The organism is Rhizobacter sp. P2_G4, from assembly GCF_056403575.1.
Genome location: NZ_JBFUFG010000004.1, coordinates 566018 through 622376 on the forward strand (window position 1 = coordinate 566018; position 56359 = coordinate 622376).

The 56359-nt window shown below is 66.7% G+C and carries 50 protein-coding genes and 1 pseudogene (2 of these 51 cut by a window edge); 32 read left to right on the forward strand and 19 right to left on the reverse strand.

Annotation, left to right across the window (positions count from 1 at the left end; all coding sequences use genetic code 11):
* Together AC1DYS_RS18575 and AC1DYS_RS18580 are read right to left on the reverse strand one after the other, a co-directional pair.
* Window positions 1-2519, reverse strand: the 5' portion of a protein-coding gene (locus AC1DYS_RS18575; protein ID WP_477901780.1) for an ATP-binding protein. 853 nt of this gene lie to the left of the window's left edge; only the first 2519 of its 3372 coding nucleotides appear in the window; the start codon lies at window positions 2517-2519; its stop codon lies beyond the left edge, outside the window.
* Between the two features lie 191 nt (window positions 2520-2710).
* Window positions 2711-3469, reverse strand: coding sequence for an expansin EXLX1 family cellulose-binding protein (locus tag AC1DYS_RS18580; protein ID WP_477901782.1), 759 nt, complete (start codon window positions 3467-3469; stop codon window positions 2711-2713).
* 416 nt (window positions 3470-3885) lie between these two features.
* Between AC1DYS_RS18580 and AC1DYS_RS18585 the strand changes: the two genes are divergently transcribed.
* From AC1DYS_RS18585 to mmuM, 3 genes are all read left to right on the forward strand, one after another.
* Window positions 3886-5829: a glycoside hydrolase family 5 protein gene (locus AC1DYS_RS18585; protein WP_477901785.1), complete on the forward strand. Its 1944-nt coding sequence runs from the start codon at window positions 3886-3888 to the stop codon at window positions 5827-5829.
* 64 nt (window positions 5830-5893) lie between these two features.
* A complete protein-coding gene (locus AC1DYS_RS18590; RefSeq protein WP_477901787.1) occupies window positions 5894-6949 on the forward strand; it encodes an expansin EXLX1 family cellulose-binding protein in 1056 nt (351 codons plus the stop codon).
* Window positions 6950-7026: 77 nt separating this feature from the next.
* Window positions 7027-7989, forward strand: coding sequence for a homocysteine S-methyltransferase (gene mmuM, locus AC1DYS_RS18595; protein ID WP_477901789.1), 963 nt, complete (start codon window positions 7027-7029; stop codon window positions 7987-7989).
* A gap of 45 nt (window positions 7990-8034) precedes the next feature.
* Here mmuM and AC1DYS_RS18600 read toward each other — a convergent pair whose 3' ends face one another.
* Window positions 8035-8739, reverse strand: coding sequence for a lytic transglycosylase domain-containing protein (locus AC1DYS_RS18600; protein ID WP_477901791.1), 705 nt, complete (start codon window positions 8737-8739; stop codon window positions 8035-8037).
* Window positions 8740-8752: 13 nt separating this feature from the next.
* Window positions 8753-9151: a hypothetical protein gene (locus AC1DYS_RS18605; protein ID WP_477901793.1), complete on the reverse strand. Its 399-nt coding sequence runs from the start codon at window positions 9149-9151 to the stop codon at window positions 8753-8755.
* Between the two features lie 294 nt (window positions 9152-9445).
* On the opposite strand from AC1DYS_RS18605, the gene AC1DYS_RS18610 reads away from it, so the two are divergent.
* The 14 genes from AC1DYS_RS18610 (at window position 9446) to sctN (ending at window position 20417) form a co-directional block, all read left to right on the forward strand.
* On the forward strand, window positions 9446-9679 hold the full coding sequence (locus tag AC1DYS_RS18610; protein ID WP_477901795.1) for a hypothetical protein: 234 nt from the start codon (window positions 9446-9448) through the stop codon (window positions 9677-9679).
* Entirely contained in the window at window positions 9679-11532 is a 1854-nt protein-coding gene (sctC, locus tag AC1DYS_RS18615) for a type III secretion system outer membrane ring subunit SctC (RefSeq protein ID WP_477901797.1), read from the forward strand. The genes AC1DYS_RS18610 and sctC overlap by 1 nt, the downstream gene beginning before the upstream one ends.
* A 14-nt stretch (window positions 11533-11546) precedes the next feature.
* Entirely contained in the window at window positions 11547-12560 is a 1014-nt protein-coding gene (gene hrpD5 / locus AC1DYS_RS18620) for an HrpD5 family protein (RefSeq protein ID WP_477901799.1), read from the forward strand.
* Window positions 12561-12589: 29 nt separating this feature from the next.
* Entirely contained in the window at window positions 12590-12850 is a 261-nt protein-coding gene (locus AC1DYS_RS18625) for a hypothetical protein (protein WP_047494566.1), read from the forward strand.
* A 22-nt stretch (window positions 12851-12872) separates the two neighbouring features.
* Entirely contained in the window at window positions 12873-13289 is a 417-nt protein-coding gene (locus tag AC1DYS_RS18630; protein ID WP_477901801.1) for a hypothetical protein, read from the forward strand.
* A gap of 97 nt (window positions 13290-13386) precedes the next feature.
* Window positions 13387-13665 (forward strand): hypothetical protein, encoded by a 279-nt coding sequence (locus AC1DYS_RS18635; protein ID WP_156154459.1) that lies wholly within the window; start codon window positions 13387-13389, stop codon window positions 13663-13665.
* Between the two features lie 71 nt (window positions 13666-13736).
* Window positions 13737-15116 (forward strand): HrpF/NolX family T3SS translocon protein, encoded by a 1380-nt coding sequence (locus AC1DYS_RS18640; RefSeq protein ID WP_477901804.1) that lies wholly within the window; start codon window positions 13737-13739, stop codon window positions 15114-15116.
* Between the two features lie 41 nt (window positions 15117-15157).
* Window positions 15158-15820, forward strand: coding sequence for a hypothetical protein (locus AC1DYS_RS18645; RefSeq protein ID WP_477901806.1), 663 nt, complete (start codon window positions 15158-15160; stop codon window positions 15818-15820).
* Window positions 15821-15916: 96 nt separating this feature from the next.
* Complete coding sequence (locus AC1DYS_RS18650; RefSeq protein ID WP_477901808.1) at window positions 15917-16381, forward strand: HrpB1 family type III secretion system apparatus protein; 465 nt, start codon at window positions 15917-15919, stop codon at window positions 16379-16381.
* 31 nt (window positions 16382-16412) lie between these two features.
* Complete coding sequence (locus AC1DYS_RS18655) at window positions 16413-16802, forward strand: hypothetical protein (RefSeq protein ID WP_477901810.1); 390 nt, start codon at window positions 16413-16415, stop codon at window positions 16800-16802.
* Window positions 16803-16830: 28 nt separating this feature from the next.
* Window positions 16831-17610: a type III secretion system inner membrane ring lipoprotein SctJ gene (gene sctJ, locus AC1DYS_RS18660; protein WP_477901812.1), complete on the forward strand. Its 780-nt coding sequence runs from the start codon at window positions 16831-16833 to the stop codon at window positions 17608-17610.
* Window positions 17607-18239: a type III secretion protein HrpB4 gene (locus tag AC1DYS_RS18665; RefSeq protein WP_477901814.1), complete on the forward strand. Its 633-nt coding sequence runs from the start codon at window positions 17607-17609 to the stop codon at window positions 18237-18239. The genes sctJ and AC1DYS_RS18665 overlap by 4 nt, the downstream gene beginning before the upstream one ends.
* A complete protein-coding gene (gene sctL / locus AC1DYS_RS18670) occupies window positions 18233-19102 on the forward strand; it encodes a type III secretion system stator protein SctL (protein ID WP_477901816.1) in 870 nt (289 codons plus the stop codon). The genes AC1DYS_RS18665 and sctL overlap by 7 nt, the downstream gene beginning before the upstream one ends.
* Window positions 19095-20417 (forward strand): type III secretion system ATPase SctN, encoded by a 1323-nt coding sequence (gene sctN, locus AC1DYS_RS18675; RefSeq protein ID WP_477901818.1) that lies wholly within the window; start codon window positions 19095-19097, stop codon window positions 20415-20417. The genes sctL and sctN overlap by 8 nt, the downstream gene beginning before the upstream one ends.
* Before the next feature lie 108 nt (window positions 20418-20525).
* Here the strand turns inward: sctN and AC1DYS_RS18680 are convergent, their stop codons facing one another.
* Both AC1DYS_RS18680 and AC1DYS_RS18685 read right to left on the reverse strand, forming a co-directional pair.
* Entirely contained in the window at window positions 20526-20687 is a 162-nt protein-coding gene (locus tag AC1DYS_RS18680; RefSeq protein ID WP_477901820.1) for a hypothetical protein, read from the reverse strand.
* 226 nt (window positions 20688-20913) lie between these two features.
* Window positions 20914-21291, reverse strand: a complete 378-nt coding sequence (locus AC1DYS_RS18685; RefSeq protein ID WP_477901822.1) for a hypothetical protein — start codon at window positions 21289-21291, stop codon at window positions 20914-20916.
* A gap of 239 nt (window positions 21292-21530) precedes the next feature.
* On the opposite strand from AC1DYS_RS18685, the gene AC1DYS_RS18690 reads away from it, so the two are divergent.
* The 12 genes from AC1DYS_RS18690 (at window position 21531) to AC1DYS_RS18745 (ending at window position 32110) form a co-directional block, all read left to right on the forward strand.
* Window positions 21531-21896 (forward strand): hypothetical protein, encoded by a 366-nt coding sequence (locus AC1DYS_RS18690; RefSeq protein ID WP_477901824.1) that lies wholly within the window; start codon window positions 21531-21533, stop codon window positions 21894-21896.
* Between the two features lie 96 nt (window positions 21897-21992).
* Window positions 21993-22496, forward strand: coding sequence for a TlpA family protein disulfide reductase (locus AC1DYS_RS18695; protein ID WP_477901826.1), 504 nt, complete (start codon window positions 21993-21995; stop codon window positions 22494-22496).
* Between the two features lie 17 nt (window positions 22497-22513).
* Window positions 22514-22735: a DUF4266 domain-containing protein gene (locus tag AC1DYS_RS18700; protein WP_477901828.1), complete on the forward strand. Its 222-nt coding sequence runs from the start codon at window positions 22514-22516 to the stop codon at window positions 22733-22735.
* Window positions 22736-22758: 23 nt separating this feature from the next.
* Window positions 22759-23931 (forward strand): DUF3570 domain-containing protein, encoded by a 1173-nt coding sequence (locus tag AC1DYS_RS18705; RefSeq protein WP_477901830.1) that lies wholly within the window; start codon window positions 22759-22761, stop codon window positions 23929-23931.
* A gap of 9 nt (window positions 23932-23940) precedes the next feature.
* Window positions 23941-24894, forward strand: coding sequence for an FAD:protein FMN transferase (locus tag AC1DYS_RS18710; RefSeq protein ID WP_477901832.1), 954 nt, complete (start codon window positions 23941-23943; stop codon window positions 24892-24894).
* 39 nt (window positions 24895-24933) lie between these two features.
* The gene (gene dsbD, locus AC1DYS_RS18715) at window positions 24934-26850 is read left to right on the forward strand and encodes a protein-disulfide reductase DsbD (RefSeq protein WP_477901834.1); all 1917 of its coding nucleotides are present in this window, start codon (window positions 24934-24936) and stop codon (window positions 26848-26850) included.
* A gap of 5 nt (window positions 26851-26855) precedes the next feature.
* Entirely contained in the window at window positions 26856-27803 is a 948-nt protein-coding gene (trxB, locus tag AC1DYS_RS18720; protein WP_477901836.1) for a thioredoxin-disulfide reductase, read from the forward strand.
* A gap of 135 nt (window positions 27804-27938) precedes the next feature.
* Entirely contained in the window at window positions 27939-28538 is a 600-nt protein-coding gene (locus AC1DYS_RS18725) for a hypothetical protein (RefSeq protein ID WP_477901838.1), read from the forward strand.
* Window positions 28539-28575: 37 nt separating this feature from the next.
* A complete protein-coding gene (locus AC1DYS_RS18730) occupies window positions 28576-29202 on the forward strand; it encodes a hypothetical protein (protein WP_477901840.1) in 627 nt (208 codons plus the stop codon).
* 144 nt (window positions 29203-29346) lie between these two features.
* Complete coding sequence (locus AC1DYS_RS18735) at window positions 29347-30093, forward strand: YkgJ family cysteine cluster protein (RefSeq protein ID WP_477901842.1); 747 nt, start codon at window positions 29347-29349, stop codon at window positions 30091-30093.
* 151 nt (window positions 30094-30244) lie between these two features.
* Window positions 30245-31660 (forward strand): pectate lyase family protein, encoded by a 1416-nt coding sequence (locus AC1DYS_RS18740; RefSeq protein WP_477901844.1) that lies wholly within the window; start codon window positions 30245-30247, stop codon window positions 31658-31660.
* Between the two features lie 54 nt (window positions 31661-31714).
* Window positions 31715-32110: a hypothetical protein gene (locus AC1DYS_RS18745; RefSeq protein ID WP_477901846.1), complete on the forward strand. Its 396-nt coding sequence runs from the start codon at window positions 31715-31717 to the stop codon at window positions 32108-32110.
* A 27-nt stretch (window positions 32111-32137) separates the two neighbouring features.
* Here the strand turns inward: AC1DYS_RS18745 and AC1DYS_RS18750 are convergent, their stop codons facing one another.
* The 3 genes and pseudogenes from AC1DYS_RS18750 to AC1DYS_RS18760 all read right to left on the reverse strand — a co-directional run bounded on the left by AC1DYS_RS18750 (window position 32138) and on the right by AC1DYS_RS18760 (window position 39897).
* On the reverse strand, window positions 32138-32626 hold the full coding sequence (locus AC1DYS_RS18750) for an SET domain-containing protein (RefSeq protein ID WP_477901848.1): 489 nt from the start codon (window positions 32624-32626) through the stop codon (window positions 32138-32140).
* 80 nt (window positions 32627-32706) lie between these two features.
* Window positions 32707-34826 (reverse strand): annotated as a pseudogene (locus AC1DYS_RS18755) (glycosyl hydrolase family 28 protein).
* Window positions 34827-34956: 130 nt separating this feature from the next.
* Window positions 34957-39897, reverse strand: a complete 4941-nt coding sequence (locus AC1DYS_RS18760) for a hypothetical protein (protein WP_477901850.1) — start codon at window positions 39895-39897, stop codon at window positions 34957-34959.
* A 154-nt stretch (window positions 39898-40051) separates the two neighbouring features.
* Between AC1DYS_RS18760 and AC1DYS_RS18765 the strand changes: the two genes are divergently transcribed.
* The gene (locus tag AC1DYS_RS18765; protein ID WP_477901852.1) at window positions 40052-40807 is read left to right on the forward strand and encodes a CPBP family intramembrane glutamic endopeptidase; all 756 of its coding nucleotides are present in this window, start codon (window positions 40052-40054) and stop codon (window positions 40805-40807) included.
* Between the two features lie 37 nt (window positions 40808-40844).
* Here AC1DYS_RS18765 and AC1DYS_RS18770 read toward each other — a convergent pair whose 3' ends face one another.
* The 10 genes from AC1DYS_RS18770 to AC1DYS_RS18815 are packed head-to-tail and all read right to left on the reverse strand — an operon-like array spanning window position 40845 to window position 52636.
* Entirely contained in the window at window positions 40845-43139 is a 2295-nt protein-coding gene (locus AC1DYS_RS18770) for a winged helix-turn-helix domain-containing protein (RefSeq protein WP_477901856.1), read from the reverse strand.
* Window positions 43140-43182: 43 nt separating this feature from the next.
* On the reverse strand, window positions 43183-44091 hold the full coding sequence (locus AC1DYS_RS18775) for a nucleoside hydrolase (RefSeq protein ID WP_477901858.1): 909 nt from the start codon (window positions 44089-44091) through the stop codon (window positions 43183-43185).
* Window positions 44088-45038 (reverse strand): ribokinase, encoded by a 951-nt coding sequence (locus AC1DYS_RS18780; RefSeq protein ID WP_477901860.1) that lies wholly within the window; start codon window positions 45036-45038, stop codon window positions 44088-44090. Before AC1DYS_RS18780 ends, AC1DYS_RS18775 begins: the two co-directional genes overlap by 4 nt.
* Complete coding sequence (locus AC1DYS_RS18785) at window positions 45032-45958, reverse strand: carbohydrate kinase family protein (protein ID WP_477901862.1); 927 nt, start codon at window positions 45956-45958, stop codon at window positions 45032-45034. Before AC1DYS_RS18785 ends, AC1DYS_RS18780 begins: the two co-directional genes overlap by 7 nt.
* Window positions 45959-45966: 8 nt before the next feature.
* Window positions 45967-47037: an ADP-ribosylglycohydrolase family protein gene (locus AC1DYS_RS18790; RefSeq protein ID WP_477901864.1), complete on the reverse strand. Its 1071-nt coding sequence runs from the start codon at window positions 47035-47037 to the stop codon at window positions 45967-45969.
* Window positions 47034-48056 (reverse strand): ABC transporter permease, encoded by a 1023-nt coding sequence (locus AC1DYS_RS18795; RefSeq protein WP_477901866.1) that lies wholly within the window; start codon window positions 48054-48056, stop codon window positions 47034-47036. The genes AC1DYS_RS18790 and AC1DYS_RS18795 overlap by 4 nt, the downstream gene beginning before the upstream one ends.
* Window positions 48053-49186 (reverse strand): ABC transporter permease, encoded by a 1134-nt coding sequence (locus AC1DYS_RS18800; protein ID WP_477901868.1) that lies wholly within the window; start codon window positions 49184-49186, stop codon window positions 48053-48055. The genes AC1DYS_RS18795 and AC1DYS_RS18800 overlap by 4 nt, the downstream gene beginning before the upstream one ends.
* The gene (locus tag AC1DYS_RS18805; protein WP_477901870.1) at window positions 49183-50778 is read right to left on the reverse strand and encodes an ABC transporter ATP-binding protein; all 1596 of its coding nucleotides are present in this window, start codon (window positions 50776-50778) and stop codon (window positions 49183-49185) included. Before AC1DYS_RS18805 ends, AC1DYS_RS18800 begins: the two co-directional genes overlap by 4 nt.
* Window positions 50775-51878, reverse strand: coding sequence for a BMP family lipoprotein (locus AC1DYS_RS18810; RefSeq protein WP_477901872.1), 1104 nt, complete (start codon window positions 51876-51878; stop codon window positions 50775-50777). The genes AC1DYS_RS18805 and AC1DYS_RS18810 overlap by 4 nt, the downstream gene beginning before the upstream one ends.
* Before the next feature lie 8 nt (window positions 51879-51886).
* The gene (locus AC1DYS_RS18815; protein WP_477901874.1) at window positions 51887-52636 is read right to left on the reverse strand and encodes a GntR family transcriptional regulator; all 750 of its coding nucleotides are present in this window, start codon (window positions 52634-52636) and stop codon (window positions 51887-51889) included.
* Between the two features lie 292 nt (window positions 52637-52928).
* Here AC1DYS_RS18815 and AC1DYS_RS18820 point away from each other — a divergent pair, with 292 nt between their 5' ends.
* Together AC1DYS_RS18820 and AC1DYS_RS18825 are read left to right on the forward strand one after the other, a co-directional pair.
* Window positions 52929-55310 (forward strand): TonB-dependent receptor, encoded by a 2382-nt coding sequence (locus AC1DYS_RS18820; RefSeq protein ID WP_477901876.1) that lies wholly within the window; start codon window positions 52929-52931, stop codon window positions 55308-55310.
* An 11-nt stretch (window positions 55311-55321) separates the two neighbouring features.
* Window positions 55322-56359 carry the 5' portion of an esterase-like activity of phytase family protein gene (locus AC1DYS_RS18825; protein ID WP_477901878.1) on the forward strand. 114 nt of this gene lie beyond the right edge of the window, so 1038 of the gene's 1152 nt are visible here — the first part of the coding sequence; its start codon is at window positions 55322-55324; its stop codon lies beyond the right edge, outside the window.

Sequence of the window (56359 nt, forward strand, 5' to 3'; positions counted from 1 at the left end):
AGGTCGCCCGCAGCGATGCCGGAGCCGGAGTCTTCGATCTCGAACACGGCGATCTCGTTGGCGTAGCGGATGCGAAAGATCACCTGCCCGCGCGCGGTGTACTTCACCGCATTGCCGAGCAAGTTGATGAGCAGCTGCGCGACGCGCTTCTTGTCGCCGCGCACCGCAGGCGGCAGCGGCAGAGTGGGTTGGTAGGCGAACGCGATGCCTTTGTTCCTGGCCTCGAGCTGGAAGATGTCGACCAGCTGCGTGAGGAAGTCGGCGAAGCGGATCTCTGAGCTCACCAGCGTCAGGCGGCCGGTCTCGATGCGCGCGATGTCGAGCAGGCCGTCGATCAGCGAGACCACGTGGTCGCCACTGCGCCGGATGACCTCCAGCGCGGCACGCCGGTTCGGCGGCAGGCCGAGGTCGCGCTCGAGGATCTGCGCGTAGCCCAGGATGCTGTTGAGCGGCGTGCGCAACTCGTGGCTGATGGTGGTGATGAAGCGGCTCTTGGCCAGGTTGGCCTGCTCGGCCACCTGGCGCGCCGCCTGCAACTCGCCATCGGTCACTTCGTGCGCCTGGATCTCCTCGCGCAGCAGCAGCGCCTGGCGGTTGGACTCGTCTTGCGCCACGCGCCGGCTGTCAGACGTCAGCAGCAGCCAGCACGAGCCGATGGCCAGCACCAGCAGCACCACGGCGCAGCTGATCTTGATCCACATCAGGTGCCAGATGGCCGGCGAGCCGGGCGCCAGCTCGCGCAGCACATGCGTCTCCTGCGCGACGATGAACGACAGGATCGCCCCGAGCACCAGCGCCAGCGCCAGCATGCACAGCAGGTAGTGCATGCGGCGTGTGCGCGCGAAGCGCAGCAGGCCCGGCGCCCACTGGCTGAAGACCTCGCTGAAGCGGTGGCCCAGGCCCGAGCGCGGCTTGCAGACGTCTTCGCAGCGGGCGTCGAGCGAGCAGCACAGAGAGCAGATGTTGCAGCCGTAGGCGGGGCAGTGCGCCATGTCCTCCGACTCGTACGATTTTTCGCACACGCCGCAGGTCAGCGACACACCGCGGCCCAGTGCATCGGGCGGCCGCGCGATGTAGTACCGACCGCGTGTCAGCCACGCCATCAGCGGCGCGCAGCAGAACGCCACGGCGAAGCCGATGCCGGTGCTGAAGGCCTGCGCCAGCGGCCCGAACACGCCGACGAAGGCGCTCAGCGCGAGCACGGTGCCCAGGCCCATCGAGACGAAGCCGACGGGGTTGACGTCGTGCAGGTAGGCGCGCCTGAACTCGATGCCGGCCGGGCTCAGCCCCAGCGGCTTGTTGACGACGAGGTCGGCCACCAGCGCGCCGATCCAGGCGACCGCGAAGTTGGCGTAGAAGCCCAGCATGCTTTCGAGCACGTCGAAGATGCCGACCTTGATGAGCGCCACGCCGATTAGCACGTTGAACACCAGCCACACCAGCCGGCCCGGGTGCGCATGCGTCAGCCGTGCGAAGAAGTTGGACCACGCGAGCGAGCCGGCGTAGGCATTCGTCACGTTGATCTTGATCTGCGAGACCGTGACGAACAGGCAGGTCAGCGCGAGCACCCACGCCGGGTCGTGCAGCACCTGCGCGAAGCCGACCAGGTACATCTGCGTCGGCTTGATGGCTTCGGACGGCGGCACGTTCTGGCGCACGGCCAGGTACGCGAGCACCGCGCCGCCGAGCATCTTGGCGCCGCCGATGACGATCCAGCCTGGGCCTGCAGCCAGCACCGCGGCCCACCAGCGCCAGGGCTGGCCCGTGCGCGGCCGCGGCATGAAGCGCAGCGAGTCGACCTGCTGGCCGATCTGGGCCACCATCGACGCGACGACGGTGGCCGCGGCCCCCAGCTGCAGCCAGTCGAAGTGCCCGTCGTTGATGCCGTACGACGCGTGCATCAGCCCGTGCAGCTGCTCGGGCCAGCGGAAGATCAGGAAGGCATAGGGCAGCACCAGCAGCACCAGCCACAGCGGCTGTGTCCACGCCTGCAGGCGGCTGATCATCGTGATGCCGTACATCACGAGCGGGATCACGACCACCGAACAGATCAGGTAGCCCAGCCACAGCGGCACGCCCAGCCCGAGCTCCAGCGCCGAGGCCATGATCGACGCCTCGAGCGAGAAGAAGATGAAGGTGAACGAGGCGTAGACCAGCGAGCTGAAGGTCGACCCCAGGTAGCCGAAGCCCGAGCCGCGGGTGAGGAGGTCGATGTCGACCGCATGGCGTGCGGCGTAGATGCTGATCGGGATGCCGGTCAGGAAGATGAACAGGCTGACCAGCGTGATCGCCCAGAACGCATTGAAGAAGCCGTAGTCGAGCGCGATGGTCGCGCCGATGGCTTCAAGTGCCAGGAACGAGATCGCGCCGAGCGCGGTGTTGGCGACGCGGAACTCGCTCCACTTGCGGAAGCTGTGCGGCGTGTAGCGCAACGCATAGTCTTCGATGGTTTCATCCGCGACCCACGCGTTGTATTCGCGCCGGATCGGCACGATGCGCTGGGTCGGCTGCTGGCTCACCGCAGGCGCCGCGCCGGTGCGCCCACCAGCCTTCGTGGCGGCTGCCGCGTTGCAGGCGAATGGAAGCGAACCATGCCACCAGTATGGGGTGACCGCGCAGGTTCGGCAGATACGGCAAACAGCGTATTCCCGTGCGCTGATCGCCGTGAAAACCTGTGCTGAGCCGCGCTGCGGCGGCTACCCCTGGAACGTCAGGGGAACTGTGCGGCGCCTTCGACGAGCAGGCCGCCCTGCGGCTCGGGCAAGGTGTCTTTGAGCGTCGCGCCGGTGCTCGCCGTGATGCGAACCTGCAGCGAACCAGACTCGATCGCTGTCGGGTAGACGAAGTAGTTGTAGTCGGTGCGCTGCACCTCGATCCAGTTGCTGCTGCCGCTCGGCAGGATCTCGAGCTTGGCGATCGGCAGGCGGTGGTTGCGCACCTGAATGGCCGTCCAGTAGCGCGTGGAGCCTTCCTTGTAGCGGTACTGCACCGGGCTGCTCAGCTCAGCCGCCACGACCTGCCAGCTGATGGGCACGCGGCCAGCCACCGGGTCGGCGATCAGCGCAAAGGCCTCGGCGCTGAGGTCGATGTCGCCAGCGGCGCATTCAGGGCACTCGTCGGTGATGCGCACGGTGACCGTGCCCTTCGGGCCGGTGACGGTGACGTACTCGCCGCAGGCGGCGCTGCCGGCGTAGTCGGTGTGGTTCATTGCCGCGACCATGCGGTTGCTGCTCGCGTCGAAGCTGCAGGCGCCTTCGCCGGTGGCGCCGTAGTAGGTACCTTCGCCGTTGTGCGTCGTGCCGAGTGCCACGGTGGTGGTCGTTGTGCCTGTGCTGCCGGAGCCGGCCGAGCCGTTGTTGCCTGAGGTCGTGGTGGACGTGTCGCTGCCACCACCACCGCCGCACGCGGCCAAGGTGATGAAGCTTGCGATGCAGGCAAGGCGCCGCAGCACCGGTCCGAAGTGGGTCATGGTCGAAGAGAGCCGGTGAACGAAGTGGCCATTCTGTGCAGATGCACACCGTTCACACGTGACGGTTGGTAAGGCTGGGGATTTTCGTCGACCAGGCAGTGCTGCGCAGCCTTGATGCAAGCCATGCCATGACATCCGCTAACAAACTGACTGGCCGCCGTCACAGCTTGGTCAGAAGTCAATCATGTCCTCATGGTGTGATGTCCCTACATTTCTTCGCACAAGGAATGGTTCCCGGTCGCTGACTGCATCGCCCTGCACGACACGGCTCTCGATACGAGCTGCAGTGACTGACGCGACGAACCTCCAGATGCCATGACAACAACTGCAGCCCCATGAACAACAACACGAATTCATCGACAGCGATCCGCACACCCGGGACCCTTGGCAAGCGCCGGCAAGACAGGGCTCGTGCCATGACGGCGACCGCCATGCTCTTCTCCCTGGTGTTGAGCGCATGCGGCGGCGGCGGTGGTGGTGATTCCGGCACCTCGCCGGTGAGTGGTGTCCCGGCCCCAGCACCCGCGCCTGCACCGGCTCCCGCGCCTGGCCCTGCACCGGCTCCCGCACCAGCACCGGCTCCCGCACCAGCACCAGCACCAGCACCAGCACCAGCACCAGCGCCTGCTCCTGCTCCTGCTCCTGCTCCTGCTCCTGCTCCGGCACCGGCACCGGCACCGGCACCGGCACCGGCACCCACGGCAGCAACATGCTCGACGGGGTCGTACCTGTTCTGTGAAGACTTCGAATCTTCAGCGTCCGGCACGGCATCGAGTTCGAAGTGGAGCATCGAGAGCCGCGCGGCCACGGCGACGATCGATGCGACGCATGCACGCGGCAGCAAGGCACTGCACCTGAACACCGTCGACAACGGCATGGCCTTCCTGGTGCCGACCAGCTTCGCGCCGACCGGCAACAGCTTCTACGGCCGCATGTGGATGTGGGTCGATGCCTTCCCGACCAAGCCCGACTACGCGCACTTCACGATGGTCGAGGCCACCGGCACGGGCGACGGCACGGCGGTGCGCCCGGTCGGCGGCCAGTACATCCCCGGCAAGGCGAACGGTGTTCCGCTGTGGGGCGTGGGCAGCGACGGTGGCCCCACCGGTGACTGGACCAACTGGCAAGAGACCACGCCGACCGCCGGCGGGCAATGGAGCTGCGTCGAGTGGCAGATGAAGTCGGCCGACAACAGCGTGAGCGTCTGGATCGACGGCGTCGCCAAGCCCGAGTTGAGTGTCTCGACCAAGAGCCACGGCGGCAACAACGTCGACTTCGTCTTCCCCACCTTCAACAAGATCAAGCTCGGCTGGCAGCTCTACCAGGGCGGCGCCACGCCAGGCCACTTCGACGTGTGGCTCGACGACATCGCGCTGACCACCAGCCGCGCAGGCTGCGGCTCGGGCACGACACCCACCACCGGCCTGCAATGGCGCGGCGTCAGCCTTGCCGGTGCAGAGTTCGCGCCGAACCAGTTGCCGGGCAACTACAACAGCGACTTCGCCTACCCCACCGCCGGGAGCGTTGCGTACTTCAAGGGCAAGGGCATGGACACGGTTCGCCTGCCGTTCCTGTGGGAGCGCCTGCAGCCTGCGCTGAACCAGGGCTTCGATGCGACCGAGCTGTCGCGGCTGACGAGCTTCGTGCAGCAGGTCACCGCCACGGGCGTCACCGTGATCATCGACCCGCACAACTACGCGCGCTACCGCGGCAACCTGATCGGTTCGAGCGCCGTGCCGAACAGTGCGTTCGCCGACTTCTGGTCGCGGCTGGCCACGCAGTTCAAGGGCAACGCCAAGGTGGTGTTCGGCCTCATGAACGAACCGCGTGAGATGCCGACGGAGCAGTGGCTGGCCGGCGCCAACGCGGCGCTCGCGGCCATCCGCACCACAGGCGCCACCAACATCGTCACCGTGCCCGGCAACGCATGGACCGGCGCGCACAGCTGGCTGCAGAGCTGGTACGGCACGGCCAACGGCACCGTGATGAAGGGCATCGTCGACCCGGGCAAGAACATGGTGTTCGAGGTTCACCAGTACCTCGATGGCGACTCGTCGGGTACCAACGCCGCCTGCGCCAGCACCACCATCGGCTCCGAAAGGCTGAAGGACTTCACGGCCTGGGCGCGCAGCAACGGCTACCGCGCGCTGCTTGGCGAACTGGGCGGCGGTGCCAACGACACCTGCAACCGTGCCATCGCCAACATGCTCGACTACCTGCAGGCCAACACCGATGTGTGGGCCGGCTGGACGTGGTGGGCCGCCGGCCCGCTGTGGCAGGACTACATGTACTCGATCGAACCCTCGGGCACGACCGACAAGCCGCAGATGTCGGTGCTGGCGCCTTACCTCCTCAAGTAACGACGACAAATCGACGGCGACACATCGGTCAAAAAGAGATCCGAGACAACGAACGGGAGACAACATGAACAACAAGACGAAATCACACATGCCGCAGGCGAAGCGGGCAAGCTCGCGCCGCAAGACCCTTCTCGCCGGCGCGGCTGCCAGTCTGCTGGGCGCGGTTGCGACCCCGACGCTCGCCGCCGATTGGCCGAGCGGCTTCACGAAGTGCGCCAACGAGCGGGCCACTTGCGCTGCAGGCTCCAGCCTGCGCCAGGTGTCGTATGGCGCTCGTGACAAGTGGGTCGTCAAGAACCTCTCGGGCAACGTGGCGTGCAACAACACGACATTCGGTGACCCGATCCCCGGCACCAGGAAGTTCTGTGCCGTCGGCCCGCTGGTGGCGGCGCCGGCTCCGGCTCCTGCCCCCGCACCAGCACCAGCACCAGCACCAGCACCAGCACCAGCACCGGCACCGGCACCGGCACCGGCACCGGCACCGGCACCGGCACCGGCACCGGCACCGGCACCGGCCGGGGCGCTGTCGCCCATCTCCACCGGTGAGGGCACTTTCTACGGCGCCACAGGGCAGGGCAACTGCAGCTACGACGCGAGTCCGAGCAACCTGATGATTGCCGCGATGAACCTGGCCGACTACGCCGGCAGCGCGGCGTGCGGCGAGTTCGTCGCAGTGACCGGCCCCAAGGGCAGTGTCACCGTCCGCATCACCGACAAGTGCCCGGAGTGCAAGCCGGGCGACATCGACCTGAGCGAGCAGGCCTTCGCCAAGGTCGCCGACATGTCGGCCGGGCGCGTGCCCATCAGCTGGTACGTGGTCGCCGGCGACGTGACCGGGTCGGTTTCGTATCGCTACAAGGAAGGCAGCTCACGCTGGTGGACGGCGATCCAGGTGCGCAACCATCGCCTGCCGATCACTAAGCTGGAGATCCGGCCTAACGGCGCGACGGCGTGGATCAATGTCGACCGCACCGACTACAACTACTTTGTCTACCCCAGCGCCATCGCGGCCGGGCCGCTGACGGTGCGTGTGACGGCACTGGGTGGTGCGACGTTGCTGCAGACCTTGCCCGAGCCCGTGGGTGAACTGGTTGTGCAAGGCTCAGGCCAGTTCCCCTGAAGCCTTCGAGGCCGCGCCCGCAACGGCAGCGGCCTCGAAGCAGGCATCATCGGGCGTCTTGCCTCACGGAACGCAGCATGTCCGATCTTGCCAACCCCCTTGCCGCGCTGCTCGCGCAGCGGTCGCTCGTCATCCTCGACGGCGCTCTCGCCACCGAACTGGAGCGCCGCGGCGCCGACCTGAATGACGCGCTCTGGTCCGCCAAGCTGCTGATCGAGCAGCCGGAGCTGATCCGCCAGGTTCACCTCGACTACTTCGAGGCCGGTGCCGATGTCGCCACCACCGCCAGCTACCAGGCCACCTTCGAGGCCTTTGCGCGGCGCGGCCTCGATGCGCAGGCCGCTGCCGATCTGATGCGCCGCTCCGTCGCGCTGGCTGCTGACGCGCGAGAGGCCTTCTGGTCGCAACCCGAGAACCGAGCTGGCCGCATGCGGCCACTCGTCGCGGCCTCGGTCGGGCCCTATGGCGCGATGCTGGCCGACGGCTCCGAGTACCGCGGCCACTACGGCTTGTCGCTGCTTGAGTTGATGGACTTCCATCGGCCGCGCATGAAGGTGCTGGTCGATGCAGGCGCCGACCTGTTGGCCTGCGAAACCATCCCGTGCCTCGTCGAAGCGATGGCACTTGCCAGCCTGCTGCCCGAGTTCCCCGGCATCACCGCGTGGATCAGCTTTTCGTGCCGCGATGGCGAGTTCAACAGCGAGGGCGAGCGCCTCGCCGATTGCGTGGCGGCGCTCGACGGCTTCGAGCAGGTGGCTGCTGTCGGCATCAACTGCACGGCACCCAAGCACATCTCATCGCTCGTGGCTGCGGCACGCGCGCACACCCGCAAGCCCCTCCTCGTGTACCCGAACTCCGGCGAGCACTACGACGCGACGGACAAGCAGTGGCACGGCTGCGCGCAGTCGGAGCATTTCGCCGAGCAGGCCAGTGACTGGTACAGACAAGGCGCTCGCCTGATCGGCGGCTGCTGCCGCACCGGGCCCGACGACATACGGGCCGTGAAGGCCTGGGCGCGGGAAGGGCTGGCAGCCGGCTGACAAAGGCGGCTGAAGCCTCTGTGAATCGCGACATCATCGCGCTATTCAACGTTCGCGGTACAGCCCCATGATCTTCTGCACGTAGTCCTGCGTTTCGGGGTACGGCGGAATGCGGTTGCCGTAGCGTCGCACGGCGCCTTCGCCGGCGTTGTACGCGGCCAGCATGAGGTCGATGCGGCCGTCGAACATCTCGTGCAGGTCGCGCAGGTAGCGTGTGCCGATGTCGATGTTGACCGCGGGGTCGAGCAGGTCGCGGCCTGAATCGACACCGTAGCGGGCGCCGGTGGCCGGCATGATCTGCATCAGGCCCAACGCCCCCTTGGGCGAGCGCGCCTGCACCTGGTAGCGCGACTCCACATGCACCAGCGCGCTCACGAGCCTCGGGTCCAGCCCGCGGCGCTGGCTCGCGGCGTTGACCAGTCGTTGCAGCTCTGCCGGCATTGGCGCCACCGGCCCCACGCGTGGCGCGAGCAGCATCGGCGTGCCGAAGCGTGCGATCGAGTCGCTCAGGCCGGGCAGGCGGCCGCCGTCGTCGAGCAACGCAGGCTCGGCACGTGCGGCCTCCGGCGTGTCGACGATGCGGCAGCTCTGCACGGCCGCGTTGAAGCGCGCCGACAAGTCCTGCACCGACATGCGCGTGCTGCCGTCCAGCATCAGGCACTGGTAGCGCGTGGCGGCCTCGGCGCCGCCGCCCAGCATCGCGGCGATGCAGGTGGCCAGCGCTGGGGCGTGTCGATAGCGTCGCGTCATCGTGCGGCCCGGCTCAGGCTTCGACGGCCTGCAGCTGTGCCAGCTGTCCTTCGGTCTGCGCCAGCAAAGCGTCGACTTCTTCGGCCGCGCCCTGGGTGGCGCTGAGCAGTGACGAGAACTCGGCAAACGCTGCCTGCACGCTTTCGTCTGCACCGGCGGAAGCGCCCGCGCTTGCTTCTGCCGGTGTCGGGATGGCACCGCCGAACAACAGCGTGTGGACGCGATGCAGGCGCAGGGACACGTTGCCGAGCACCTCGATGCGGGCACCGTCCTGCGTCCGTGCGGCCAGGCTCTTGACGAGTCCGAGTTGTTGATGAAACCGCGCGGTCTGTGCCTGCACCGTCGCTTGAACGGTTTGCAGTGAGGCGAGCAGGTCGGTGTGATCACCGAACGGGGAGGGTTGGGTTTGCATCAAGGAACTCCTGGCTGAAGGGTGGCTGTTAAGGGCGGGTGTCGTGATGACGCTTGTCCACGCCGCAATGCAGCGCTTGCGGGCAGTCTGCGTGTTGAGCATCGGCAGGCCAGGTCCCGTGCGAAGCGGTGTGGAGCGGTGCGAAGCGGCGCGCGCGCTGCCGTTGCGGCGGGCGCTCATTCGGTGTGTACAGGCCCCACTTCGCGGTGACGGTCTCCGCTTCGCTTCTGCCGTGCTCCGGCGACTTGTGTGTCCCTAGGCTCAATGGGTCATCAACATTTCGAGGAGACGGCCATGTCCATGAAGGTCGGAGGTACGCCACCCGTGGCACCGGTCGACGACGTGCCGGAGACCAAGCCGGCCGGCGGCCCGATGGGTCCGGGCAACCCCGAGTTCGACAAGGTGTTCAACAAGGTCGCGATGAACGTTCTTCAAGGCGGCGACGGCATGTTGCGCGAAGCCATGCAGAAGTTCTTCGAAGACGACGAAGAGCCCGACGAAGACGATCCTGATGCGGAGTCGCTGTGATGAGTCGTCGTGTGCTCGTTCGGAGCGCCATTGCCGCCGCCTGTGCTGCCGCCATCGTGTGGGCCGACATGCCGTTTGCGTATGCGCAGAGCACGGGCGGTGCGTCGGCACGGGCATCGCAGCCACGCCACGCTACGCTTGCGATCCGCGACAAGGCGGGCAAGCGCGGCGCTGAACCGCATTTCGTCTATCGCGCAGAAGGCAAGCGCTTGTCGGAAGTGCTGCAGGACTTCGCAGCGAGCCAATCGCTGCCGGTCATCGTGGCCGATGGGGTCGAAGGCGTGGTCAACGCCAACTTCGACACCCCGCCGGAGAACTTCCTCAAGGCCATCTCCAAGGCCTACGGCATCCTCTGGTACCACGACGGCACGGCCCTCTATTTCTATCCAGCCAAGGCGATCCAGAGCCGCCTGTTCCGGCTCAAGGGCTACAGCCGCAAAGAGGTCGTCGAACTGCTGGACTCGCTCGGCCTTGCGAGCGAACGCTACCCGTTGAAGTTCAACGACGCGCAGCGCACGCTGCTGGTCTACGGGCCGCCGCGCCAGGTGGAGTTGGTCGCATCGGCGCTGGATTCGCTGGACATGGGCGCCTCCGAAGGCAACGAGCGCGTGGTGCGCGTGTTCCCGTTGCGCTTCGCCGCCGCGGGCGACCGCGTGCTGGGCGAGGTGACGGTGCCTGGCATCGCCACCACGCTGCGCAGCTTGTATTCGAAGACCAGCACCGACGGCGCGGGCACCGGCGAATCGTCGCAAGCCTCGCGCACGATGGCGCAGAAGATGAAAGCGATGCAGTCGCTGGCCGGTGGCAACAAGCTGATGCCCGACCTGCCCGCCGCGTCGCACGGCACCAATGCGGCAGCTGACGACAAAACCAGCCAGCGCGGCATGCGCAGCCCGGTGAACTTCGACGAAGACCAGCCCAGCTTCGAGCCGGACGACGGCATCAATGCCGTGATCGTGCAGGGCCGCGCGTACCGCATGCGCGAGTACGAGGCCTTGGTGCGCCGACTCGACCAGAAGCCGGTGCTGGTGGAGCTCGAGGCCATGATCATCGACGTCAGCGCCGACAACGCGAAGTCACTCGGCGTCGATTGGTCGGTGCAAGGAGCTCGCGCCTCGGTGTCGGTGACCTCGCCGGGCAACGGCGTGCCGCAGGTCGGCAGTGCGCAGGGCTTGATCGGCGCAGGCACCTACACCATCGGCACGCTGGTCTCCGATGCCGGGCGCCAGCTGATGATGCGTGTCAACGCGCTGCAAGGCGAGGGCAAGGCGCGCATCGTTGCCAAGCCGTCGGTGCTGGGCGTCGTGAACCGGCCCGCGGTGATGAAGGAAAAGCGCGTCGCCACCGTGCGTGTCGCCGGCAACCTCGAGGCCAACCTGTTCCAGATCGAGGCCGGCACCTTGCTGCAGGTCACACCGCAGGTCGCGACCGTCGATGGTGCGAACCAGATCAAGCTCTCGCTCTACATCGAAGACGGCAGCTTCGAGTCGACCTCGGTCGACCAGGTGCCGGTGGTCAAGAAGACCGAGATCCGCACCGAGGCCTACGTCAAGGAAGGCGAGAGCCTGTTGATCGGCGGCTTGATCGTCGAGGCCAACGTGGACCAGGAAGCCGGTGTGCCGGGCCTGCGCAGCATTCCCTTGCTGGGCGGTCTGTTCCGCTGGAAAGGCTCGCGCTCCACACGCACCGAACGGCTGTTCCTCATCACGCCGAAGCTGGTGGGCCAGCCCTCGACCTTGCGCGCGGTCAGCGGCTCGGACGCAGCGCCTGCGGATGCCGCAGAAGCACCCGTCGACACCACGCAAGGCACGGCTCGCAGCCCCCGTCGCGCCCCTGGTTCGAATCAGCCTTGAACGGTTCGCAAATCATGAAGCAGCTTCGTGTTCTCACCGGTCGCCATGCAGGCACGCAATTAATGTTGAGCGCATCGATGTATCGCATCGATTCAAGCGAGCAGGCAGATATCCAGCTCACCGATTGGCAGTCAGAACCCCTGGTTCTGGAACTACGGGAAACAGACAGCGTGGTCACCGTCACCTTCACGTCGCAAGCTGCAGACGAGTCGCAACCGGCAGCTCGTGAGCTCCTGGCCGACTTCGTGCCGAAGCGCTTCGGTGACGTCGTGCTGTGCATCGGCCCGATGCACGCGCAGTGGCCCTCCGATGTGGAGCTGCTCGAACTGTTGATGCGCCCGGTGGTGAAGGCCGTGGAGGCCGTGAAGGCTTCGCCCGTGGCACGCCGTTCCGGCCGTGCGGTGGCCATGTGCGTGACAGCGTCGCTCGCGATGGCGGGTGCGTTTGCCGCCGTGGTGTGGCGCAACGCCGAAGCGGCCAAGGCCCGCGTGGTGCCCGAAGCGCTGGTGGGGCAGGTCTATCGCGCGGTGGCGGCCACCTCGCTTGCGAACCTCAGTGTGCGGCCGCTTGGCGATCGCGTCATCGTCGAAGGCTTGCTCGCCAGCAGTGCGGAGGCGGTCGCCTTGCGCCAGGTGCTGTCGCGCTTCCCGGCCGAGCGCATCGAACACCAGTACGCCGCAGCACCCGACGTCGCCCAAGGCATCTCGGACGCATTGGCCTTGCCCGGTGTGTCGGTGGGCTACCGCGGGCAAGGCAACTTCGCCGTCACCGGCCGTGCCATGCACCTCGACAAGGTGCGTGAAGCCGCAGCCCGCATCGCAGCCGACCTGGCGCCCCTGGTGCACGGCATCGACGTGGACGCCGTCGAGGCGCCCGCGCCCGACCGCGTGCCAGTGGGCGCCATGTTGACCAGCGACGGCCTGCAGTACGTGCAGACGCGCGACGGTGTGAAGCACCTGTCCCTTCTTCCCGATTCACCTCAGGCCGTCGTCGAGTTGATCGACACGCCGGCCAGCCCATCCCGTTGACAACCCCACCCCATGGAGCACCACTGATCATGAACGAACAACTTGAGCAAACGGTATTTGGCGACCTGACCAATCTGGAGAAGTCGCTCGCAGAAGACGCATCGGGCGAGCGTGCCCGTGCGCTGCTGACCTACTTCGGCGATGTGGCCCGCGCCAGCGAGTCGATGCTGCAGACGGCCGCCGCCACCGAGCGCCAGCTGGTCTCGCAGCTGATCGAAGGTTTCCACGCGTCGCAGCGCATCGTGCGCCACGTGTGGGAGACGCTGCACAACGCGTCACTCGTCGCCTAACCCAAGAGCCCCAGGAGCCAACATGTTCGAGACCAACACACTTGCCGGCGCCTCTGGCGACTACCCGGCCGTCTACCGAAGCCTGATGCTGATCGGGCTGCTCGGTGGCATCTATCGCGCCGGCGACGACGTGCAGATCGTCAACACGGCCGTGGAGGCCACGCTCGACGACCCCACTGTCTACACGATGTACCACGCCATCGCGATGGGCATGGGCGGCAATTCCGACTTCGCGAAGAAGAGCATCGGTGCGCACATCGATCGCCACTCCGACGACGACGGTGCAAAAGTCGTCATGGCGGTGTCAATGATGCTGTCGGGCGACCCGAACTGGAAGCAGTGGATCGACAACGTGCTGGCTTCCAGTACCGACCAGAACGCGCGCACCGCGGCCAACGGGGTGCTGTCGTACCTCGCCGGCGTCGCTCAAGCGCATTGAATGAACGGGGGCTGGCGCTGCGCCGCCCCACGCTCAGAACCGGGCCGCATGCGGTCCACAACAACCGCGGGAAACCGCAACACTCAGGAGAAGCAAGATGTCAATGAATTCTGTCGGTTCATCCGGCTCAGGCGGTCAGGTTGGCATGAGCGCGGGCACGCAGCAGCTGCAGGCTGGTGGCGCTCAGTTGAGCGCAGCCGGCACCCAGGCTGCCTCCAGCGATGGCAACGCCATGATGGCGCAGATCCAGCAGACGGCTGCCATGCAGATGAAGTTTCAGACCGAGATGGGTCTGATCCAGATGATCGTCAAGATGAACGAGGCCCTGGCCAAGATGTTCAAGGCGATCGGCGAAGCAATCAAGGGTCTCGCGTAAGCCTGCGGCTCACGCTCTCTACTTTCAATCAGTAGTCGCCTTCGGCGCACTGAACAAACAAGGAACACATCATGAGCATCAATTCGACCGGTATCAGTGAATCCCAAGTGCGCATGCAGAACATGGCCATGGGCCTGGGCAGCACGCAATCGTCGGCACTCGGAGCCCAATCTCCCAACTTCCACGTTGGCAACATCATGCTGGCGGCGGGCAATCTGCTGGAGTCACTGACTCCCTTGCTGATGCAGTTCGCACAGCGCGCCCCGATGGCCGCCACCCCCATGGCCAGCCCGCTGGGTGGTGCGCTGATGCAGCAGCTGCCGCAGTTGCTCGGCCTGCTTTCGCAGTTCGGCATGGGCGGCTCTCCGATGATGAATCCGCAGATGAACCCCATGATGAATCCGATGGGCGTGGGTCCGCAGATGAACCCGCTGATGAATCCCATGATGAACCCCATGGGTGTGGGTCCCCAGATGAATCCCATGATGAACCCGTTGATGAACCCGATGACGAGTCCGTTCATGGGTGCTCCGACGAACTTCGGGATGCCGCAGGGCGTGCCGCCCCAGTTCTCGCAGCCGGGCTTCCCTGGCACGCCGGGCGGTGTGCCTTCGGCACCCAACGCGCCGACGGTGGTGCCGAATACCGGCGAAGTGAAGTACGACGCTGCCGGCAACGTGAAGATGGACAAGGACCGCGCCGTTCGCGAGATCTCGCGCAACTTCGACCAGCTCACCCAAGGCAAGGACAACTACATCACCAAGGACGATCTGCGCGCCATCGCAGACGGCCGGCTGCAGAACCACCAGATGTCGGCGAACTACACGCCGGAGTTGCGCGCCGCTGCCAAGTACATGCTCGACAACCCCGAAGCGTTCAAGGAACTCGAGACCTCCGACTCGAAGGCACAAGGCTTCAAGGGCAAGGCTGACGGCAAGATCGGCAAGGGTGACACCACCGCCGCCATGCAGAAGACCAGCTTCAGCGTGGGCGAGAAGGACGCGCTGCAGACCGTGGCCAAGTACGGCGACGAGCTGTTCCACAAGCACCACCTGGTGAGCAAAGAGGACCTGCAGAAGATCGTCAAGGAAGGCAAGATGCCCAACGGCAAGGCGGCCCCCGCAGACCTGAAGGAAGCAGCCCAACTGCTGTTGAGCCAACCCGAGACGTTCACCAAGCTCGACAACGCCATGAGGATCCGCAAGGGCCATCACGGCGACCAGCACGGCGACGGCAAGTTCAGCCTCAACGACTTGCGCGAAACGCTGAAGGGCGCCAACACCAAGCCCGGACCGGACGGCGGTGGCATCTTCTCTGGCGTCAACCAGAACTCGCTGCTCGGCAAGGTGTTGACGCCTTTCAACGAGCTGGGCAACTCGCTGCAGCCCTCACAGAACACCAAGGACAACGTCAGCCTGGCGTTCCAGAGCGTTCCGACCTCGGTCTTCTGAGTCGTGCAACCCGGATCAACACATTCAAAAGGAATCACATCATGAGCTTGACCGTCAACAGCGTGGGGTATCCCTCGTCCTATGGCACCCCAGCGCTGGGGCAGGCCATCCAGTCTGGACTGGCCCTCACCTCCGGCATGGCATCGCTCGGCAACATGCTGATGCAAAGCCTGCAGTCCGGTGCCTCGGTGACCAACCCGCAAACTTCGATGCTGGGCCAGCCCAATGGCTTCGGCAACAGCCCCATCGCCGGGCTGCTGCAGAGCGTGGTGCAGCTGCTGCAAGCCGTCACGCCGCTTCTGCAGGCGCTGGGCAACCGCATGCAACCCAACCAGACTGCGATGCAGTTTTCCAACCAACTGGGTGGTTTCAACAACCCAATGCTCGGCAACCAATTCGGCGCCCAGCAGTTCGGGAATCCGCAATTCGGTGCTCCGCAATTCGGCGCCCCCCAGTTCGGCACGCCGCAGTTCGGTAACCCGCAATTCGGCAACCCGGTGCTCGGGACTCCGGCGTACGGCGCTCAGCCGTACAGCAACCTAACGTCCTTCAGCGTCAACTCGCCGGCGCAGTTCGGCAACATGACGCCGCAGGCTGCATTGGGTTGGGCGCAGGCCTACGGTGGCCCGAACATGCAGCAAAACGATATCCAGCAGGGCATGAACCTGTACAGCATCTTCAACAGCGGCAGCCGGATGTTCTAACCCGGTAGTCGATGGGCATGCCGCTGCGCGGCATGCCTGTCCCCAGCGGAACGGGTTCTGCTGGGGACAGGCACATCCAACTTGGAGCAACACGCGATGAATCCGCTTTTCAACCGCAAGCAGTTCATCTCCGCACTGATCGAGGTGATCAGCACGGCGATTTCACACAACCGGCTCGAGGATGCAGAGACCGTGCTGGCCGGTGTGCGGGTGCTGCGCCCGGGCTTGGGCGAGCTGGACACCTTCGAGGCCTGGATCGCCATCAAGCGCGGGCACTGGCAAGACGCCATCCGCATCCTGCACAAGCTGGATGCGAACACCAGCAACTGGAGCCTGGGCAAGGCACTGATGGCCTTCTGCCAGTTCGCCATCGGCGACCCAGCCTGGAGCATCAGCGCCAATGATGTCCTGGAAGGCAACGCCAGCCGCGAGGCCGCAGGTCTCGTGCGTCTGCTGATGGGCAAGGACGACGCCCCGGCCGACCAGGAGCCGGCCATGGAGATCACCTTCGCCGACTACGACCCGCGCTCGGCGAGCAGCGCCAGCTTTCTGCGCGCCTGAGGCTTGCTGTCTTTCTCACAATGGGGAGTTCATGATGGACGTTTCTTCGATCGGCTCGGTCTCCGTCAACCAGGTGATGGACCAGGCGGGCACCAGGCCAGATGCACTCGGCGGTCTGGCCGACAAATTCAATCGCCTGATGGAGATCCAGCCGCCCGCGGCGGCGCCCCACGGGGCGGCGGTCGGCGCCAGTTCGCCGATCTCGCATTTCATCGGTTCGCAGGAAGCGCTGATGCGCCAGACCTTCGACGACGTGCGCGCGTTCTCCGTGCAGGCACCTTCGATGAATCCCACCGAGCTGGCCGCCAAGCACATCGAACTGAGCTACCAGCTCTCGATGGTGCAGGTGCAGTTCAACGCCGGCGTCTACATCTCGCAAAGCAGCAAGAGCGGCTTGCAGACACTGATGAAGAACCAGTAGTGGCTCGCGCCACGCAACGGAGCCCCACATGCTGAACGAACGCGCTCTGCAGCGCACGCTGCGCAATGCGCTGACCGTGGTCGTCGTGGCCCTGTGCCTCGCGGCCTGCAAGAACGACCTGTTCACCAAGCAGACCGAGTCCGACGCCAACAGCATGGTGTCGGCGCTGCTCGAGAACGGCATCGACGCACAGAAGCAGACGCCCGACGGCGGCAAGACCTGGAGCATCGCCGTCGACCAGGACGACGTCGTGCGTTCGCTCGCCGTGCTGCGTGCCCAGGGCTTGCCGCAGGAGAAGTTCGTCAACCTCGGCGACATGTTCAAGAAAGAAGGCCTGATCTCCACGCCGACCGAGGAGCGCGTGCGCTTCATCCACGGCGTGTCGCAGGAGTTGTCGGCCACCTTGTCGCAGATCGACGGCGTGATTGCCGCGCGGGTGCACATCGTGCTGCCCAACAACGACCCGATGGCGGCGGCGGTCAAGCCGTCGAGCGCCTCGGTGTTCGTGAAGTACCGGCCGCAGGCCAACCTCACAGCGCTCACGCCGGCGATCAAGAACATGGTCGCGCGCAGCGTGGAAGGCCTGGCCTACGACAACGTCTCGATCACGCTGGTGCCCGGCGCCATGATCGCGCCGCCACCGCCGCCTTCATCGGCCGGCCGCGTGATCGGCGGCTTGATCGCCGTCGCTGTCGTGTTGCTGCTGGCCGGCATCGGTTGGGTGGTGGTGCGCCGGCCCGCCTGGCTGCCTGCAGCGGTGGCGCAGCGCCTGCCAAAGTTCGGTGGCGCAGCCGCAGGGGCAGCATGACCCATGACGCTGCGTCACTGGCCGGGCTCGCGCTGGCATTCGAGCGGCGACTCGAGGGCTTGCCCACCGCCATCGACCCCAGTTGGCAGGCGATCGCCGAGCTGCGTTCGATGGCCACGGGGCTGCCCGAAGGGCCGGCGCGCCGCCGTGTGACGCTGCGCCTCTTTCGCCGCTGGTGCGGCCCGCTGCCGGCGCTCACCGACCTGGCCGGGCCGGCCGGTCAGCTCACGCTGCACGAGCGCGAGCCGCTGCTGGGCCGGCTGTGTGCGCTGGCGCTGCTGAGCCGGCCGGGCGTGATCCGCTGCTGTGTCGAGCGCACGGCGCGGCAAGCTTTGGAGCAGGCGCTGGGCGCAAGCTTCGGCCTGCTGCGCGAGCATGCGCACGGCGGCCCGCCCGTGCCGGCCTACGCGGCTGCCTGGACGCCGTTGCAGTGGGCCTGCACCGGCTATGCCGACCTGCTGCGCGCACGTGCGTGGCCGCACCGCAGCTTGCGCCGGCTGGCCCGGCTGGCACTGCCAGCTGCCTGGCCCATTCCGACCTCGAGCTTGGCCACGCCAGCCGCCTACGTGCCGACCCGCAAGGCGCTCACACGCGTCGAAGCACTTTTGGCGGGTGAAGCGCCATGGTGATCTGGTTCAACGGAGCCGTCGGAAACGCGGGCGTGGAAGATGGCATCCTGCCTGCCGGCCAGGTGGCGAGCCTGGGTGATGTCGACGCGCTGCGCCGCTCCATGATCGAGCAGCGCGAGGCGATCGTTCAAACCGCGCACGACGAGGCGCAGGCGCTGCTCACCGAGGCGAGACAGCAGGCCGAGCAGCTGCTGGAGAGCGCGCGTGTCGAGGCGCAGCGCTCAAAGCGGCAAGGCTATGAAGACGGGCTCCGCAAAGCGGTGCTCGAGTGGCATGAGCAGCAGGCCGGCAAATCCATCGACATGGCGGAAGCCCTGCGCCGCATGCACGAAAAGCTCGCGGCGATCGTGACCTCTGCCGTCGAGCGCATCGTGCACACCGAGGAGCGCGGCGCCTTGTACCAGCGCGCGCTGCGCAGCGTGCAGGGCTTGACGCGCGGTGCCAGCACGCTGGCCTTGCGCGTCAACGCGGCCGACTTCGAATACGCGCGCGCCGCGCTCGGCTCGCTGCAATCGCTCGGCTCGAACGGGCTCAGCGTGGACGTGAGCGTCGACCCTGCACTCAAGCCGGGCAGCTGCATCTTCGAGTCCGAGGTCGGCATCCTCGACGCGAGCCTGCAGACCCAGCTCGATGGCTTGCGTGCCGCGATGGACCGCGCCGTGCGCAAGGCCGTGACCGACAGCGACACGCCCGCAGACGGCTACGAGGCAAGCCCCTCCGACACGTACCACGCGCTCGCCGCGTCGGCCATCGACATCGCCGATCGCGAACCCGGCACGACCGCATCCGGCGAACAAGGGTTCGACGATGGCGAGCATGACGAGCTGAACGACACCCGATACACGGAGGCTGCCCATGAGTGACCTGCACGACCTGACGCGATTGATGGAGAGCGAGCTGGCCTCGGCCGCGATGCTCACCCGCACCGGCAAGGTCACCGAGGTGGTCGGCACGCTAATGCGCGTGAGCGGGCTCGATGCCCGGCTCGGCGAGCTGTGCGAAGTGCTCGACGACGACGGCAGCGTGCTGCAGATGGCCGAGGTGGTGGGCTTCGCGGGTGGGCGCTCGATTCTTTCGCCCTTCGGCTCCATCCTCGGTGTCAGAGGTGGCACGCGCGTGGTCGGCATGGGCAAGGTGCTCTCGGTGCCGGTGGGTGATGCCTTGCTCGGCCGCGTGATCGACAGCCTGGGCCGGCCGATCGACGGCAAGGGGCCGGTGCATGCCACCGAGTTCCGTCCGGTCTTTGCGCTGCCGCCCACACCGATGGAGCGCGAGATGATCGAGCGCCCGCTGCCCACCGGCGTGAAGATCATCGATGGACTCATCACCTTGGGCGAAGGCCAGCGCATGGGCATCTTTGCGCCGGCCGGCGTCGGCAAGAGCACGTTGATGGGCATGCTGGCGCGAGGCACCCAGTGCGACATCAGCGTCATCGCGCTGATCGGCGAACGCGGCCGCGAGGTGCGCGAGTTCATCGAGATCATCATGGGCGAAGAGGGCATGGCGCGCTCGGTGGTCGTGTGCGCCACTTCCGACCGCTCGTCGAGCGAACGCGCCAAGGCCGCGCACGTCGCCACCGCCGTGGCCGAGTACTACCGCGACCAGGGCCTCAAGGTGCTGCTGATGATGGATTCGCTGACGCGCTTTGCGCGCGCCCAGCGCGAGATCGGCCTCGCGGCCGGCGAGCCGCCGGCGCGGCGAGGTTTTCCGCCTTCAGTGTTCGCCGAGATCCCGCGCCTGCTCGAGCGTGCCGGCATGGGCGCCAAGGGGTCGATCACCGCGCTCTACACCGTGCTCTACGAAGACGAGAGCGGCAACGACCCCATCTCCGAAGAAGTGCGAGGCATTCTCGACGGCCACATGATCCTGTCGCGCAAGATCGCCGCACGCAACCAGTACCCCGCCATCGACGTGCTGGGCAGCCTGAGCCGCGTGATGTCGCAGATCGTGCCCAAGCAGCACCAGACCGCCGCCGGCAAGCTGCGCAAGCTGATGGCCAAGTACGACGAGATCGAACCGCTCATCCAGATGGGCGAGTACAAGCCCGGCAACGACCCGGTGGCCGACGAAGCGGTGCAGAAGCAAGACGCCATTCGCGCCTTTCTGTGCCAGGAAACCGATGACCTGTGGGACTTCAATCGCTCGCTGAACACGCTGGTGCAGGTGGCGGGCGCGTGAAGCCGTCGGCCGCTGCGTGAGCAGCGTGCCATGCGCATGAATCGGTGCAGTCTGTGGTGAAGGGCGGCGAGGCGCAGCGCCGCCTTGCCGACGCCATTTCAGTCGAAGCTACAGATCGTTCCTGAGCGCCATCACACCTTTGGCTGCAGCGCTTGCAGCGGCTGTGAGGGAAGTGGCCGAATGGCTTGCCAACAGCGTGAGCTTGCCACTGGCGACGTCGCCCAACACCTTCGTGGCGATCGCCTGCGTTGTGTCTGCCAAAGCGTCCACTGCGGGCTCCGTCTGAACGGTACCGAGCTTTGACAGGACAATGCGTGGAGATGCCACTGCCTCACCCGAGTGTTGCGGTGGACGGTCAGGCAAGGCGGTGCGATGTGCATCGAGCATTCCGGGGGCGGGCTTGTTCGCGTCGACCTCGGAGCTGCCGTGGGCGACAGGGTGCGGTAGCGCACTGCTCGCCGGGTTTCTCAGGCCATTGATGGACATGGCAATCTCCTCAGGCTCTCAAGAACGCGGGAGCGGAGCCGGAGTCTCCGGCATGTCCCAGGGCCGCTGCTGTCTTTTGCTGCTCTTCGAGCAGCAGGTACATGAGCGGGCTTTCGCCACTGTCGAACACTGCATCGGCCTGCTCGCTGGCGGCGATCAGCAGCGCGATGGCGTCGGCGCGGCAGGTGTGACGGTCCAGTCGCGCGTCCCGCATCAGCTCGCTGGTCACCTCGTCGATCAGCGCGTGGAAGCGGCGGATCACCTCGGAACTTAGCGTCGGTGTCGGCGCCAGCTCTGGCGGTGGCGCGGTGTCGTCGCGCGGGTCGTGCCCGTGGTCGGCGTTGCCGCTGAACACGTTGCTGACGGGCGGGATCCTGGCAAGCGTCATGGTGCGGCCAGTGTCCGGTCATCGCGAGTCAATCGAGACGCGCGAACGCGAAAGCGAGCGCGGACACGCGAAAGGCGGCTCGGGAATATTTCTTCACGACCGTTGCAACCGTTCGGCGCGCGGGCCGCACTCACCGACAGAAGCACCACATCACCGCGAGTACGCGATGGCTGGCTTGCTTCCCGGACCCGGACGCTCGTTCGGGCACTGAACAGCCCATCGAGGCAAGGAGCGATTGAATGACGATGACGATGACCCGCAAGGGATTTCTGGGCGCGGCCACCGGAGGTGCCATCCTCCTGCTGTTGCAGGCATGTGGTGGCGGTGGTGACGACGACAGCAGCACGCCCAGCAGCGGCGGAACTCAATGTGGCTCCACCGGCGCAGCGATCTCGAGCAACCACGGCCACACGCTCTCGATCCCCGTGGCCGACCTCGACTCGGCCGTCGACAAGACCTACAGCATCGCCGGCTCGGCAAGCCATGACCACACGGTGACGTTCACACCCGATCAGCTGAAGCAGCTGAAAGCGGGGCAGAGCATCACGGTGACTTCATCCACCGTGTCCCAGCACGCGCACAACGTGACGCCGAGTTGCACCTGAGACCGCTGGCGTTTGGCGTGGAGCGCTGGCTCTGCGCCAAACATTGACTTCGTCGGTTGCATGGCGCGGTCACCCAACTCCCAAGAAAGAACCTGCATGAAGCTCATCGAAGCTGCCATGGCTGCCGGCCTGTGCCTGGCACTCGCTGCCCCACCGGCGTTCGCTGTCGACGTCGGCCAGGCGCCGCCGGAGATCGACCTCGTCGGCGCCACGGTGGCGCACAAGCTGTCGGACCTGCAAGGCAAGGTGGTCTACCTCGATTTCTGGGCTTCGTGGTGCGGGCCGTGCCGTTCGTCCTTTCCATGGATGAACGACATGCAGCGCAAGTACGGCGCCAGCGGCCTGCAGATCGTGGGCGTCAACCTCGACGCCAAGCGTGCCGATGCTGATCAGTTCCTCGCGCAGGTGCCGGCGCAGTTTGCGCTGGCCTTCGATGCGAAGGGCGACTCCGCCAAGCGATTCGGCATCAAGGGCATGCCCACCTCCGTGCTGATCGGCAAGGACGGCAAGGTGCTGCTGGTCCACCAGGGCTTCCGTGAGGAAGACCGCAAGGACCTGGAACAGAAGCTGGCCGCCGCACTGGCCGCGAAGACGAACTGAACTCAAAGAGGTACGACATGAAGAAGCTGATGCCGCTGTGGGCGGCCTGTGTGGCTGCGCTCGCCGGTTGCTCGTCGATGACGGCGCCGGAGGCCTGGGAGAAGAGCAGTCTCGCCAAGCCGGAGATGACGATGGGCAGCGACGCACTGGGTGAGCGCTTCAGGCAGCACATCTACACGAGCAAGGAAAACGCGTCGGGCGGGTATGGCGTGGGCGGCGGCGGATGCGGCTGCAATTGATCAACCGAACCGGAAAGCTCCTCATGAAGCGCGCGCTCCAACGCAAGAAATCTGCGCCGGTCTCGGCCCACGGCAAAGGCGCCGTGGTCCTGGCGGCCTTGTCCCTGCCGGGTGTCTGGATCGCACCGGCACACGCCGAAACTGCGCCCGACAACGGCGTCATCGCGTTCAAGTACCTGCACTACGAAGACTCGCAGCCCGGGCTCAAACGCATCAAGGTGAATTCACCTTCCCTCTACCTGATGACGCCCATCGGTTCGCAGTGGGCGGTTGAAGGGTCGGCGGTGGTCGATTCCTTGTCGGGTGCCACGCCGCGCTGGCAATCGTCGGTCTCCAGCGCATCGGTGATGCATGAAGAGCGCAAGGCCGCCGACGTGAAGGTGAAGCGCTACTTCGAACGGTCTTCTTACGCGCTGGGCGTGAGCCGGTCGAAGGAGCACGACTACGCGTCCAACGCGTTGTCCCTGAGCGGCAGCTGGTCGAGTGCCGACAACAACACCACGTGGAACCTGGGTGTGGGCGGGTCGTCGGACGAGATCGACCCCACCGGCGGCGGATTCTCCGGCGACACGCACGACCAGAAGAAGCACACCATCGAGTGGATCGCCGGTGTGACGCGGGCACTGTCGAGCGTCGACATCGTGCAGCTCAATCTCACCTACAGCGCAGGGCACGGCTACTACGACGACCCTTACAAGGCATTCGACGTGCGGCCCGACAAGCGCAAACAGGGCGCGCTTCTCGCGCGCTGGAACCACCACCTGCTCGGCGACCAGTCCACGCTGCGAACGAGCTACCGCTTTTACCGCGACAACTTTGGCGTCGACGCCCACACGCTGCAAGGCGAATGGGTGAAGCCGGTGACCGCAGCGCTGGCCTTCACGCCGCTGGTGCGGCTGTACAGCCAGAGCGCGGCCGATTTCTATGCCGATGCACGCATCGATGCGGGTGGCTTCCCTGTCGTGCCGGCCTTGCAGCCGGGGCAGCTGAACTCCGGCGACCAGCGGCTCTCGTCGTTCGGTGCCATCACGCTGGGTCTCAAGACGGAATACAAGCTCGACGCCGCGTGGACCGTGGACCTCAACCTCGAGGCCTACGAGCAGCGCTCCAAGTGGCACCTCGGTGGGTCCGGGTCGAGCGGCGTGGACACCTTCCGCGCCCGCTTCATCCAACTCGGCGCGAGCCGCAAGTTCTGAGGCTCGGCGATGTTCCAGGTATCGCTGGCCCCGCGAGATGCGTCGAAACGCGCCGGCAATGATTTCGGCTTTGCGTTCTCGGCCATGGCCAGCGTCTGCGAGATCCGCATCGCGGGGATCTCGCGTCGCAAGGCCGAGCAGCTGGCGCACCTGGCCATCGACGAGGTGCGCCGCATCGAAGCCAAGTTCTCGCGCTATCGCGCCGCAAGCGTCGTCTCGCGCATCAATGCGGCGGCCGGCAGCGGCAGGGCGGTCGAGGTGGACGCCGAGACGGCCGGCCTGATCGACTTTGCCGCGAGCCTGCATGGCCTGAGCGATGGGCTGTTCGACATCACCTCGGGCGCCCTGCGCAAGGCCTGGGACTTTCGCGCCGGCCGGCTGCCGCAAGGCGATGCGATCGATGCCCTGATGCCGCTCGTCGGCTGGAGCAAGGTTGTGTGGCGCGGTGCTCGCATCGAGCTGCCGCTGCGCGGCATGGAACTCGACTTCGGCGGCTTCGGCAAGGAGTACGCAGCCGACCGTGCTGCCTCGGTGTTGCAGGAGCGTGGCGTGAACCACGGCCTGGTCAACCTGGGTGGTGACATCCGCGTCATCGGGCCGCGACCCGATGGCCAGGCCTGGCAACTGGGCATCCAGCATCCGCGAGAGTGCGACCGCCTGCTCGCCGAGGTGCCGCTGGCCACAGGCGCTTTGGCCACGAGCGGCGACTACGAGCGCTACTTCGAACTCGATGGTGCCCGCTACTGCCATGTGCTGGACCCGCGCACCGGCTGGCCGGTGACGGCATGGCGCTCCGTCAGCGTCGTCGCGCCTGCCTGCCTTGCCGCCGGTGCGCTCACGACCGTGGCCATGCTCAAGGGGCCAGACGCCTTGCCCTACCTCGCCGCCCAGAACGTCGGCTACCTCGCTGTGGACGGCGAAGGCCGACTCCACCAGCGTGAAGCCGCGCTGGCCTTCAACTGATCTGCGATTCGATCTCTCGATTTGACAGGAACGATTGTGATGAACACCCTTGGTACAGCTCGGCGCCCCGCGGCCTGGCGAAGATCGCTTGCCGCATTGAGCTTGCTGGCGCTGGGTTCCACCCACCAGCTCGCCGTGGCGGCAGAAGAATTTCTCGAACCGCAAGACGCATTCAAGCTGTCCGTGCAGCCGATGGACGCGCAGCACATTGCCATGCGCTTCGTGATCGCGCCTGGCTACTACCTTTACCGCGAAAGGCTCAACGTCGAGACGCAGCCTGCTGCCGTGCCGGGGGGCGATCTGCAGATTCCGCCAGGCAAGACCAAGTTCGACGAAACGTTCAAGAAGGAGGTGGAGTACTTCCGCGACGAAGTCACCATGGTGCTGCCGTTGTCGGCTACGCCAGCTGCGGCCTTCAAGCTCATCGTGGGCAACCAGGGCTGTGCCGACAAGGGCCTGTGCTATTCGCCGATGCAGCGGGCCTTCCAGGTGGAGCCGGTTGCGGGTGCGACAGGTGCGGCCGCGTTCAACATCAGCGCGCTGGCCGAGGCGGATGCGTCGTCGCCGATCGCCCTTGCCCCGCCGTCTGCGGCTGCTGCATCGACGGGTGCGAGTGCAGCCCCGGCGGCTTCGGGCGAGCTGGGCCGCTTCGCAAGTGCCTTGCAGTCGCGCAGCTTGCTGACGGTGGCGGGGGTGTTCCTGCTCGCGGGGCTGCTGCTGTCGTTCACGCCCTGCGTGTTGCCGATGATTCCCATCCTCTCGTCGATCATCGTCGGGCAGAGCGGGAAGGTGTCGAAGGCCCGCGGCTTCTCGCTGGCACTGGCCTATTCGCTTGGCATGGCGCTGGTCTACACGGCCTTCGGCATGGCGGCCGGGCTGATGGGCGAGGGCCTGGCCGCCGCCTTGCAGAACGCCTGGGTGCTGGGCGCCTTTGCACTGCTGCTGGCGGTCTTGTCCCTGTCGATGTTCGGTGTGTATGAACTGCAGATGCCCAGCGGCTTGCAGAACCGCCTGACGCAGATGTCGGGCCAATTGCAGGGCGGGCAGTACGCCGGTGTGTTCGTGATGGGCGGGCTGTCGGCATTGATCGTCGGGCCCTGCGTCGCGGCACCCTTGGCGGGTGCGCTGGTCTACATCAGCCAGACCAAGGATGTGGTGCTCGGCGGCACCGCCCTGTTTGCGCTGGCCAGCGGCATGAGCGTGCCCTTGCTGCTGGTGGGCTTGTCGGCCGGCTCCTTGTTGCCGCGCGCCGGTGGCTGGATGGAACGCGTGAAGCACTTCTTCGGCGTGATGCTGCTCGCAGTGGCCTTGTGGATGCTCTCGCCGGTGTTGCCTTCGTGGGCGCTGATGCTGGGCGCCGCCGGCCTGCTGCTGGCAAGCGCCGTCTACCTGGGCGCCTTCGAGCGCCTGCCCGACACCGTGACACCACGTCGCGCGTTGACCAAGGGCGTGGGCCTGATGCTCGCCGTGCTGGCGACGCTTCAACTGGCCGGCATTGCCTCCGGTGGGCGCGACATGCTGCAGCCCTTGAAGCATCTCTCGATGGCAGGCACAGGCGGCCAGGCCGTGGCGTCCGCGTCGAGCCGGGCCGAGCTGGAGTTCCGCACGATCACCGACCTGGCGGGGCTGGACGCCGCCGTGCACGCATCGAGCCGACTGGTGATGCTCGATTTCTATGCCGACTGGTGCGTGGCCTGCAAGGAGTTCGAGGCGTTGACCTTCAGCGACGAGGCCGTGCGCCAGCGCCTGGCCGGCGTAACGCTGCTCCGCGTCGACGTCACCGCGAACAACGCGCAAGACAAGGCGCTGATGCGCAGGTACGGCCTCTTCGGCCCGCCCGCGTTGCTGTTCTTCGCGCCGGCAGGCAATGAGCGGGGCGAGGCGCGTGTCGTCGGCTTTCAGGATGCCGAGGCGTTCCGCCAGCACCTGGACCAGTTCAAGCTTTCCGGCGGTTGAACTCCATGCATGCATCGCAACACGCCAAGGTCCTGATCCTGGGTTCCGGCCCCGCCGGCTACACCGCGGCCATCTACGCGGCCCGGGCCAACCTCGCGCCCTTGCTGGTCACGGGCATTGCACAGGGTGGCCAGCTGATGACCACCACCGAAGTCGACAACTGGCCCGCCGATGTGATGGGCGTGCAGGGCCCGGAACTGATGCAGCGCTTTCTGCAGCATGCAGAGCGCTTCAACACGAAGATCGTGTTCGACCACATCAACCGGGTCGACTTCTCCCAGCGCCCGTTCACGCTCACCGGTGATTCGGGGAGCTACACCTGCGACGCGCTCATCATCGCCACCGGCGCGTCGGCCAAGTACATCGGGCTGCCGTCAGAAGAAGCCTTCATGGGCCGCGGCGTCAGCGGCTGCGCCACGTGCGACGGGTTCTTCTACCGCGGCCAGGAGGTCTGCGTGGTGGGTGGCGGCAACACCGCCGTCGAAGAGGCGCTGTACCTATCCAACATCGCGAGCAAGGTGCACCTCATCCACCGGCGCGACAAGTTCCGGGCCGAAGCCATCCTGGTGGACAAGCTGATGGACAAGGTGCAGGCCGGGAAGATGGAGCTGCACCTCTGGCACACGCTGGACGAGGTGCTGGGTGGCAGCGGCGGCGTGACCGGTGTTCGCCTCGAGAGCACGGAAGGTGGCCGCACCAAGGAGCTCGCCCTCACAGGCTGCTTCATCGCCATCGGCCACCAGCCCAACACCGCCATCTTCGAAGGTCAGCTGGAGATGAAGGACGGCTACATCGTCACCCGTGGCGGGCTCGAAGGCCTGGCGACCATGACCAATGTGCCCGGCGTGTTCGCGGCGGGCGACGTGCAGGACCACGTGTACCGGCAGGCCATCACCAGCGCCGGCACGGGCTGCATGGCCGCGCTGGATGCGCAGCGGTTCCTGGAGCACTGACCATGTGCTGGCCGGGCTGCTGCGGCAGCCCGGTGCCCGGCGGCTTCGCGCAGAAAGCGATTGCTTCGGCCCGCACCCGGGTTGCCAGGCCCGCGGCTCTTAGTCTGCTCCTGACGCAATACGCAGGGGCGCGACATGAACCTACTGAACCTGATCGAACGCGAGCTGAGCCGCATCGCCAGCGACTTTGAAGCCTATGCCGAGATGCGCGACGAGAGCCTGCGCCAGCAACGGGGCCGCAGCATCGCCGGGCGGATCGAGGCCTACCTCTTCGCCGAAGACCGGATGATGTACCCGGCCTTGCTGGCCGTGGTGGCGAATGTGCCGCCCGCCATGCTCGTGCATCACCTGCGCCTGAAGCAGCGTGCCGCGGACGCGCTCGCGCGGCATGCGCAAACGCATGCCGCCGCCCATGCGGCCATGCTCAAGCTGCAGCAGGAGATGCTGCGCTACGCGCAAAGCCACAAGCGCGAATTGCGACCCCGTTTGCGTGCCGAGCTGGGCAGCCGTGAACTGCGTCTGCTCGGTGGCGAGATGCTGCTGCAGCTCGCGTCGAACCGCCGTCTCGGCGAGCCTGTTCCGCAGGAAGATGCGCCGGCTTTCGGCTCGCAGGAATCGCGGTGGCCGATCTCGGACTTCGGCGGCGGCAGCCCCTCGTCGTTCGCCCCGGATGGGCTGCCTTTGTTGTGCGATGTCATTCACGTCGGCACGGGCCCGCAGGCGTTCGCGGGCTGAGAGTCACCGAGCTGTTCGAGTAAGGAGCTGCGTCGTGATGACCCGTCTTGTTGTTCGCTCGCGGGGTTGGCACTCCGCCTGGGTGGCGCTCGCCGTGCTGGCCGCCGGTTGTGCCGGGCCTGGCTTGAAGCCCAGTCCGCAGTTGCAAGGCTCGGCACCAGGAACCAATGCACCGCCTCTGCGAGCACCGTCGGCCCCGGTGTCGGTGATCGACGGCAATGCCTGGACGCCGGCGATCGCTTCGGTGTCACAGGCGGTGCAGCAGGCAGCGCTTGCCAACGGCGATGTGGAAGTGGTGCGGACGGCAGACAACCGCTTGCTGATTCGCGTCGAGGCGAATGCCGCGATCCAGCGCTCTGACGCCGCCTTGCAAGCCCGGTTCAGCGAATTCATGGAGGCCACGGTGGTCGCACTGTCGTCGCACCCCTCCGTGCAGGTGAGGGTGGTGGGATACAGCGGCGCCACCGGGAAAGCGTTTGCCAGTGCGAAGCAGCCGTTGACCTGGGCACGTTCGGTGTTGCGCTTCATGGCGGTACGCGGCGTCGGCGCCGAGCGCCTCACGGCACGCGTCGGCAGCCAAGGCGAGCCGCCCCTGGCCAGTGGCGTACTCGATGCTGCGCAGAGCCGCCGCATCGAAGTGCTGTTGTCCGATCCGCTGGGCTGATCGGCGTCACGACCCATGCGCCGCGTTGAGCATTGTTGAGGTTTGCGCCGCGCAAGCGTGAGAGTCTTTTTGCCTGCTCGTCCTTAGCATTCATCTCAGAGCCACAGCCCTCAATCGGAGACCGCAGCGATGCAAGCAGCCACCATGAACGAGTCGACCTCGACCAAGCCCGTGACGAAGCTCTCGGCACAAGACATGGAGGCGCTCGGCATGCGCACCATGATCGAGGAGTACACGGCCGCGAGTGCCGATGCGGTGCTGCCCGAACAAGGCAACGGGCCCACGCAGCGCTACTTTCGCCGCTACGCCATCCGCCTGGAGCAGGCGCCCGACGTTGGCGACGAGCTGGCCTGCCGCCGGGGCTGCTCGTATTGCTGCCACACGCGGGTGGCAGCGCCGCCGCAGGAAGTGCTGGTGCTGGTGGAGGCGATCGAGCGCATGTCGCCGGAGCGCCGTACCGAGGTCGTGGCGCGCCTGGCCGGCAACGTCGAGCGCATGAACGGCCCGCATGCGGCCACCAACTCCAGCGCATCGCAGCCTTGCGCATTCCTAGATGAAGGCGGCGACTGCAGCGTGTACGAAGACCGGCCGTCGAACTGCCGCCGCTACCACTCGCTGTCGTTGAAAGACTGCGAAAGCTCGTTCGCTCAGCCAGAGAATCAGATGAGCACCATCCGCCTCTCTACACCGCAACTGGTGGTGAGCGTTTCGCAGTACCTCGGGTACCGCAAGCTGCTCGAGCAGCGCGGACTCGATACGGCTTTCTACGAACTCAACTCGGCGCTGCACGAAGCGCTCGAAGACCCGCAGGCCTGCCGTGACCGGTACGCCCAGGGCCAGCCCGCGTTCACGCGGGCGACGGTGACCGTGAGCCATGGCTCCTTGATCTGAGGCGTGGTGCCCGTCAGGGTTCCATCAGCTTCTGCATGTGTTCGCCCCCACAACTCGGTGGGCGACGGCATGGATTGGTCAGGGATTGGTCGATCCAAATGATTTCGAAAACCCTACATTCATTCACCGAACACCATGGGGAAGTAAGGTTATGACGAACAGAAAATTGTGGCTGGCCGCCATGTTGTGTGTGGCCACTTTGTCCGGGTGCGGTGGTGCGGATTCGTCGGCTGAGTCGGCTGATGGCGACGCGGTAGAGGTCGTGGCATCGGCTGACGCGACTGTGGTGAACGAGGGAACGCCGCCTGCCGTTGCGCCCGTTGCCGAAGCTGCGTCGGACGCGTCAGTAAGCGAGAGTGACGACGAGAGGGTGCATGCGCTCGCCGTCCCGGCGCCGAATGCCGCCGCAGCCATCGGCTATGGGCGCCAGGTCACCGGCGGCGCCGGGTCGGGGGCCGAGAGAGTGAAGGTGAGCAACACCACCGACCTCGTCAAGGCGTTGTGCAACAAGGTCGTGGGTGGCCGGTGCACCGATGACACCCGCCGCATCATCGAAGTGGCGACCACGATCAGCTTCATCGGGACCGAGAAGTCGTTGCCGGCCATGGCCTGCAACTACTCGTCGTGCAGCTCGCCGTGGAAGCCCGAGCGCCTGGTGTTGATGAACCCCAACGAGGCGCACTGCAAGGAACGCCATCTGCCGACCTTCCAGATTTCGTATGACAAGGCCGGAGCCGAGTCGATGCTGGTCGGTTCGAACAAGACCTTGATCGGCGTGGGAAGCACCGGCGTGATCAAGGGCAAGGGCTTGATGCTGGCTAGCGGCGTCAGCAACGTCATCATCCGCAACCTCACCTTCAGCGACATCAACCCCGGCATCATCTTTGCCGGCGACGCCATCCGGCTTGGCAACACCGAACGTGTGTGGATCGACCACAACCGCTTCGCGCGCATCGGCCGGCAAATGCTGGTCACCGGTTGGCAGGGCGGGGCCGCCTCCAACGTGACGGTCTCGTGGAACGAATTCGACGGCCGCAGCGAGTACCCCAACATGTGCGACGGCAAGCACTACTGGAATGTGCTGCTTGCGGGCAAGGGCGATTCGATGACTTTCGCGAGCAACTGGATCCACGACTTCTCCGGCCGCGGGCCCGACATCCACGGCAGCAACCAGGTCGTTCACTTCGTCAACAACTACTTCCAGGACGGCTCCAACTACGCGGTCAATCCCGGCGCCACGTCGACGGTGCTGATGGAAGGCAACCACTTCCAGACCGTCAAGCAGCCGATTCTCTTGAACAGCGGCCACGGCTATGTCTTCGCGCCCTTGGCACCGATGAGCGGCGCAACGACGAGCCAATGCCGTTCGGCGCTGAAGCGAAACTGCGTCCCCAATGTGGCGGACCCGATGCCGCAGACCAACAACTTCTCGCTCGACGCGGCAGTGCCAAACGCCTTGAAGTCGGCCCCCTCGGGTGCCATCGCCAGTCCTTACGGTGCGCGCAACGTTCCGCTGCTGGTCCCCAAGCAGGCCGGTCCAGGGCACCTGGGTACGTCGTCCTCCTGATGGCAAACGGCCCGGGCCGCTGATCTATTCAGAGCAACGCTTTTGTAGCCACCCATGTCTGCAGGCGACCCAGGCTTCGATCACCATTCCAGGAACGTGCTGCAGATGTTGGCGTTGCGGCGGCATGTCGCAAGCACCGTCCTAGATGCGTCGCCTTCGCCTTCACCCTCGCCGTTCGCAGCGGCGCTCACGAGTGCCAAGGGGCGCTTCGTCATCGGACAACGGGTGCTCACACCCGGCATCGATGAATGCAGCCCCAAGGTCGTTGCAGAGGCGTTGCACACCGGCACCCGTGCGGATCAACCCGGCATCTGGTGCTTGCTGCGCTACCCGGGGCAGGCGCTGCCGAGCGTGCTGATTCGCGAGGACGCGCTCAGCGCAGTGGCCGGGAATGAGGCGTTGGACACAGGGCAGGGCGCCTTGATGCCGGGCAGCGCGGCTCCGCGATAGCCGAGCCACTCGCGAGCCCCCGGCATCTCACCCCTCTGCGGTGGCCTCGTCAGTCGACAAGGCCAGGAGCGTGCCCCGGCAACGCGTCGACCCGCAGCGGCAGGGGTACTCGGCCGGGTCTTCTCCGCCGACGTCGAGCGCGTAGTCCAGAAAGAGTTCTTCGCCGGCGCGGATGCGCCGCAGGGCCCGGATGGTGATGACCAGGCGGCCGGCCTCATCTCGGTCTTCGATCGCCTCGACGTTCGGTTCGCACGAATGGTTGATGTGCCGCGTTTCGTTGCCGCCCTGGGCGCCGTCGATCATCGATCCGTCGGACAGGCCGAAGAGGTAGGTCAGCTGCTGGTCCCAGGAGTCGTGCTCCTGGTCCGGTGCGTAACGGCGGCCGGTGTACGTTCCGACCTTCTGCCGGGCGCGGAGCGCGCGCAGGGCAAACACGCCGTGCCCATGCACCCCACTCTGGCGCACCTCGATGGCCGCGAGAGGCGGGGCGGTGGCGATCTCATCATTCGTGTGCATGGTGTACGGTGCTGGTGGGTCCTGTCCCGCCGCTTGCAAGCGGCGGACCATCTTCATGCCGGGCAGTCACTGCTGCTGGATCACTGGGGCGCCGGCGACACGTTGGTGAAGGTCAGCCCGGGTGAATTGCTGATCACCCACGGCGTGCTCGCCGATCCCCAGTTCGTGACCGTTACGTCCTTGAACGCGGTGTTCTTGAGGCGGCTGATGCTGGCCGGTTTGGCGTTGGTGATCTTCACCGTGTCGAACACCAGGTTTTCCTCGAAGGTCTCGGCATAGCCCAAGGAGGCATCGGTTCCATCGTAGCCGTCGACCGAGATCATCGCGCCGCCGGTGCTTGTGCTGCCGTTGTCGACCGTCACGCGTTGGACGGTGATGTCGCGGAACTGGGCCGAGGCTGATGCGTTCACGAAGACGTTGCTGCCCGCGCTGTACGACAGCGTGAAGATGAACGGGTTGCCGTTGGTGTTGTTGGTGAAGGTTTGGCCGCCGGCCGTGACGGCGTTCTTCGTGCCGACAGACCGCATGGCGGTGTCGCGGAAGACGATGCGCCGCGCGCCGCCACCGGTGGCCGGCGTGCTCTTCAGGCGCAGGCCGTTGTCGGTCATGAACATCACGTTGTCTTCGGCGAGGATGTCCTGGACCCACGCGCCGGTGTGGCTGCCGGCCACCACGCCGCCATGGCCTTCGCGCATGTAGTTGTTGAAGATCCACGCGTTCTGCTGGGGCGTGACACCTTCGTAGTTCTTGCCCTGGCCGGCGGCAAAGTTGATGTTGTCGTCGCCGCTGTCGATGAAGTTGTTGAACACCAGCGCATTGCTGCTGTTGCCGAACTCCACGCCGTCGGCGTTGTTGACGTCGAACGTTTGCGTCACGCTGTTGGCGAACACCATGTTCTCGCTCTCGACGAACATGACGCGTGGAACGCCGGGTTGGTGAGCTTCAGGTCGCCGAAGTACACGTTGCTCGCACTGCGGAAGGTCGCGAGGCTCGAGCGGCGATTGCTGTAGTAGTTGGCGTTCTGCGTCGCATCGAGCGTGCCGCCGGCTTCCGCCTGTGCGGCCAGCAGCTGGCTCTTGGCCAGCACGCCGAGCGTGCTCCACTTGCTTGCGTTGCCGGGTTCGAAGAAGGCCAGCCGGTTGCCCACTTCATCGACGGTGTCGGTGCCGCTGCGGGCCCAGCCGTTGCCGTCCAGGCTGCCTTTGCCGGTGACGCGGATGTTGCTGAACACGCCGCGCGTCTCGTCGTAGCCCTGGTGGTCTGCGAGCGCGGCACTGCCGTTCATGTGCGCCGGGTTCAGCGCATTCAGCAACGACGGCGGGCGCCGGTCGTCCGTCGAGTTGGTGAAGTAGCTGTAGAGCTGGTATCCCTTGGCGAGCGGGTAGTCGGCCGCGTCGCTCGACCCGCGCAGCGTGGCGCCTTCGGCAACCTCCAGCGTCATGTTGCTCTTGAGGAAGAGTGCGCCCGTGAGGAACACCGCGCCGCCGGCCGCATCGGCGGGAACCAGCACCTTGCAGCCGTAGGCCGAGGTGGACGTGCTGGCGCACTCGTCGATGGCGTTCTGGATGATGCTGGTGTTCAGCGTCGTGCCGTCGCCCTTGGCACCCAGCGTCGCGACGTTGTAGATCCGCGTGAAGGCCGGCGCGGTGCGGCGGACGACCGCCACGCTGTCGGCCGACTCGCTGCCCGTGCTGTCCACCGAGCGAACCGTGAAGGTGTAGTCGGTATCCGGCGTGAGCCCGGTCGCGCGGAAGTTGTGGAAGGTGATGCGGGTGTGGAAGCCGGCGGTGTCTTCCGCGTAGAAGCGGTCGATGTAAGGCTTGGCCACCGAATGGGCGGTGTTGTTCTCGGCCGCGCTGCCGATCTTGGTGCCGTTCAGGTAGACGTTGTAGTCGACCACGCTGGCGTAGTTGTCGGGCTTGTTCCAGACCAGCGTGACGCTCGTGTCGTCATAGGCGAGCGTCGGCACGCAGGGGTTCTGCGGCACGTTCGACGAGCTGCCGTTGCTGGCTTTGACGTTGACTGCGGAGCAGGCCGCACTGACGGTCAGCGAGCCGCTGGAACCGGATGAACCGCCCGAATCCGTCGAGCTGGCGGGACTGGACGTGACGGCGTCGTCGCCGGAACCGCAGGCAGCCAGAACGCTGACCAACGCAGCCGCGAGCATGCTCACGCTGCGCTCCATCTTGTTGTGTTGCATTGCTTCTGCGAGCTTGGCTCGACGTTGGTGTTGGCAGGCCACGAGCCTACGGTCGTGGCCCAGGCCAGTCATGCCCAAAGGCTGACGGAACCATGAACTTACGGGGTGTTGCATTGCACGGACCTGACGCTCACTCGTTCATCTTGGCTTTGCCTTTCGGGTCCGCGGCCGCTGCGAGCTCGTCGCGCTTGCCCACCATGGCTTGCTGAAGCACGAGGTAGTCGGTGCCAGTGAACTGCTGCATCTTTTTCAGCAGGCCGTCCACGCTCGCCTGTGCCTTGGTGTCGGGCGTCAGCACACCCGATTGCTCCACGTACTGCGAGGGCTTTGCGTAGCCGCCGCGCACCACCGCGTGCAGCAGGTTGCCCAGGCTCTTGTCTTCACCGATGCGTGCCGTCGCCTTGAACTCGCCCTGGTCCTGGGCGATGGCGTAGTAGCCTTTCTCGCCCACGCCGATCAAGACGGCCGGTGGCGGGTTGCGTCCGGTGATGGACTGCCGTGGATGCTGCAGATCCACCTTGTCGTAGGTCTGGTTGATCACCTTGCCGTCCTTCGCGTCGCCAAGCTTGGGCGTGGCACCCGAGTCGTCCACCGGCACCAGCTGGATGGGTTTTCTCAGCATGCTGGTGGCCACCCACGCGAGCATCTCGGTAGAGGCGACGCCCTGTTCGCGCAGCGGCGTGTCGAGCTTCATCTCCTTGATCTGCCCCGCGATCTCTTGTCCCTTGCCTCGGGTCTCGGCCTTCTCCGCCGCTTCCTTCGCGGCACGTTCGGTGTTGAAGGTGCCGGCCATCTCGGCCTTCTTGCTGAACCAGGTGTGGTGCACGTTCTCGGTGGCGAGGTTGAGGTGCGGCACGATGGGGTCGTTGCGCAGGATGGCCATGTGGATGCCGTCCTTGGTGGAGCGCGTGGCGCCATCCGAGGTGTAGGGCAGGCGCCACCGAGCCTGCTCGGTTCCGGCTTCGCCCTTGTCGTTCACGGACTCGAGCGGGCGGCCGGTGAAGTAGTTCTTCGTTTCCGGGATGACGGCGATGTCGTCCTTCGCCGCGTCGAACTTGAAGAAGTGCCCCGACTTCGGATCGATCATCACCGCGCCGTCCGCCGGCTTCTTGTCGAGCTGGCCCTTGTCCTTGTAGTCCTGGAAGGCGTCGTGTGCGAGCTCCAGTGCGTAGGTGTCCACGGCCTTCATGTAGACCACCTGGCCGATGTCCTGCTTGCCTGCTTCGGCGCCCTTGCCGGCCGTCGGGTCGACGAGCTGCACCTGCATCACCGCGCCCGGCATCATGATCACCTCGCCTTGCGCCAGGTCGGCCCAGGTGGCGATGTTGACGCCGCTCTCCTGGTTCATGTCGATGCGCAGGCTGTTTTCGCGCGGAGCGCTCCCGTAGTTGGCGATCGGCAGGTTGAAGCCGGCCGCCATCTGCGTGGCCATCGTCGCCGAGAGGATCTCGGTGAGCACGCCCTTGCTGCCCACGGTCAGGAGGCCGGCGTCGCCAGCGGCTTCGCCTTCCCCGAGCCGGGCCTTGTAGGCGGCCTCGGTGACCACCGCGCGGAACATCTCTGTCGGGAACTTGTCGGAGACCTGTGCGCCGAGGTTGATGTACAGCGCCTCGATCGGGTCCACCCTGTCCTTCTTGCTGCCGGCGGTGTTGCCGCGCTTGTTCATCACGTTGTAGGGCACCTCGATGCCGGGCGCGATCGGCTCGTGCTGCAGCTCACCGGTGACCTGCCAGCGCAGCGGGTAGTGGAAGAACTGCGATTCCACCGTGTAGTCGCGCACGGCCATCTCGATGCGGTCGCGCACTTCTGACGTGAGATTGGGCTTGGATTGGATGGAGTCGATGCCGGGTTCACGCGCCATGCGCCGGTTCTTCTCGTAGGTCTTCGCTTGCGGCAGCGTGCTGAAGGTGGTCTGCGCACGCGGAATCCTGGCGCTGGCGCCGCCGCCGAAGGGGCGCTGCACGAGCCCGTAGTCCACGTTGGTCGCGCTGGGCACTGGCCGCTCCAGCATGCTCTTGTCGGCCTTCAGGCCGCTGTGGTCGTCCGACTCCTTGCGGGGGTTGTCGACGTGGTCGGCCAGGGCCTGTGTGAGTTTGGCGGTGAACTTTTGCTGAGGCTTGGCTGTTTCCTCGAGGCTGTTCGTCATCGCCGTTATCAGCGGGCGTGTGGTTTCAGGTCGGGTGACACCCTCTTCGGTAGACAGATGCTGCCTTGCCAAGTCGACACGGGCCTCGAAGTTCTTTTCGTTGTTTTCGAGGTGTTTGAGTTGGTCTTGCTGATTGAGCGTCGGGAACTTGCCCGCCGTCTGCACGTTGTTGTGGATCGACAGGTCCTTTTGCAGCTCGCTTTCGATCGCCTTCTGCATCAGCCCCAACTGCTGCGCCATGTTCTGGATCGCCTTGGGCATGAAGGTCGACGGGCTCTCCCACGCCAAGTCCGCGCGGTTGAGCTGTTGCTTGATGCGCTCCTCGCCCAGGACGTAGCCGCTATAGAACTCGGTGCCGCCCTCTTTGCGCAACTTGCCCGGCAGGGCAGCTTCGGTGCCGGCGTGCAGGGTGGCCATCACGCCGCCGCTTTCGCCATGCAAGTCCTTGAAGCCTTGTGGGTCGAGCTCCGTCATCATGGCCTTCATCGCCGAGGCGACCTTGCCGCCCAGGTTCTCGATGCGGTACTCGTGCGACAGCTGGCTGTCGAAAGCGCTGGCGTTCGGGCCCACGATGCCCTGGGTGTTGAGCAGCTCCTTGAGTGGCGGCACGACGATCTGGTCGAAGCCGCGCGTCACCAGGCGATTGATCAGCGCTTCGCGGAAGCTTGCGTTGGACAGGCCCTGCTCCGAGCTCGCCGCGTTGCCGGAGGCACGGGCGAGGTTGTATTGCACGCCCTGTGCAAGGTCCAGCATGGCGTTGGCCACGGGGTGGTTGGCGCGGTCCGGGCCTGCGTGCTCCCGCATGGTGTCGATGGCCCCCTTGCCGATGGAGGCGGCCGCCACGGTGATGAAGTCGCCCCTGCTGCCGCGGTCGATACCCACGGCTTTCTGCGCGCCCATGTTGACCATCAAGCGCACCATTTCCTCGGCCATCGGCAAAGCCGTCTGCTTGAGCAGCTTGCCGACGTGGCTTTCCGGCTTGCGCTTCCATGGCTCCGGCAACACACGAGAGATGAGGTCGGATATCACGGTGACGGTTTCCTGAGCGAGCACGATCAATGCCGCCGCTCCGGCCAGTTCACCCTGGCCGATCGAGCCGGCGCCCGAGGCATTGAACGGCTTCACCCCGTTGACGTAGCTGCCGTTCTGGCCACCCTTCATCTGCTCATTGATGGCGCTGGTTGCCCAGACATAGAGGAACTTCGACGCGGTGTTCAGCGCAGTGTTCGCAAGTCGCACGAGCACCTCGCTGCGGTCCTGGCCGTTGATGAGCGGCTGGAAGGTGAGGACGCGCAGCGCACCCTGAACCGCCGTGGAGCCGTTGCTCTTGAGCAGCGGGCCGGCCTTCAGCAAGTCGCCGGTGGAGGTGACGAGCCTCGGATCCGCGAATCCGGTCTTGCTGCCGTAGAGGCCGGTGTCGCGGCCGCTGTAGCTGTAGAGGTCCACGTCGGCCTGCGCCTTGCCAGCGCCACCAAAGGCCGCCAGCGACTCCTGGTGGGCCTTGGCGGGCTGCGGGTTGGCCAGCGACAGCTTGATGCCCTTCTCGTCGACCTTGAGGTCGTGCACCGCGCCGTCTTCGGTCGTGATGCGGATGTGGGCACCTGGCGTGGCCTTGACGACGGCTTCCAGCAGGCCCTGGCCCGGCGGCAGGCCGGCCTCCAGGTCTCTGTCGTTCGGAGCGCGCTGTTCCTTCCCGAAGAGCTTCTCCTTCGTGGCATGCAGCAGCCGCTGCGTGTTGCCTTGCTTAACCCCGTTGTGGTCGGTGCCCGGGCCCATGTCCTCCCATCCCTTGATGCCATGGATCTCGGCGAGCGTGGGGCCTTCACACCAGGCCGGTGCGAGCTTCTTGGGCAGGTTCTCGGGCAGGCTGTCGGAGAGGATGCTTTCCTTGCGCGGCGCCTTGTCGTTGTCGTTGCGAAAGACGATCAGCCGGTTCTCTGTCGCGTTGTAGTCGAGCTGGAACTTGCGCGTGCCGTTGGCCAGCATCGGCCCGCCACCCGGAGACATGGCCGCCTCCGAGTTGGCCCAGCTCTCGCGCCAGGCCATGGGGGTGGGGTTGGCCGGCAGCGGCATCACCGGTGCGTCGGACTCCTTGCCGTCGCGGCGCGCGATCAGCTCTGAGCCCATCGACAGGCGCTTGATCTCGGAGCGCAGCGGCGTCTCCATCGCGTACTGCACCTTGCCGAGTTCTTGATGCCGTGCCGTGGCCGCTTCGGGCTCGGGGCTGCCGGCATGCGGCGAATGAAACGCCATCGCCTTGGCGAGTTCGTTGAAGTCGATCAAGCGATCGCCATAGCCCTTGACGAAGTAGCGCTCGCTGGCTGGTTCTTTCGGATTCTTGCTGGGTACTTCGGCCTTGATGACGGCGAACTGCTCGGCCACCGTGGTCCGCACACCTTGCGCGTCAGGCGGGCCGTCGTAGGCGGGTATCTTCAGGATGCCAACGTGATCGTTCAGCGATGCGAGCTTGTTGCCCGCGGATGCCGATGGAATGAAGTGCGCACCGAAGCTGCTCTCGAATGCCGTCAACGCGTCACGCGTGGCGCCGTACTGTTGCAGCGTGTCGATGTGCCTTTCTCGCAGCGGCTTGTCGTCTGCGCCGAGCGCTTCAGCCAGCTTCTGCGCGACGACCTCAGCTGTCTGCTGAAGCGCGCTGGATGGGTCGGTTTCGCTGACCGTGATCTCGTGGCGGAGCGATGACGATGGATCGGTGATCGGGGCTTTGGCCGCGTCAACCGAAGGTGGTGTCCCCGTGCGCGGAGGCATGCTGGCCGGTGCCAACGACGTACGCCTGAGCAACGCATCGCCGATGGCGGTGGATGGCTGGCCGGATGGCTGACGCTCCATGTTGCCGGTGCCGGCCGGGTGGGCCGAAGGAGGGGTGAGGGTGGCAGTGGATGCCCTGCCGACGTGATCGATGGTCATTGGGTGTGTGGGGCGGTAACCCCATGGCAACGGTTGCTGGCCAATCTAGGTTTTTCGGCACCTGGCAACTGGATGCGATGCGAACGCTTCTCGGCTTATGCGAAGTGCGCGCCGCTATGCTTGCGGCCCTTCGGCAACCACATCAGCAAGCCACATGACCAGCCGTTCGAACACCGGGTTGCGACCCGCAGGACCCATGCGCGGCAATGCGGCAACGCTGTTGGCGGCTGCCGTCGGGCCCGCGCTGTGCGCCGCGCTCTACGCCATCGGTGTTGCCAACGGCGCGATGCCGATGGTGGCTTCTCTTGCGCTTGCTCTGCTGCTCTACGCCGCCGTGCGGGCGCCTGGGCGCTGGGCAGTGGCCTGTTTCGCGCTCGCAGGCGTGGTGCTCCTCGCACTGGCCGCGGGCCTGGTTCCGGGCTTGTCACGCCTGCCCGTGGGTGGCGTGTCGATCAACACGCCGAAGGCCCTGGCCGGCTTGGCGGCGTTGGCGATGTTCCCGTCGTTCTGGGCCTGGAACCGGCGCTGCACCTTGATTGCCGTGGCTTGCCTGGTGGTGGTTCCCTTGCTGGCCCTGGTCGCCGGTATCGTGCACTGGACGCCGGCTGCCGGGTACTCGCTGTTGGCCTTTGCACCGACCAACGCCTTCACGGTGGTGGGCGAGGAGTGGTTCTTCCGCCACTGGGTACAGCGCCCGCTGGCGCGCTGGGGCATCGGTGTGTCGGTGGTCGGGAGCGCCTTGCTGTTCGGCCTGGTGCACCTGGGCGGTGGTCCCGCCTTCGCCGCGCTGGCAGCGGTGGCGGGCTTGGCCTATGCGAGCGTCTATGTCGCGAGTGGCGGCAGCATCTGGGCCGCCGCGGCGCTGCACTGGGGGCTCAACCTGCTACGCGTTGCCTTGTTCGGGTTGTAGCGAGGCGGCGCTGTGAGCTGACCGGCCCCGGGCCGTGTCACAGCACGGTCGGCAGGCGCGGAATCAGCGCGATGGCCGTTGGTGATGGCTGTCCGCGCAAGGCGGCCGCTTCAGCCTCTTCACAGTGGCGGGCCAGCTCGGCGTGGTAGTCGGGTCGAGGTGCCTCGACGCTCGCGGCATACCGCTGCAGCGCCTCGCGCGCGGCGGCGAATTCACCGCTGGCGCACTTGAATCGCGCTTCGACCAGGGCGCCCGCGGGGTGCTCGGCCAGCCAGGGGCCGAGGCCCTGCAAGAGGGTACTGGCCGTGTCCAGATCGCCGGCCTCGATGGCCAGCCACGCGCCGTCGAGGCAGGCATGGGCGCGCCACGTTCCGGTGGGCGCAGTGCCCGCCACGTCGAGCAGCGACCTCAGCGCTTCATCGTGCTGGCCGCGGGTGTGCGCAATCAGCGCGTCGCAGTAGCGCAGCGCCGCATGCAGCACCGGGTCGCTGTCGAAGTGCGGCAGTGCGCGCGCTTCGGCGCAGGTTGCCTCGGCCGCATCCGCGCGGCCCGAGAGCACCAGCGAGATGACCAGCCACGGCATGAAGTCGTGCACGTACAGCAAGGCCTCCGACTCACGGTAGATCGTCAGCGCCTGGTTCATTCGCTCGACGGCGCCGCCGTGCGCACCTTCGCAGGCTGCCTGGTGCCCGCGCGCGAGCAGTAGCATGGCTCGCAGCACGGGGACGGGCGTTTCCAGCCGCTCCGTCTGCGCCAGCACACGGCGCATCTGCTGTGGTGCCCTGCGCTCGCGGTAGAGCCGGCACAGGCCCGCAGTCGCCGCAATGGCCACGCGCGAGTTGCGCAGCGTCTGCGCGGTGGCCAAGGCCTTCTCGCCGTGCCTTGCGGCTTCTTCCATCAGCCCGAGGTCGACACACGGGTAGATGATGTTCACCAGCGTCATCGCGAGCAGGTCGTGCAGGCCGTGCGCCTCGGCGAGGCGGGCCACGGTGCGGAAGATCTGCAGCCCGCGCTGCGGGTCGCCCATGGTGGTCGCCGCGACGCCGGAGCTGCCGAGAAAGCGCACGTGCTCGACGACGCTTTCGTCCGGGTCGTGCAGACGTTCCATCTCGTCGAGGCACTGCTTTGCGAGCACGAAGTCGTACTCGTGGATGGCGATGCCCATCAGCGTGCGCAGGGTCGACTTTCTCTCGCGCGCGAAGCCCGCTTCCTCGGCCAGCCTCAGGGCTTCGTTCAGGTGCTTCCGGGCGTGCCGGGTGGCCTGCTGCGAGAGCCGGTTGTTGTAGGTGGTGGCCAGCGCCACGTGCACGGCAATGGCGAGCGCGTAGTGGTTCGTGGCCCGCGCATGCGCGAGCAGCCGCTCGCCGACGGCGAACGAGGCTTCGTCACCCAGGAAGGCCAGCGCGCGCAGGTATTCGAATTGCGCATCGGTATTGGGTGGCTCGATGTCGAGCACCACCTTGAACAAGTTGACGGCTGTCTGCCATTTCTGTTCGCCGGTGGCCTGCAGCGCCCGCGCCAGGGCTTGGTTCACCAGCGGGTCGGCCGACTCGTAGGCCACCGGCGCGGTGGCATCGGCGGTGAACAGCAGTGCCTGCAATTCGGCCGCCAGGCGCTGGCCGAGCTGCGTGAGTTCGGGGCCGAGCAGGCGCTTGCGGCCGGGTCGCGCGGAGATGGCGTAGTCGATGGCGTATTGCGCGCCCTTGCTGGACACCGTCACGTGAACGACGTTGCGGGTGCCCAGCAGCCGCTCGGCGGCATCGATGCGCTCTTGCGCGGGTGCCTGGGCCGGTACCGCGTCCAACGTGGTGAGCAGTGACGCCAGCTCGGGTAGGCGCAGCCGCGTGTCGGCGCTCAAGGCCTTGGCCACCATCGACATGAGCCCGAGCTCCACCCAGTCGAGCTCGGCCTGCCCGGTCAGGTTCTCGAACGGAAGCAGCACGAGCGTGATGCGGCCTTGCTGGACCGGCGGGCTGGTCGGCGCACCCTTCGGCGGCGGCGCATCCGCTTCTAGCGGTACCAGCTCGCCGATGAAGTGATAGCCCGTGCTGTGCACCGTCTTGATCAGCCGGGCCACCTTGCCGCTATCACCGATGGCCTGGCGTGCCTTCATGATGGCGCGCGAGACGACGCTGGGCGACACGAAATCGTCAGGCCACAGCTTGTCGAGCAACTCGTCCTTGGGGATGACGCGATCGCGGTGCTCGATCAGGTACACCAGCAGGTCGAACGGGCGAGGCTCGACCTGCTGCAACTGGCCGTCGAGCAGCACTTCGCGCGAGGCCAGGCGCACTTCGCAGCGCTCGAAGCGGTACGAGTCTTGTTTCTTCACCGTGCGTTTCATCGCCGTGTGGCCTCTGGCATCGAAGCGCGTGTCAGGGAAGTCGTGCGACCCGCTCGCGCACGAGCGCCAGCAGCTGCGGCCCGGCCACGCCGGTGTAGACCATGGCATTCATGCGCTCGGGCGCTCGCCAGGTCGGCCATGCACAGCTCTGGCCTTCGGTGACGCCAGGGCGCCAATCGACCGACACCGCGCAGGGCTCGCCGGTGAAGAGCGCAGGCTCCAGCAGCCAGGCCACCGGGCAGGCATCGTGCAGCAGCGCGTCTTCGAGCGCATACGCTTCGAGCATGGCGTGGGCAGCGCGGCCGCAGCGGGTGTCGAGCTCGGCCAGCGATGCGATCCAGTCGTTCGACATGACGGCCTTGGAGGTGACATCGAGGCTGAAGAGGTGCACCTGCTGGCCGGCGTCCATCACCGTGTAGGCCGCGAGCGGATCGGCATGGAAGTTGAACTCCGCGCAGGGCGTCACGTTGCCTGGCTGGAAGGCCGCACCGCCCATGATCACGAGCGACTTCGTGCGTCGCAGCACGCCGGGGTGCTTGATTTCGGCCAGTGCCAGGTTGGTGAGCGGGCCCACTGCCACCAGCGTGACGGTGCCGGGTGGCTCTTGCCGCAGCGTGCGGGCGATGAAGTCGCTCGCATGTTCCGCGGCCGGTGCGCGATCGGTGGAGAGCTTCACGCCGCCGAGGCCGTCTTCGCCGTGAAAGAGGTTGCAGCGCGGCTGTGCCTGCGTCAGCGGGCGGGCCGCGCCGGCGTAGACCGGCACGTGGTGCTTACCGGCGAGGTCGAGCAGGCGGCAGGCGTTGAGGCTCGTGATGTCGACCGGCCGGTTGCCTGCCACCGTGGTCACGCCGAGCAGCTCGAACTCGGGGCTGGCGCACGCGAGCAGCAGCGCCAGCGCATCGTCGATGCCTGGGTCGCAATCGATGATGAGTCGCGTCATGTCGTGATTGTCTCGCGAGGCAGGCAGAGATTTTCACCGCGGACGAGCTCGCCGATGCGCGTGTCGATCTCCCCGCGTGAGGGCTGCGCGAGCTGGGCGCCGGCACGCAGGCAGGCCAGAGACGCGGCCACCGACGCGAAGGCCATGGCCTGCTGCGGCGTCTCGCCGCTGACCATGGCCGCGCACAGCACGCCAGCGTAGGTGTCGCCTGCGCCGGTGGTGTCGACCGCTTTCACCGGCAACGCGGGGGCGTGGATCTGCCGTCCGTCGGCTTGCATGAGCAGTGAGCCGTCGGCACCGAGTGTCACCAGCACGTCGATGTGCTGCGCGTCGGCAAGCCGTCGCGCGCGCTCCGTCGTGCTGCCGCCAATGCCGTGCTGCGTGCACAGCTGGTCGAGCTCGACGCTGTTGACGATGAGCAGATCGACCGCATCGAGCTCGAGGCTCGCGCCCTGCGGCAGCGGCGACGCATTGAGCACCACCTTGCAGCCGGCCGAACGCGCCCTGCGCGCGAGCGCCTGGCTTTCGGACCAGGGCACCTCGAGCTGCAGCAGCAACACACGCGAGGCCCGCAGCACGGCGTTGCTCACCTGCGAGGCGCTGGCCGCGAGGTTGGCACCCGGCGCCACGATGATGGCGTTCTCGCCGGTTTGGGTCACGGTGATGGTGGCCAGGCCGGTGGCCTCGGAGCCCGCCACCTCCACGCCGGAGAGGTCCACATCGCTGTCGGCCAGCTTGGCCAGGGCCGGTCCGGCGAAGGCATCACCGCCGACCTTGCCGAACAGGCGCGCGGGCACGCCGAAGCGTCGTGCGGCATGGGCCTGGTTGGCGCCCTTGCCGCCGGGCGAGAGCAGCGCGTTCGTGCCCAGCAGGGTTTCGCCCGGCCGTGGCAGGTGCGCGCAGCCCACAGAAATGTCGAGGTTGATGGAACCGAAGACGGTCAGCATGGGATGGCTCCAGCAAGCGACCGTTCGACGGTCGCGCGGTTCGGCATGCCGCTGCGCGCGCCGATGGCGGTGACGGCGTGGCCTGCCGCGGCGCAGGCGAATCGCAGGCAGGCATCGAGCTCACGGCCTTCGAGCCAGAGCACGAGGAACGCAGCGTTGAAGGTGTCGCCGGCGCCGGTGGTGTCGGCCACCTGCTGCGCAAAAGCCGATTGCTTTGCGAAGACGCCGCGCTCGGCGGCTACGGCGCCTGCAGCACCGAGTGTGACCACGATGGTCTGTGGTCCCTTGCCCGCCAGGGCCGCGAGGGCTTGCGGTGTCGGTTGCTGGCCGGTGCCGGCCACGAAGCCCGACTCGTTGAAGAACACGATGTCGGCATGGGCGATGCGCTGCCGCATCGCTTCGGGGTCGGGCGCGACAGCCGCTTCAAGGTCGATGGCCACCAGCGCACCGTGGTCGCGGGCGATGCGGCTGGCGGCGATGAATTCGTCCAGGTCGTACGGCATCGCGTAGAAGATGCGCGACTGGCTCATTGCGGCGGCGAGATCGTCTGACGGCAGCTCGCGCGGAGACATCGGCATGTAGACGATGGCGCGGTCGCCTGAGGGCGGGACCATCGCGATGACCGACGCCGACGCGCTCCCGGGCTCGCTGTGCAGGTGCTCGGTGTCGACGCCGAAGGCGTGCAGCGAATCGCGCAGCAGCGTGGCATGCGCGTCGTCACCGACGCGGCCATGCACGGCCGCACGGCCGCCCAGCTTTGCGAACGCGCAGGCCGTGTTGGCGGTGGTGCCGCCAGCGAACACGCCGAGCGAACGGCCGAGCACCTTCTCGCCGAGTTGCGGCGCCTCGGGAATGGCCACCACGACGTCGGCGCAGGGGTCGCCGAACGCGAGCAGATCCCAGCGGCGAGGTGCGTTCACGGGTGAGCTCATGCCGCCAGCGGCTGCAGGTTGCGCCAGGCGATTTCCGACAGGCCCGATGCCAGGGCGTCGAGATCGAAATCGGCGGCATTCGCTGCGCGGAACTCGGCCAGCAGCGCTTGCGGCAGCGCTTCGGTGCCGACCCAGGCGCCAACGATTGCGCCGGCCATGGTGGCGATCGAGTCGGTGTCGTTGCCGATCGAGGCGCTGATCGCGATGGTGCGCAGTGGGTCGCCCTTGGCATACGCCAGCACGCCGATGGCGGCCGGCACCGATTCGGCGGCGAGCACCGAGTTGCCGACGGTGCGCTCCATCTGCCGCATGAAGGCCATGTCGTCCTTGGCATCGCGTGCGATGGCCAGCGCCATCTCCAGGCGTGCGAGATAGCTCGGGCCGGCGACCATGCGTGCCCGCTCGCGCGCCAGCCGCTCGCCGATCGACGCGCCTTCGAGCGCCGCGGCAATGATGTCGTCGAACGAGTGCGCCACCACCGCGCGCGAGGCAGCCGCGGCGACGGAGCAGGCAGCAGAGATGGCCACTTCGGTGTCGTGCGACGGCAGGCAGGTGACGAACGCCTGCTCGCAGGCCGCTTCGAGCTGCCCGGGGTGGATCAGCCCGGCGGGTGCGACACGCATCGCGGCACCATTGGTCGTGCCCACGCTCGTCATCTTGCGGCGCGAGCGGCCGATCACGCCGACGCTGCCGGTGTCGGAACCTTCCTGCAGCGCCTTCACGATGCCGGCGGTGCTGGGGCCCATGAACCCGGCCTTCGGGCTCGTGTCCACCCAATCGAGAAGGCAGGCGACCCAGCCGTCGTGCTCCAGGCGGCCGCCCGCTGCGACGAGCGCGAGCGTCAGGTAGTACATCTGGCTCGCGTCGTCGGTCACCTCGGCGCGCTTGCCGGCGTTGGCGCCGGCGAAGGTGTCTTCGGTGGGCTCATCAAAACGGGTGACGAGGCCGCCGTGGCGGGCGGCGATTTCGTCGATGGTCCATTGCTCGGTGGGCGCGCCCAGCGCGTCGCCCATGCCGGCGAGGGAGAGCGACGCCAGGATGCGGTCGCGGATCGAATTCTTGTTCATGCGGAAAGCCTCTCTGAGGAAATTGGTGGACCTTTTCGGCCCGTGTTTTTGGTGTCGGTACCGGCGCGTGCCGGTTTGTGCCGACCGGCGAAGACCAGCGCGCACAAGGTGACGAAGGGCGGCACCATGTAGACGACCTGGGTCGGCAGCGCCAGGGCACCGAGCTGCGTGGCCAGTACTGCAGAAGCGCCGAACAGCAGCGCCGCGGCCAGCGTGCCGAGCGGCCTGCGTGCACCGAGGAAGACGGCCGCCAGTGCGAGGAAGCCGCGGCCTGCGGTCATGTCGGCCTGGAAGAGCGTGAGGTAGCCCATGCTGAGGTAGATGCCGCCCAGCCCCGCGAGCAGGCCGCTCGTCAGCAGCGCCACGTAGCGCACGCGCTTGACCGGAATGCCGGCGCCGAGGGCAGCCTGCGGGTTCTCGCCGACGGCGCGCAGCCAGGCGCCGTAGCGGGTGCGGCTGAGAAAGATCCAGACCGCTGCCACGGCCAGGAATGCGGTGTAGACGAGGACGTGGTGGCCGTGGCCGCCTTCGCCGTTGACCAGCATGTCGAGCGCCGGCAGACTGCTCAGGCCGGGGATGTGAAGCGAGGGCAGGGCGGGGCTGGACAGGCCTGCCGTCGAGCCCTTGTCGCCGACCAGCGTGACCAGCAGGAACACGGTGAGTCCGGCGGCAAGCAGGTTCACCGCGATTCCGGTCACGATGAGGTCGGCGCCCAGTTCCAGATGGAAGAAGCCGAGCATCGCCGTGATGAGCAGCACGGCGACCAGCCCCGCGGCGCAGCCCAGCCATGCGCAGGCCCAGCCCGGCAAGCCTGGCCACCACCGGGCGGCGTACACCGCACCCATCACGCCGAAGAACGCGGCGATGAGCATCAGGCCTTCGAGCGCGACGTTGATGCTTCCGGCGAGGTCGGACACCAGCCCGCCGAGTGCGGCGAAGAGGATGGGCGTCGTGGCGCGCAGCACGGCCACGACGATCGTGGCGGCGAAGAGCGTCCATCCGGCGAGATCGAGGCTCATCGCGCCTCCTTCGGTGCCCGCGGCGCACGCACCCATTGCAGCAGCCGGGCGGGTGACCACGTGGTGGGCAGCAGGCGTTCGGAGACGACGAACAGGATGATGAACGCCTGGATCACCAGCACCACCTCACGCGACACGTCGCTCGTGCGCTCCATCGCCTGCGCGCCGGCGCGCAGGTAGGCGTAGAGAAATGCCGCCATCGGGATGGCGCGCGGCTCGTTGCGCGCCAGCAGCGCAACCACCAGGCCTTCGAAGGCCATGCCCGGCGTCAGGTCCACCGGCAGGCGCTTCAGCAGCGCGTTGCTGACGTGCACGCCGGCGAAGGCCGCAAAGATGCCGCCCAGTGCCATCGAGAGCACCACGGTGCGCTTGACCGGCATGCCCACCTGCCGCGCGAAGGCGGGTGCCTGCCCGACGGTGCGGATCTCGTAGCCCACGGTCGTGCGCGTCAGCAGCAGCCCGGCGCCGAGCACGACGAAGGGCACGAGGAACAGCATGGCCGACACGTTGGTGCGCGGCAGCAGGTTGGGCAGCAGCGCGGCCGCGGGCAGCACCGGCGTCGTCAGGAAGCCGGCATTCGGATCGTTCATCCATTGCGTGATGACGAGCCGGTACAGCTGCACCGCGATGAGGTTGAGCATCAGCGTGGTGACGATCTCGTTGGCACCGTAGCGTGCCTTCAACCAGCCCGGCACCAGCCCCCAGGTGAAGCCGGTCAGCACGGCCGCCGCGAAGGCCGCCGGCAGCACCGCATAGGCGCCGTAGCCCAAGCCGCCGAGCGCGAGGCTGACGGCCGCGGCCGCGAGCGCCGACAGGAACATCTGCCCATCCGCACCGAGCGAGAACTGCCGCGCGCGGAACGGGATGGCGATCGCAAGGCCCAGGAAGGTGAGGGTGATCGCCTCTTCGATCACCGAGCCGAAGCGCACCAGCCGGCGCACCTGCCAGCCTTCGGCATCGCTGAAGCGGATGTCGGGCAGCGCGCCGGTCAGCAGCGCGAGCCAGGCACGCCACGGCTCGGCGCTGACCAGCACCGTGATGCCGAAGCCGACCAGCAGCGCGGCGGCAATGGCCGCAGGCAGCTGCCAGGGGCGTGGCGCGGCAGCGTATGAAGCGGTGTCCTGGATCAAGCCGATACCTCTTCGCTGTGCGGAGTGAATGGGGCGTCCAGCGTGGCCGCGGCGCCGGCCTGCTCGCGCAGCCCGGTCATGTAGAGGCCAAGCTCGCGGGCGCCGACGGTGCCGGCCGCGAAGTGGGCGACGATGCGGCCCTGGAACAGCACCGCGATGCGGTCCGACAGCTCGAGCAGCTCGTCGAGGTCGGAGGACACCAGCAGCACCGCGGCGCCCTGGTCGCGCAAGGCCACCAGCCGCTGCCGCAGCACCTGCGCCGCGCCGATGTCGACGCCGCGCGTCGGCTGGCTGGCCACGAGCAGCCGCGGCTCGGCAGCGATCTCGCGCGCGAGCACCACCTTCTGCATGTTGCCGCCCGACAGCGAGCCGATCGGCGCGTCGGCCGAGCGTGCGACCACGCCGTGTTCCTTCAGCAGGTGCTGCGCTTCGTCGTGCGCCTTGCGTGCGAACAGCCAGCCGAAGCGTGAGAGGGGTGGGCGGTGGTAGCGATTGGCCATCGCGTTGTCTGCCACGCTCATGCCGAGCGCCACGCCGTCATGCAGGCGGTCTTCGGGGATCGAGGCGATGCCGGCGGCGCGCACGGCACGCGGGCCCTGCCCACTCACCAGCTGCTCGCCCAGCCGCACGTCGCCTTGCGCGGGTGTCTCCAGCCCGGCCAGCACCTCGGCCAGCGGCGCCTGCCCGTTGCCTTCGACGCCGGCGATACCGAGGATCTCGCCGGCGGCGATGTCGAAGGACACCGACTGCAGCGGCATGCGGCCGTCGTCACGCAGCACGGACAGCCTGCGCGCGCTCACGAGCGGCAGTGCGGAACGGGCCTGCACGCGCTGCACGCGCAGCGGCGCCACGGAGCGGCCGACGATCATCTCGGTGATCTGTGATTCGCTCGCGCCACGCGAGGCGAGGCAGCCGGTGACGCGGCCGCCGCGCAGCACGGTGAAGCGGTCGGAGACCTCGCGCACTTCGGCCAGCTTGTGCGTGATGAGCACCACGGTCAGACCGGCAGCGGCCATCTGCCGCAGCGCGGCAAAGAGCGCCTGCACCTGTTGCGGCGGCAGCACGGCCGAGGGCTCGTCGAGCAACAGGATGCGTGCACCCCGGTGCAGCGCCTTGAGGATGCCGACCCGCTGCTGCTCGCCGATCGACAGATCACGCACCGAGGCGCTGGGGTCGACGTCAAGGCCGAAGCGTTCGGCGGTGGCGCGCACTTCGTCGGCGGCGCGAAGCCGGTCGAGCCAGGGGCCGCGGCGCGGTTCGCTGCCGAGCACCACGTTGTCGGCCACGGTGAACGAAGGCACCAGCTCGATGTGCTGCGGCACGAGTCCGATGCCGGCGGCGATGGCGTCTCGCGGGTGGCGAAATGCCATCGGCCGACCATTGAGCACGATCTCGCCCGAGCTCGGCTGCTCAAGTCCGTAGAGCATCTTCATCACCGTCGACTTGCCGGCGCCGTTCTCACCCACGATGGCGTGGATCTCACCGCGCGCGACCGAGAGGTTCACGCCGTCATTGGCCAGCGTGCCGTTGGCGTAGCGCTTGGAGACGTTGCGCAGCTCCAATGCCATGACATCCCGTGAGGTGGTGTTCATGGCGTCGCCGCTGCAGGAGTGAATGCGCTCGGTACGCGCCGCTCGCCACGGGCCACGGCGGTCTCGACTTCATCGAGCGAGCGCAGCAGTTCTGGCGATGCCTGCGACAGCACGTCCGACTGGCGTGCCAGGGCCACGCCGTGCTCGGCAAGGCCCAGCGATTGCGAGCGCCCGTAGGCCAGCTCACCCTTCAGCGCCTGCCCGATGGCACGTACCACTGCGACGTCGACGTTCTTCAGCACCGAGGTCACGATGCGCGAGGCCAGCTGGGGGTGGGAGGTTCGGTACAGGGCGTACTGGTCCATGTCGACGCCGATCGCGTAGCGGTGAGCTTCGCGGGCTGCCTCATTCACACCTTGCCCGGTGGCGCCGGCGGCATGGAAGACCAGCCCGACGCCCCGGCCGAACTGCGCCTTGGCGATTTCCTTGCCGGCGGCCGGGTCGGCGAACGAGTTGGCGTACTGCGTGAGCACAGTCTCACCCGGCACGGCGGCCTGCGCACCGGCGCGAAAGCCGACGATGAAGTCGTCGATGACCGGGAACTGCATGCCACCCACCACGCCCAGGCCGCTGTTCGGCGGCACGCCGGGCAGGCCGGTCTGGTCGAGCCGCGCGGCGAGGTAGCCGGCCAGGTAAGCGCCTTCGTTCTGGCGGAACAGGATCGAGTGCACGTTCTGGCAGCGGCACTTGGCGTAGTCGACCGCGGCGTCGAAGACCACGAAACGTGCGTCGGGGTATTGCGCGGCCAGCGTCTGCACGTACGGCACCATCGTGAAGGTACCGGCCACGATGAGGTCGTAGTCGCCGCTGTCGGCCAGGTCGGTGAGGGCCGCCTGCCAGCGCGTCGGGTCGGTACCGCCCTCGACCACCCGCACGAACACCGGCAAGGTGTCGCGCGCCTGGCGCAGGCCGCTGGCCGCTGCATCGAAGAACGACTTGTCGCCCAGCGTGCCGTTGATGAACAGCGCCACGCGCAGCTTCACGGCGCCCGAATGCTTCACGTCGACCTGCCGGCCCAGTGCCGCCAACCCGTACAGCAGCGAGAACAGGCCCACCAGCCACGCGGCCTGGACGAGGAGCGAACGCAACAGCGGCTTCATGGGTGCAGTCAGGCCGACCCGCTGGCCTTGGCGATGCGAGTGCTGTAGCGGTAGCTCGCCACGTACTTCATCACACAGTATTCGACCGGCTCGCGCCGCTCGGACAAGGTGATGCGCTCGCACAGGAGAATGGGCGCGCCTTCGGCGATGCCGAGCAGGCGGGCGTCTTCGGCGTCGGCGACGGCGGCGCTCAGGTTCTCGACCGCTTCGGCTGGCGCAAAGCCGAACTTGTCGGTCAGTAGCTTGTACAGCGACTGTGCCTGCTCGATCTCTGCAGCCTCCAGCTTCGCGCCGCGCGGCAAGGGGAAATAGGCGTCGTGCAGGCCGACCGGTGAACCGTCGATCAGGCGCACTCGCCGCACTCTCGTCAGCGGGTGCCCGGGCTCCACGCTCAGCAGGCCAGCGACGCCCATCGAGGCGGCGGTGGATTCGACCGCCAGGATGCGCTGGCCCGGCACGCCGCCGCGCAGCTGCGTGTCTTGCGAGAAGCTGTCGATGAAGCGCGACATGCGCCGCACGATGGCGGGTGCCACGAAAGTGCCGCGACCATGGTCGCTGTAGATGACGCCGCGCTCTTCGAGGTAACGCACGGCCTTGCGCACGGTGTCGCGGCTGACTTCGTACTTCTCGGCCAGCTCGCGCTCGGACGGCAGCGCCTGGTTGTCTTTCAGGAGCCCTTGCTCGATCGCGCCGCGAATGATGTCTGCGAGCTGCTTGTAGCGGTGTGTCGGGGTCGTGTTGATTCGTGCCGTGGCCATGGTCTGCCCCACCTGGGCTGTGTGTCGTGTCGATCCCCGATGGTCGCCGGAATCGTCACGGTGGTGTCATCCTATAGTGGTACGTACCATAGTGTCAACGAGGGGCGCGACATTGCAGCGGGATGCGCCACTCATTGAACAGGTCTTCAATAGGTAGTTTCGAGGGAACTCATTTGGGTTGGCTCCGTTCTTGCAAGTCGATTGACAACTGGTACGTACCACGAATACATTGATGGCGCGTTCAGTCCCAAGCACAGACCTTCATTCAACTGCCCATACGGAGTCACAAGCGATGCGACCCTTCCACGGCCTGCCCTGCAATCTGCTGGCGTTCCTGATCACCACCCAAGTGCTTCCTGTGTTCGCTCAGGAAGCTCCCAAGCCGCCCTCCGAGCCGGCCTCTGCGCCTGCAGCCGCTGTGGCACCTGCTGCCCCGGCTGCCTCCGCCGCTGAAGCGGCTGCACCAGAAGCCGCACCCGCATCTGCACCAGCGGCACCCGTTGCTGCACCGCCGTCGGGCACGACGATGGAAAAGGTGATGGTTTACGGTGATGCCATCGGCGTGCGGCAAACGCGCGCCAACGTGAAGATCACCGCAGCCGACCTCGACTACTACCCGCCGGGTGTCAGCGCCGACAAGGTGCTCGAGCGTGTCTCTGGAATTCAGATGGGCTCGTCCAATGCCTTCGGCGGCGACGGGTTCGAGAGCACGATCAACATGCGCGGCTTTGCGAAGGACAGCATCGGCTTTTCGATCGACGGTATTCCGAACGGCCGCACCACGCTGGGCGGTGGCTCTGTGCCGACGCGTTACTTCGACTCCAGCAACCTGGCCGGCGTGGACGTTTCGCAATCAGCAGGCGTGGTGGGTTCACCTTCTCACCAGGCGCTGGCGGGTCAGGTGAATTACCTGACGCTGGACCCGTCGCGGCGCTTCGGCTTCCATGCCGAAGCGGCGGGCGGTAGCGCAGAGTTCGGCCGCGTGTTTGCCCGCGTGGACAGTGGCGAGCTGCTCCCCGGCTTGACCAGCTACCTGAGCGTGTCACGGCAACAGTGGGCCGTTTCCTATGTGGACGACCCGGCGGGGAAGAACGAGCGCGACCATGTGGACCTCAAGACGGTGCTCAAGCTCGACGGCGGGGCCGTCGTCAAGCTGCACAGCAGCTACAACAACCGCAAGGAAGAAAGCGGCACCAACATCGTGACGCTGTCGCAGTTCAACACCAACCCGAAGAGCGACGGCTATACCGACACGTGGACCGGCACGTCGGTTTCCAACGACCGCAACTACCGCGAACTCAAGGGCAATCCGCGCAAGGACGTGTTGACCTATCTCGACGGCGAGTTCCCGCTGGCCGACAAGCTGAAACTCACGGCAAAGGGTTACTACCAGACGCAAAGCGGCATCGGCAAGGAGACCGGGCTTGGTACTGCCGTCCCTGGGTTGGACGGGAACGCCAACAGCATCTACTTCCGAGCCAATGAATACGACATGGTCCGACGCGGCGTGCTGGGCGAACTGGCCGGCAAGCAAAGCGACCTGGTCGATTGGCGCACAGGCTTCTGGTACGAGCGCTCCAACCGCGGCCAGGTGCGCCACTGGTATCCCTTGCTCGACCAGGCGGCAGGCCCGGCCTACTCTGACGTGGCCAGTGCCACCAGCGAAGACAAGCACTGGGACAACCGGATCGCCATGGTCTATGTGGCCAACCGAAGCAGCTTCCTCGACGGACAGCTCAAGTTCGACTACGGCGTGACCTACCTCGACAATAACGTGGACTACTACGCACCGATCCACGACTCGAGGCCCACGACCGCCGACCCCAGCGGCCGGCTCAACTACGTCAACCAAGCCAAGGTCAATTCGGGCGTGCTGCCGAAGATCGGCACCGTGTACGCGCTGTCCGATACAACTGAAATCTTTGCCGGCTACGCCAAGAACGCCGCCAGCGTGACCGACGCGACGCTCGAAGGCGGATCGGCCCCCTCGCTGGCCACGGCCCAGACCGTCAACAAGATGGACACCGCCAACGCGTTCGACCTCGGTCTGCGCCAGAAGGGTGAGAACTATGCGGCCGGCGTGCAGGCCTTCGTCATCGACTCGAAGGAGACCGTGGCTGCCGACATCGTTGGTACGCTGCAGTCCGAGAACGTGGACCAGGGCCGCCGCATCCACGGCGTAGAGGCCACCTACAGCGGCAGGTTGGGCGACAGCTGGCGCTTGTATGGCGCCTACACCTATCAGAAGGGCGAGTACAAGCTGAGCGGCGTCAACGCCAACGGCAACCCGGAGAAGGGGTTCATCCGCGATGGCGCCGAGCTCGTCGGCATTGCGCCGCACAACCTGTTCCTCGAAACCACATGGCGGCTGATGGACGACGTGAAGCTCGCCCTGAACGGGCGCTACGTGTCGAGCCGGGCCGGCTACTACGCCAACCCGCGCGTTGGGCCAAATACTGGCGTTGACGAGCGGTTGCCTGGGTACGCCTTGTTCGGTCTCAACACGTCTTACAGTTTCAGCCGCGCCAGCGTGGGCCTGAACGTGGAGAACATCGCGAACAAGAAGTACATCTCCGGCATCGCGCCCGAATTGATGACGTCGCCGTCCAGCGTCGGCCGGTACTTCATCGGTGCACCGCGCACCCTCGTGCTGTGGGCCAAGCTCGACATCTGAGTGCAACTGGGGTGTGGCTGCGCATCGCCGCGGTCACGCTCGGTCTGGTGTTGGCCGGCTGTGCCGGCACGCCGGGGCCTGCTGCGGTCACTGCTTCGGCAGGCCAGCCGCCCGCTGCTTCGTTCGCTCTGCGCTTGCTCGGCAGCGCGACCGTGGCTCGGCAACCCGAGGGCACGCTGCGTGATTTCGGCGGCATCTCGGGCATCGACCGCGACGCGGCGACCGGCGTCTGGTACCTGCTGAGCGACGACCGCTCGGCGCGGGCGCCGGCGCGCTTCTACACCGCCGCGATCGATCTCGATGCGTCGGGCATTCATTCGATCCGCGTGACCAGCGTCGTGCCGCTCCGGCAGGCCGATGGCAACGTCTTCCCGAATCAGCAGCAAGGCGGCGAGGTGCCGGACCCGGAGGCCTTGCGAATCGATCCGCTCGGCGGCGATCTCCTCTGGTCCAGCGAAGGCGACCGCAAGCGCGGGCTGAATCCCTTCGTGCGGCGCGCATCGCGCGAAGGCCGTTTCGTGGCCGAGCTGCCGCTGCCGGACAACCTGCGCGTTCACCCCGAAGCCGAGCGCGGCGTGCGCGACAACTTTGCCATCGAAGGCCTCGCCTTCACGCCCGATGCATCGGCGCTGTGGGTGTCGATGGAGGCACCGCTCTACGAAGATGGCCCAGTGCCGTCGCTGGAGCAGGGCGGCTTCACACGCTTCACCAAGATGGACCGGCAAGGGCGGGTGCTGGGCCAGTACGCGTATCCGGTGGAGCCGATCCCGCTGCCGCCCAGCGGCGGGCGCCGCCGCGCCGACAACGGCGTGAGCGAGATCCTGTCGACCGATGCAGGCACGCTGCTCGTCGTCGAGCGCTCGGGCCGCGAGGTGGAGGAGGGCGCCGCCTTCCGCTTCGCCATCCATGTCTACGAGGCGAGCGCTGCCGATGCCACCGACGTGAGCCGGACGGCGTCGCTGCAGAGAGGCGGCTTCACCGCCATGCGCAAGCGCCTGGTGCTCGACCTGTCCGCCGCGGGCATCGACACCGACAACATCGAGGGCGCT

Excerpts from the sequence above, each read along its gene's own strand:
- AC1DYS_RS18730 (WP_477901840.1), top strand. The coding sequence starts at position 28,576 with ATGACCCGTCTTGTTGTTCGCTCGCGGGGTTGGCACTCCGCCTGGGTG.
- AC1DYS_RS18630 (WP_477901801.1), top strand. The coding sequence starts at position 12,873 with ATGTTCGAGACCAACACACTTGCCGGCGCCTCTGGCGACTACCCGGCC.
- AC1DYS_RS18725 (WP_477901838.1), top strand. The coding sequence starts at position 27,939 with ATGAACCTACTGAACCTGATCGAACGCGAGCTGAGCCGCATCGCCAGC.
- sctL (WP_477901816.1), top strand. The coding sequence starts at position 18,233 with ATGGTGATCTGGTTCAACGGAGCCGTCGGAAACGCGGGCGTGGAAGAT.
- AC1DYS_RS18735 (WP_477901842.1), top strand. The coding sequence starts at position 29,347 with ATGAACGAGTCGACCTCGACCAAGCCCGTGACGAAGCTCTCGGCACAA.
- AC1DYS_RS18765 (WP_477901852.1), top strand. The coding sequence starts at position 40,052 with ATGACCAGCCGTTCGAACACCGGGTTGCGACCCGCAGGACCCATGCGC.
- AC1DYS_RS18705 (WP_477901830.1), top strand. The coding sequence starts at position 22,759 with ATGAAGCGCGCGCTCCAACGCAAGAAATCTGCGCCGGTCTCGGCCCAC.
- sctN (WP_477901818.1), top strand. The coding sequence starts at position 19,095 with ATGAGTGACCTGCACGACCTGACGCGATTGATGGAGAGCGAGCTGGCC.
- AC1DYS_RS18805 (WP_477901870.1), bottom strand. The coding sequence starts at position 50,778 with ATGAACACCACCTCACGGGATGTCATGGCATTGGAGCTGCGCAACGTC.
- AC1DYS_RS18605 (WP_477901793.1), bottom strand. The coding sequence starts at position 9,151 with ATGCAAACCCAACCCTCCCCGTTCGGTGATCACACCGACCTGCTCGCC.
- AC1DYS_RS18580 (WP_477901782.1), bottom strand. The coding sequence starts at position 3,469 with ATGACCCACTTCGGACCGGTGCTGCGGCGCCTTGCCTGCATCGCAAGC.
- trxB (WP_477901836.1), top strand. The coding sequence starts at position 26,856 with ATGCATGCATCGCAACACGCCAAGGTCCTGATCCTGGGTTCCGGCCCC.
- AC1DYS_RS18695 (WP_477901826.1), top strand. The coding sequence starts at position 21,993 with ATGAAGCTCATCGAAGCTGCCATGGCTGCCGGCCTGTGCCTGGCACTC.
- sctC (WP_477901797.1), top strand. The coding sequence starts at position 9,679 with ATGAGTCGTCGTGTGCTCGTTCGGAGCGCCATTGCCGCCGCCTGTGCT.
- sctJ (WP_477901812.1), top strand. The coding sequence starts at position 16,831 with ATGCTGAACGAACGCGCTCTGCAGCGCACGCTGCGCAATGCGCTGACC.
- AC1DYS_RS18645 (WP_477901806.1), top strand. The coding sequence starts at position 15,158 with ATGAGCTTGACCGTCAACAGCGTGGGGTATCCCTCGTCCTATGGCACC.
- AC1DYS_RS18585 (WP_477901785.1), top strand. The coding sequence starts at position 3,886 with ATGACGGCGACCGCCATGCTCTTCTCCCTGGTGTTGAGCGCATGCGGC.
- AC1DYS_RS18650 (WP_477901808.1), top strand. The coding sequence starts at position 15,917 with ATGAATCCGCTTTTCAACCGCAAGCAGTTCATCTCCGCACTGATCGAG.
- dsbD (WP_477901834.1), top strand. The coding sequence starts at position 24,934 with ATGAACACCCTTGGTACAGCTCGGCGCCCCGCGGCCTGGCGAAGATCG.
- AC1DYS_RS18780 (WP_477901860.1), bottom strand. The coding sequence starts at position 45,038 with ATGCTGACCGTCTTCGGTTCCATCAACCTCGACATTTCTGTGGGCTGC.
- AC1DYS_RS18635 (WP_156154459.1), top strand. The coding sequence starts at position 13,387 with ATGTCAATGAATTCTGTCGGTTCATCCGGCTCAGGCGGTCAGGTTGGC.
- AC1DYS_RS18710 (WP_477901832.1), top strand. The coding sequence starts at position 23,941 with ATGTTCCAGGTATCGCTGGCCCCGCGAGATGCGTCGAAACGCGCCGGC.
- AC1DYS_RS18760 (WP_477901850.1), bottom strand. The coding sequence starts at position 39,897 with ATGACCATCGATCACGTCGGCAGGGCATCCACTGCCACCCTCACCCCT.
- AC1DYS_RS18820 (WP_477901876.1), top strand. The coding sequence starts at position 52,929 with ATGCGACCCTTCCACGGCCTGCCCTGCAATCTGCTGGCGTTCCTGATC.
- mmuM (WP_477901789.1), top strand. The coding sequence starts at position 7,027 with ATGTCCGATCTTGCCAACCCCCTTGCCGCGCTGCTCGCGCAGCGGTCG.
- AC1DYS_RS18795 (WP_477901866.1), bottom strand. The coding sequence starts at position 48,056 with ATGAGCCTCGATCTCGCCGGATGGACGCTCTTCGCCGCCACGATCGTC.
- AC1DYS_RS18665 (WP_477901814.1), top strand. The coding sequence starts at position 17,607 with ATGACCCATGACGCTGCGTCACTGGCCGGGCTCGCGCTGGCATTCGAG.
- hrpD5 (WP_477901799.1), top strand. The coding sequence starts at position 11,547 with ATGAAGCAGCTTCGTGTTCTCACCGGTCGCCATGCAGGCACGCAATTA.
- AC1DYS_RS18610 (WP_477901795.1), top strand. The coding sequence starts at position 9,446 with ATGTCCATGAAGGTCGGAGGTACGCCACCCGTGGCACCGGTCGACGAC.
- AC1DYS_RS18815 (WP_477901874.1), bottom strand. The coding sequence starts at position 52,636 with ATGGCCACGGCACGAATCAACACGACCCCGACACACCGCTACAAGCAG.
- AC1DYS_RS18590 (WP_477901787.1), top strand. The coding sequence starts at position 5,894 with ATGAACAACAAGACGAAATCACACATGCCGCAGGCGAAGCGGGCAAGC.
- AC1DYS_RS18810 (WP_477901872.1), bottom strand. The coding sequence starts at position 51,878 with ATGAAGCCGCTGTTGCGTTCGCTCCTCGTCCAGGCCGCGTGGCTGGTG.
- AC1DYS_RS18625 (WP_047494566.1), top strand. The coding sequence starts at position 12,590 with ATGAACGAACAACTTGAGCAAACGGTATTTGGCGACCTGACCAATCTG.
- AC1DYS_RS18790 (WP_477901864.1), bottom strand. The coding sequence starts at position 47,037 with ATGAACAAGAATTCGATCCGCGACCGCATCCTGGCGTCGCTCTCCCTC.
- AC1DYS_RS18750 (WP_477901848.1), bottom strand. The coding sequence starts at position 32,626 with ATGCACACGAATGATGAGATCGCCACCGCCCCGCCTCTCGCGGCCATC.
- AC1DYS_RS18600 (WP_477901791.1), bottom strand. The coding sequence starts at position 8,739 with ATGACGCGACGCTATCGACACGCCCCAGCGCTGGCCACCTGCATCGCC.
- AC1DYS_RS18640 (WP_477901804.1), top strand. The coding sequence starts at position 13,737 with ATGAGCATCAATTCGACCGGTATCAGTGAATCCCAAGTGCGCATGCAG.
- AC1DYS_RS18690 (WP_477901824.1), top strand. The coding sequence starts at position 21,531 with ATGACGATGACGATGACCCGCAAGGGATTTCTGGGCGCGGCCACCGGA.
- AC1DYS_RS18745 (WP_477901846.1), top strand. The coding sequence starts at position 31,715 with ATGTCTGCAGGCGACCCAGGCTTCGATCACCATTCCAGGAACGTGCTG.
- AC1DYS_RS18700 (WP_477901828.1), top strand. The coding sequence starts at position 22,514 with ATGAAGAAGCTGATGCCGCTGTGGGCGGCCTGTGTGGCTGCGCTCGCC.
- AC1DYS_RS18740 (WP_477901844.1), top strand. The coding sequence starts at position 30,245 with ATGACGAACAGAAAATTGTGGCTGGCCGCCATGTTGTGTGTGGCCACT.
- AC1DYS_RS18685 (WP_477901822.1), bottom strand. The coding sequence starts at position 21,291 with ATGACGCTTGCCAGGATCCCGCCCGTCAGCAACGTGTTCAGCGGCAAC.
- AC1DYS_RS18775 (WP_477901858.1), bottom strand. The coding sequence starts at position 44,091 with ATGACGCGACTCATCATCGATTGCGACCCAGGCATCGACGATGCGCTG.
- AC1DYS_RS18655 (WP_477901810.1), top strand. The coding sequence starts at position 16,413 with ATGATGGACGTTTCTTCGATCGGCTCGGTCTCCGTCAACCAGGTGATG.